Origin of the sequence: Pseudomonas chaetocerotis (assembly GCF_015712105.2) — a bacterium.
GTDB classification, from domain to species: domain Bacteria; phylum Pseudomonadota; class Gammaproteobacteria; order Pseudomonadales; family Pseudomonadaceae; genus Aquipseudomonas; species Aquipseudomonas chaetocerotis.
The window spans coordinates 225,053-280,289 of record NZ_JACFYX020000008.1 but is presented as its reverse complement, the minus strand read 5'-3'; the positions used below and the strand labels follow the sequence as shown (position 1 = coordinate 280,289).

56 protein-coding genes, 6 tRNA genes and 1 pseudogene (1 of these 63 only partly in view) are annotated in these 55,237 nt (G+C 63.0%); 16 read left to right on the top strand and 47 right to left on the bottom strand.

Annotated features, from left to right (window positions below):
* Positions 1-8: 8 nt before the first annotated feature.
* From H3221_RS16310 to tssB, 6 genes are read right to left on the bottom strand one after another with little or no spacing between them, the layout of a single operon-like run.
* Positions 9-500, bottom strand: coding sequence for an Hcp family type VI secretion system effector (locus tag H3221_RS16310; protein ID WP_192981007.1), 492 nt, complete (start codon positions 498-500; stop codon positions 9-11).
* Positions 501-512: 12 nt separating this feature from the next.
* Entirely contained in the window at positions 513-2,264 is a 1,752-nt protein-coding gene (locus H3221_RS16305; RefSeq protein WP_196474603.1) for an OmpA family protein, read from the bottom strand.
* A gap of 2 nt (positions 2,265-2,266) precedes the next feature.
* On the bottom strand, positions 2,267-2,938 hold the full coding sequence (gene tssL / locus H3221_RS16300; protein ID WP_196474602.1) for a type VI secretion system protein TssL, short form: 672 nt from the start codon (positions 2,936-2,938) through the stop codon (positions 2,267-2,269).
* Positions 2,935-4,290, bottom strand: a complete 1,356-nt coding sequence (gene tssK, locus H3221_RS16295) for a type VI secretion system baseplate subunit TssK (protein ID WP_196474601.1) — start codon at positions 4,288-4,290, stop codon at positions 2,935-2,937. The genes tssL and tssK overlap by 4 nt, the downstream gene beginning before the upstream one ends.
* Before the next feature lie 21 nt (positions 4,291-4,311).
* Positions 4,312-5,856 (bottom strand): type VI secretion system contractile sheath large subunit, encoded by a 1,545-nt coding sequence (gene tssC, locus H3221_RS16290; protein WP_196474600.1) that lies wholly within the window; start codon positions 5,854-5,856, stop codon positions 4,312-4,314.
* A gap of 16 nt (positions 5,857-5,872) precedes the next feature.
* Positions 5,873-6,376 carry a type VI secretion system contractile sheath small subunit gene (tssB, locus tag H3221_RS16285; protein ID WP_196474599.1) on the bottom strand — a complete coding sequence of 168 codons (504 nt, stop codon included), beginning with the start codon at positions 6,374-6,376 and terminating at the stop codon, positions 5,873-5,875.
* Positions 6,377-6,971: 595 nt separating this feature from the next.
* On the opposite strand from tssB, the gene H3221_RS16280 reads away from it, so the two are divergent.
* The 6 genes from H3221_RS16280 to tsaA all read left to right on the top strand — a co-directional run bounded on the left by H3221_RS16280 (position 6,972) and on the right by tsaA (position 10,483).
* Positions 6,972-7,048 (top strand) — tRNA-Met (locus H3221_RS16280).
* A 115-nt stretch (positions 7,049-7,163) separates the two neighbouring features.
* Positions 7,164-7,240, top strand: a tRNA-Met gene (locus H3221_RS16275).
* A 142-nt stretch (positions 7,241-7,382) separates the two neighbouring features.
* Positions 7,383-8,705 carry a 30S ribosomal protein S12 methylthiotransferase RimO gene (rimO, locus tag H3221_RS16270; RefSeq protein WP_003461779.1) on the top strand — a complete coding sequence of 441 codons (1,323 nt, stop codon included), beginning with the start codon at positions 7,383-7,385 and terminating at the stop codon, positions 8,703-8,705.
* A 102-nt stretch (positions 8,706-8,807) separates the two neighbouring features.
* Complete coding sequence (locus H3221_RS16265; RefSeq protein ID WP_196474598.1) at positions 8,808-9,518, top strand: rRNA pseudouridine synthase; 711 nt, start codon at positions 8,808-8,810, stop codon at positions 9,516-9,518.
* Between the two features lie 43 nt (positions 9,519-9,561).
* Complete coding sequence (locus H3221_RS16260) at positions 9,562-9,768, top strand: hypothetical protein (protein ID WP_196474597.1); 207 nt, start codon at positions 9,562-9,564, stop codon at positions 9,766-9,768.
* 10 nt (positions 9,769-9,778) lie between these two features.
* On the top strand, positions 9,779-10,483 hold the full coding sequence (gene tsaA, locus H3221_RS16255; RefSeq protein ID WP_160020252.1) for a tRNA (N6-threonylcarbamoyladenosine(37)-N6)-methyltransferase TrmO: 705 nt from the start codon (positions 9,779-9,781) through the stop codon (positions 10,481-10,483).
* Between the two features lie 34 nt (positions 10,484-10,517).
* Here the strand turns inward: tsaA and H3221_RS16250 are convergent, their stop codons facing one another.
* On the bottom strand, positions 10,518-10,820 hold the full coding sequence (locus tag H3221_RS16250) for a putative quinol monooxygenase (RefSeq protein ID WP_196474596.1): 303 nt from the start codon (positions 10,818-10,820) through the stop codon (positions 10,518-10,520).
* Positions 10,821-10,881: 61 nt separating this feature from the next.
* On the opposite strand from H3221_RS16250, the gene H3221_RS16245 reads away from it, so the two are divergent.
* A complete protein-coding gene (locus tag H3221_RS16245; RefSeq protein ID WP_196474595.1) occupies positions 10,882-11,298 on the top strand; it encodes a VOC family protein in 417 nt (138 codons plus the stop codon).
* A gap of 141 nt (positions 11,299-11,439) precedes the next feature.
* On the opposite strand, the gene H3221_RS25870 is transcribed toward H3221_RS16245, so the two are convergent.
* The 9 genes and pseudogenes from H3221_RS25870 to H3221_RS16205 all read right to left on the bottom strand — a co-directional run bounded on the left by H3221_RS25870 (position 11,440) and on the right by H3221_RS16205 (position 20,682).
* Positions 11,440-12,303 (bottom strand): methyl-accepting chemotaxis protein, encoded by an 864-nt coding sequence (locus H3221_RS25870; protein WP_397428077.1) that lies wholly within the window; start codon positions 12,301-12,303, stop codon positions 11,440-11,442.
* A pseudogene (locus H3221_RS25865) lies at positions 12,298-12,483 on the bottom strand (HAMP domain-containing protein); the annotation flags it as partial. The gene H3221_RS25870 and the pseudogene H3221_RS25865, both read right to left, overlap by 6 nt.
* Before the next feature lie 1,211 nt (positions 12,484-13,694).
* Complete coding sequence (locus H3221_RS16235; RefSeq protein ID WP_196474593.1) at positions 13,695-15,155, bottom strand: sodium-dependent transporter; 1,461 nt, start codon at positions 15,153-15,155, stop codon at positions 13,695-13,697.
* Between the two features lie 90 nt (positions 15,156-15,245).
* Positions 15,246-15,896, bottom strand: coding sequence for a maleylacetoacetate isomerase (gene maiA / locus H3221_RS16230; RefSeq protein WP_196474592.1), 651 nt, complete (start codon positions 15,894-15,896; stop codon positions 15,246-15,248).
* Between the two features lie 67 nt (positions 15,897-15,963).
* Positions 15,964-16,944 carry a fumarylacetoacetate hydrolase family protein gene (locus tag H3221_RS16225; protein WP_196474591.1) on the bottom strand — a complete coding sequence of 327 codons (981 nt, stop codon included), beginning with the start codon at positions 16,942-16,944 and terminating at the stop codon, positions 15,964-15,966.
* A 142-nt stretch (positions 16,945-17,086) separates the two neighbouring features.
* Positions 17,087-18,226 (bottom strand): homogentisate 1,2-dioxygenase, encoded by a 1,140-nt coding sequence (locus H3221_RS16220; RefSeq protein WP_196474590.1) that lies wholly within the window; start codon positions 18,224-18,226, stop codon positions 17,087-17,089.
* Positions 18,227-18,311: 85 nt separating this feature from the next.
* On the bottom strand, positions 18,312-19,397 hold the full coding sequence (gene hppD, locus H3221_RS16215) for a 4-hydroxyphenylpyruvate dioxygenase (RefSeq protein ID WP_196474589.1): 1,086 nt from the start codon (positions 19,395-19,397) through the stop codon (positions 18,312-18,314).
* A gap of 224 nt (positions 19,398-19,621) precedes the next feature.
* Complete coding sequence (locus H3221_RS16210) at positions 19,622-19,948, bottom strand: antibiotic biosynthesis monooxygenase family protein (RefSeq protein WP_196474588.1); 327 nt, start codon at positions 19,946-19,948, stop codon at positions 19,622-19,624.
* Entirely contained in the window at positions 19,945-20,682 is a 738-nt protein-coding gene (locus H3221_RS16205) for a CTP synthase C-terminal region-related (seleno)protein (protein ID WP_196474587.1), read from the bottom strand. The genes H3221_RS16210 and H3221_RS16205 overlap by 4 nt, the downstream gene beginning before the upstream one ends.
* 192 nt (positions 20,683-20,874) lie before the next feature.
* Between H3221_RS16205 and H3221_RS16200 the strand changes: the two genes are divergently transcribed.
* Entirely contained in the window at positions 20,875-21,738 is an 864-nt protein-coding gene (locus tag H3221_RS16200) for a LysR family transcriptional regulator (protein ID WP_196474586.1), read from the top strand.
* A 143-nt stretch (positions 21,739-21,881) separates the two neighbouring features.
* Here H3221_RS16200 and H3221_RS16195 read toward each other — a convergent pair whose 3' ends face one another.
* From H3221_RS16195 to H3221_RS16175, 5 genes are all read right to left on the bottom strand, one after another.
* Positions 21,882-23,663 carry an ABC transporter ATP-binding protein gene (locus H3221_RS16195; RefSeq protein WP_196474585.1) on the bottom strand — a complete coding sequence of 594 codons (1,782 nt, stop codon included), beginning with the start codon at positions 23,661-23,663 and terminating at the stop codon, positions 21,882-21,884.
* Entirely contained in the window at positions 23,656-24,288 is a 633-nt protein-coding gene (locus H3221_RS16190; RefSeq protein ID WP_196474584.1) for a DsbA family protein, read from the bottom strand. The genes H3221_RS16195 and H3221_RS16190 overlap by 8 nt, the downstream gene beginning before the upstream one ends.
* 2 nt (positions 24,289-24,290) lie before the next feature.
* A complete protein-coding gene (gene trhO / locus H3221_RS16185) occupies positions 24,291-25,229 on the bottom strand; it encodes an oxygen-dependent tRNA uridine(34) hydroxylase TrhO (protein ID WP_196474583.1) in 939 nt (312 codons plus the stop codon).
* 408 nt (positions 25,230-25,637) lie between these two features.
* Positions 25,638-25,931, bottom strand: coding sequence for a BolA family protein (locus H3221_RS16180; RefSeq protein ID WP_160020267.1), 294 nt, complete (start codon positions 25,929-25,931; stop codon positions 25,638-25,640).
* Between the two features lie 11 nt (positions 25,932-25,942).
* Positions 25,943-26,440, bottom strand: a complete 498-nt coding sequence (locus H3221_RS16175; RefSeq protein WP_196474582.1) for a DUF2059 domain-containing protein — start codon at positions 26,438-26,440, stop codon at positions 25,943-25,945.
* 275 nt (positions 26,441-26,715) lie between these two features.
* Here H3221_RS16175 and H3221_RS16170 point away from each other — a divergent pair, with 275 nt between their 5' ends.
* The 3 genes from H3221_RS16170 to H3221_RS16160 all read left to right on the top strand — a co-directional run bounded on the left by H3221_RS16170 (position 26,716) and on the right by H3221_RS16160 (position 29,837).
* A complete protein-coding gene (locus H3221_RS16170) occupies positions 26,716-27,726 on the top strand; it encodes a DUF2804 domain-containing protein (RefSeq protein WP_196474581.1) in 1,011 nt (336 codons plus the stop codon).
* Between the two features lie 106 nt (positions 27,727-27,832).
* Complete coding sequence (locus tag H3221_RS16165; protein WP_196474580.1) at positions 27,833-29,227, top strand: class II fumarate hydratase; 1,395 nt, start codon at positions 27,833-27,835, stop codon at positions 29,225-29,227.
* On the top strand, positions 29,220-29,837 hold the full coding sequence (locus tag H3221_RS16160; RefSeq protein WP_196474579.1) for an NAD(P)H-dependent oxidoreductase: 618 nt from the start codon (positions 29,220-29,222) through the stop codon (positions 29,835-29,837). The genes H3221_RS16165 and H3221_RS16160 overlap by 8 nt, the downstream gene beginning before the upstream one ends.
* Positions 29,838-29,856: 19 nt before the next feature.
* Here the strand turns inward: H3221_RS16160 and H3221_RS16155 are convergent, their stop codons facing one another.
* The 14 genes from H3221_RS16155 to phnC form a co-directional block, all read right to left on the bottom strand.
* The gene (locus H3221_RS16155; protein ID WP_196474578.1) at positions 29,857-31,056 is read right to left on the bottom strand and encodes an MFS transporter; all 1,200 of its coding nucleotides are present in this window, start codon (positions 31,054-31,056) and stop codon (positions 29,857-29,859) included.
* 82 nt (positions 31,057-31,138) lie between these two features.
* The gene (gene phnP, locus H3221_RS16150; RefSeq protein ID WP_196474577.1) at positions 31,139-31,933 is read right to left on the bottom strand and encodes a phosphonate metabolism protein PhnP; all 795 of its coding nucleotides are present in this window, start codon (positions 31,931-31,933) and stop codon (positions 31,139-31,141) included.
* Positions 31,924-32,580: a phosphonate metabolism protein/1,5-bisphosphokinase (PRPP-forming) PhnN gene (gene phnN, locus H3221_RS16145; RefSeq protein WP_196474576.1), complete on the bottom strand. Its 657-nt coding sequence runs from the start codon at positions 32,578-32,580 to the stop codon at positions 31,924-31,926. The genes phnP and phnN overlap by 10 nt, the downstream gene beginning before the upstream one ends.
* On the bottom strand, positions 32,580-33,725 hold the full coding sequence (locus tag H3221_RS16140; protein ID WP_196474575.1) for an alpha-D-ribose 1-methylphosphonate 5-triphosphate diphosphatase: 1,146 nt from the start codon (positions 33,723-33,725) through the stop codon (positions 32,580-32,582). The genes phnN and H3221_RS16140 overlap by 1 nt, the downstream gene beginning before the upstream one ends.
* On the bottom strand, positions 33,715-34,431 hold the full coding sequence (phnL, locus tag H3221_RS16135) for a phosphonate C-P lyase system protein PhnL (protein WP_192981034.1): 717 nt from the start codon (positions 34,429-34,431) through the stop codon (positions 33,715-33,717). Before phnL ends, H3221_RS16140 begins: the two co-directional genes overlap by 11 nt.
* Before the next feature lie 259 nt (positions 34,432-34,690).
* Positions 34,691-35,500 (bottom strand): phosphonate C-P lyase system protein PhnK, encoded by an 810-nt coding sequence (phnK, locus tag H3221_RS16130; protein ID WP_196474574.1) that lies wholly within the window; start codon positions 35,498-35,500, stop codon positions 34,691-34,693.
* Complete coding sequence (locus tag H3221_RS16125; RefSeq protein WP_196474573.1) at positions 35,497-36,375, bottom strand: alpha-D-ribose 1-methylphosphonate 5-phosphate C-P-lyase PhnJ; 879 nt, start codon at positions 36,373-36,375, stop codon at positions 35,497-35,499. The genes phnK and H3221_RS16125 overlap by 4 nt, the downstream gene beginning before the upstream one ends.
* Entirely contained in the window at positions 36,375-37,451 is a 1,077-nt protein-coding gene (locus H3221_RS16120; RefSeq protein WP_196474572.1) for a carbon-phosphorus lyase complex subunit PhnI, read from the bottom strand. The genes H3221_RS16125 and H3221_RS16120 overlap by 1 nt, the downstream gene beginning before the upstream one ends.
* Complete coding sequence (gene phnH / locus H3221_RS16115; RefSeq protein WP_196474571.1) at positions 37,451-38,062, bottom strand: phosphonate C-P lyase system protein PhnH; 612 nt, start codon at positions 38,060-38,062, stop codon at positions 37,451-37,453. The genes H3221_RS16120 and phnH overlap by 1 nt, the downstream gene beginning before the upstream one ends.
* Positions 38,062-38,511, bottom strand: coding sequence for a phosphonate C-P lyase system protein PhnG (phnG, locus tag H3221_RS16110; RefSeq protein WP_397428071.1), 450 nt, complete (start codon positions 38,509-38,511; stop codon positions 38,062-38,064). Before phnG ends, phnH begins: the two co-directional genes overlap by 1 nt.
* A gap of 11 nt (positions 38,512-38,522) precedes the next feature.
* Positions 38,523-39,245, bottom strand: a complete 723-nt coding sequence (gene phnF, locus H3221_RS16105) for a phosphonate metabolism transcriptional regulator PhnF (RefSeq protein WP_196474570.1) — start codon at positions 39,243-39,245, stop codon at positions 38,523-38,525.
* Between the two features lie 20 nt (positions 39,246-39,265).
* Complete coding sequence (phnE, locus tag H3221_RS16100) at positions 39,266-40,057, bottom strand: phosphonate ABC transporter, permease protein PhnE (protein ID WP_196474569.1); 792 nt, start codon at positions 40,055-40,057, stop codon at positions 39,266-39,268.
* Positions 40,058-40,139: 82 nt separating this feature from the next.
* Positions 40,140-41,141, bottom strand: coding sequence for a phosphonate ABC transporter substrate-binding protein (phnD, locus tag H3221_RS16095; RefSeq protein ID WP_196474568.1), 1,002 nt, complete (start codon positions 41,139-41,141; stop codon positions 40,140-40,142).
* A 54-nt stretch (positions 41,142-41,195) separates the two neighbouring features.
* Positions 41,196-42,020: a phosphonate ABC transporter ATP-binding protein gene (gene phnC, locus H3221_RS16090; RefSeq protein ID WP_192981041.1), complete on the bottom strand. Its 825-nt coding sequence runs from the start codon at positions 42,018-42,020 to the stop codon at positions 41,196-41,198.
* Between the two features lie 377 nt (positions 42,021-42,397).
* Here phnC and H3221_RS16085 point away from each other — a divergent pair, with 377 nt between their 5' ends.
* Entirely contained in the window at positions 42,398-42,724 is a 327-nt protein-coding gene (locus H3221_RS16085; RefSeq protein WP_003461866.1) for an Arc family DNA-binding protein, read from the top strand.
* Between the two features lie 81 nt (positions 42,725-42,805).
* Here the strand turns inward: H3221_RS16085 and H3221_RS16080 are convergent, their stop codons facing one another.
* The 4 genes from H3221_RS16080 to H3221_RS16065 all read right to left on the bottom strand — a co-directional run bounded on the left by H3221_RS16080 (position 42,806) and on the right by H3221_RS16065 (position 47,107).
* Positions 42,806-43,942: a sodium ion-translocating decarboxylase subunit beta gene (locus tag H3221_RS16080; protein ID WP_192981042.1), complete on the bottom strand. Its 1,137-nt coding sequence runs from the start codon at positions 43,940-43,942 to the stop codon at positions 42,806-42,808.
* Between the two features lie 10 nt (positions 43,943-43,952).
* Entirely contained in the window at positions 43,953-45,728 is a 1,776-nt protein-coding gene (oadA, locus tag H3221_RS16075; protein WP_196474567.1) for a sodium-extruding oxaloacetate decarboxylase subunit alpha, read from the bottom strand.
* A gap of 23 nt (positions 45,729-45,751) precedes the next feature.
* Positions 45,752-46,009 carry an OadG family protein gene (locus tag H3221_RS16070; protein ID WP_196474566.1) on the bottom strand — a complete coding sequence of 86 codons (258 nt, stop codon included), beginning with the start codon at positions 46,007-46,009 and terminating at the stop codon, positions 45,752-45,754.
* Positions 46,010-46,210: 201 nt separating this feature from the next.
* The gene (locus H3221_RS16065) at positions 46,211-47,107 is read right to left on the bottom strand and encodes an AraC family transcriptional regulator (protein ID WP_196474612.1); all 897 of its coding nucleotides are present in this window, start codon (positions 47,105-47,107) and stop codon (positions 46,211-46,213) included.
* Between the two features lie 163 nt (positions 47,108-47,270).
* Between H3221_RS16065 and H3221_RS16060 the strand changes: the two genes are divergently transcribed.
* The 3 genes from H3221_RS16060 to H3221_RS16050 are packed head-to-tail and all read left to right on the top strand — an operon-like array spanning position 47,271 to position 48,837.
* Complete coding sequence (locus H3221_RS16060) at positions 47,271-48,005, top strand: SDR family oxidoreductase (RefSeq protein ID WP_397428070.1); 735 nt, start codon at positions 47,271-47,273, stop codon at positions 48,003-48,005.
* A 44-nt stretch (positions 48,006-48,049) separates the two neighbouring features.
* Complete coding sequence (locus H3221_RS16055; RefSeq protein WP_224490645.1) at positions 48,050-48,346, top strand: Atu4866 domain-containing protein; 297 nt, start codon at positions 48,050-48,052, stop codon at positions 48,344-48,346.
* Positions 48,347-48,375: 29 nt separating this feature from the next.
* Positions 48,376-48,837 (top strand): nuclear transport factor 2 family protein, encoded by a 462-nt coding sequence (locus H3221_RS16050; protein WP_196474564.1) that lies wholly within the window; start codon positions 48,376-48,378, stop codon positions 48,835-48,837.
* 6 nt (positions 48,838-48,843) lie between these two features.
* Here the strand turns inward: H3221_RS16050 and mgtE are convergent, their stop codons facing one another.
* Positions 48,844-50,286, bottom strand: coding sequence for a magnesium transporter (mgtE, locus tag H3221_RS16045; RefSeq protein ID WP_160020292.1), 1,443 nt, complete (start codon positions 50,284-50,286; stop codon positions 48,844-48,846).
* Between the two features lie 323 nt (positions 50,287-50,609).
* Here mgtE and H3221_RS16040 point away from each other — a divergent pair, with 323 nt between their 5' ends.
* Positions 50,610-51,104 carry a DUF4124 domain-containing protein gene (locus tag H3221_RS16040; protein WP_224490637.1) on the top strand — a complete coding sequence of 165 codons (495 nt, stop codon included), beginning with the start codon at positions 50,610-50,612 and terminating at the stop codon, positions 51,102-51,104.
* 44 nt (positions 51,105-51,148) lie between these two features.
* On the opposite strand, the gene H3221_RS16035 is transcribed toward H3221_RS16040, so the two are convergent.
* The 7 genes from H3221_RS16035 to alaS all read right to left on the bottom strand — a co-directional run.
* A tRNA-Arg gene (locus H3221_RS16035) sits at positions 51,149-51,225 on the bottom strand.
* Between the two features lie 108 nt (positions 51,226-51,333).
* Positions 51,334-51,410 (bottom strand) — tRNA-Arg (locus H3221_RS16030).
* A 111-nt stretch (positions 51,411-51,521) separates the two neighbouring features.
* A tRNA-Arg gene (locus H3221_RS16025) sits at positions 51,522-51,598 on the bottom strand.
* A 74-nt stretch (positions 51,599-51,672) separates the two neighbouring features.
* Positions 51,673-51,763: transfer RNA gene (locus H3221_RS16020), tRNA-Ser, on the bottom strand.
* Positions 51,764-51,824: 61 nt separating this feature from the next.
* Positions 51,825-52,010 (bottom strand): carbon storage regulator CsrA, encoded by a 186-nt coding sequence (gene csrA / locus H3221_RS16015; RefSeq protein WP_003244478.1) that lies wholly within the window; start codon positions 52,008-52,010, stop codon positions 51,825-51,827.
* 190 nt (positions 52,011-52,200) lie between these two features.
* Positions 52,201-53,439: an aspartate kinase gene (locus tag H3221_RS16010; RefSeq protein WP_160020294.1), complete on the bottom strand. Its 1,239-nt coding sequence runs from the start codon at positions 53,437-53,439 to the stop codon at positions 52,201-52,203.
* A gap of 100 nt (positions 53,440-53,539) precedes the next feature.
* A protein-coding gene (alaS, locus tag H3221_RS16005) for an alanine--tRNA ligase (protein WP_196474563.1) crosses the window boundary here: on the bottom strand, positions 53,540-55,237 show its 3' portion. The gene runs 927 nt beyond the window's last position; 1,698 of the gene's 2,625 nt are visible here — the last part of the coding sequence; its start codon lies off the right edge, out of view; the stop codon is at positions 53,540-53,542.

The following is a 55,237-nucleotide window of genomic DNA, read 5'->3' as shown; positions in this document are numbered from 1 at the left end:
GGACACGATCAAGCGCTCTGACGCTCGTTCCAGGCGTCGGAGTGGATGATGTTGCCGTCCTTGAAGGTCCAGGTGATCTTCTCGTAGCGCAGCTCAACCTGTTCCAGGTGGTTGTGCTTTTCCTTGGACGGGTCTTTCACGTCGTGCATTTTCGGCGCGACTTTGACGACCTTGACGTTCTCCAGCAGGGTGTTGAAGTACTCGACTTCCTGGCCGGCGTCGTCGATGCGATACCACTTGAACTCCGCGCTCTTGAGGGTTTGGCCGGTGCTCACAGCCTTGTACAGATAGGGGCTGGAGGCATCGATTTCCTTGGTGAAGTTGAACGGCGTATGGATGCGGGCGCCGGTCAGCTTGCCGGTGTTGTTGTCGGTCGGGATGTACAGGCAGTGATCCTGTGCCACTACCTCGACGCTACCTTCGCGCTGTTGCACGTCGACCGAGCCCTTGATGTCCGCACCACCATCGTCTTTGAGCCACAGATAAACTGGAATAGCCATGTGAAGTTCCTTCTACAGATGCACATTCGCCGACGGCTGTTGCCGCGGCTGGGGTTGGCCGCCGGATACCTGAGTCGAGAGCGCGCAGGCTCCCGACTCAGGCACCAGGCGGATGTCGACCCGGCGGTTGGCTGCTCGCCCCTCCGGGGTTTCGTTACTGCTGACGGGTTGATCTGCACCGAAGCCCTGGACGGCGAAACAGCTGTCGGGAATGTCGCCCATCCGTTGCATCCAGTCGCGCACGGCAGCTGCACGGGCGCGGGACAACAACAGGTTGCGCTTGGGATCGCCAGTGGCATCGGTATGACCGGCAATCACGATCAACCAGCCCGGCTGGGCCTTGATGTCCACCAGGGCATTGATCAGCACCTTCGCCGAACCGGGCTTGAGCTCGGCGCTGCCGCTGGCGAACAACGACAGGCTGTCCAGGCGGACGGGATCAGGAATGTTCGCCAGCACCGGCTTGGGCGCCGGAACGCGGTGAGCGGCGAGCGCGGCCAGCACCGGCGGGCGAATGCGTGCGGCGCTGTACAGGCCAAGCCCCAGCGAGAGCGGTTCACCTTCACGGTAATGGCGATCCAGCGTCGCCGCATCACGACGCAGAACGGTGACGGCTTGCTCACGCAGCTGATGTTCAGGTTGCTCCAGGGTGGTTGGTTCGGGAATCGCCTGGTATCGCCGCAGATCGTCGCTCACCTGGCGCACCAGCAGGCGGTTCTGCCAGGCCGAGCTGCACAGTGCAATCACGGCAGCGAGCACGAACAGCCACAGCCCACGTACCACTGCGCGGCGAGCCGGCGTGAGACTCGTCTGCTGCGGCAACAGGCTGAGGAGCGGATCGGGAAATGGCAGCGACGCCGCACCGGGTGCTGGCGTAGAGGGTTCAAGGGCGGTCCTTTCGTGCATCCACTGCGACCACAGGTTGTCCGGTGCATTGGCCATGGCGCCGGCGGCCAAGGTCATGGCGCAGGCGACGGCTGGGCAGCGCGCGTCGCGCGAGTCATGGGAGACCAGATGCGGTAATACCGACTGGGTCAGCCAGTGCCCCAGGCTTTCGATTTGCACGCAGGTGCGCAGGCGCGCAGAGCGGCTCGGCAGGTCCGTGGCGCGCTGCTGCCACTGCGCCATCGATAGATGGCTTGTGTCTTCACGCACGGACAGGCCCTGTTGCTCCGCCTCCCAAGTGAACCAGTGACTGTCATCGCGTGAAGATGACAGGTAGCTGCACAGCAGGATCGGCAAGGCCACCCCGCTTCTGCGGATTCGGCAAACCTGATGCCGGAAGGTCTGAATCGCTCCGACGAGCTGGGCGTTGTCTCTTTGCTCGGCGGGATTGACGATGTAGAGCACCGCCAGTTGGCCAACCCAATGCGGACGATGGGCCAGCAGGTAGTCGATGATCGTGGGCAGTCGATCCAGGCTGGGAACCCGGACGTAGCCACCCTGCTCAGTGACACACAGCGCCAGTTGATCGTCCGGCACGGCACCGAACAGCGAGTGCAGGCCATCACCACAGACAGCGACCAGCGGATGGCGGTATCCGTCCGCTGGCAGCGCACTACCGGGGGCCAACAGCAGTGCGTGGCGTTGCCACGAGGCAGTTCGCCCCGCGAGCAGCCAACCTGAAGCCACCAGGGCAATCACCGTAAGCGCCCACAGGGTTTGCGCGACCCTGGAAAGCGGCAGGATCGCCAGGATCAGCACGAGGCCCAGCGCCCCGGCCCAGAGCCAAAGAGCACGTGTTCCTTTGAGCGGCGTGGCCATCGCTAGACCTGACCGGACAACAGCGAAGTGACGGTATCGCCGAGTACTCGGTGCAATACCAGCCAGAGGCCAACCAAGAGCACCGCAGCAGCCGTCAGATGTAACCAGGGAAGGCTGAGCCAACGGCGCCAACTGCCGCCACGGACGCTGACCAGTTGCGGAGTCGCTCCCGCGGTGGTGAAGGGCTCAACCTGTTCGCCGAGGGCCGCCAGCAATTGCTCACGCTCCGGTGCGCTCTCAATGCGATAGCGTCCCAGGAAGCCCAGCATCAGAACGCGCTGGTAGCAGGTCAGGACTAGCAGGTCGGGAGCAGGTTCAGCCAGGGCTTGGCGCATGTCCTCGTAGAGTTGCTCACCTGCCTGGTGACGGTTGAAGAAATGCGCCTGCAGCGGCTTGGCCGCCCATACCGCGTGCGCCTGCGTCGAGGCATGACGCAGCACGGTTTCATCGAGCAGTGCGCACTGCGCATAGCCAATCTGATTGACTGCGCGTTGACTCACGCCGGCGCCGATCAGACTGTTGCGACACTGCTCGACTTGCGCCACACAATGCTTCCACAGCTCTTCGCCATCCTTGGGTGCGGCCTTCTGTTGCAACTCCACGACCAGCAGGTAGCTGTCCTGCAGCAGGACATCGATATCCACGATTGGTGATTTTCCAGAGGCCTTGGTCATGAGCGCAGCACCGCGAAAAGATCCAGCTGGACGTCTCCGAGCGTGCCGGGGACGTAGAGGGCGCAGGTACCTGAAGCCAGCATGTCGCGTGCTTTGGGATGGCTCAGGTCAAGGGCGAAGTACAGATTGCCCAGGCGCAGCGGAATCGCTGCCGGTACGTGGCCGAGCGGCACCAGCGGTATACCGTCGAGGGCCACGTTGACGAGATGGTCGACATCGTCCGGAGCCCCTACCTTGCACAGGCGGGGGAACTGGCTCTGTACCTGAGCTGCAGGCAGGCTGGAACGCACCGACAGGTAGAAATCGACACCCTCGGCATCGCGCAGCCGACCATCGTTCAACACCACTTGCCAACGGTGTGCGTTGGGATGCTCGAGATCCAGTGCAATGACGCGGGACGGCAGGCTGGCCTCGAGCAGGTTGGAAATCAGCGTGAACAACGGTGGGAAGACCGCTTCCAACTGCTCATGCCGATAAGCCGGTATCGCGCCGATGTCGTGTTCGAGTGAGAAGGTGAGAAGGCTTCCCGCCAGCTTGATGAGCTCCAGGTACACCACCTCGGGATGCCTTGCCGGCTGGGCCAGCAGGTCAGCCAGTACTGGCTGATAACTGTTCAGTGCGTTGAGCAGCCAGAACAGCGAGACATCGGCCACCGCGAAGTCGGCCATACGCTGGTTGTTCTCGCGGCGCATACCCATCAGGCGGCTGCGTTTGGCGGCCAACTGAGTCATCAGGTTGTCCAGTTGGCTGAGCAGTTGCGGCTGGGCATCGAAGCTGAGCAGCGGCGGGACAAACTGCTGATCGAGCGTCCAGCTGCCCTGCACGTCGCGGACCACACGCGCAACCGGACAGGTCAGGTACTCGGCGTTCTCATCGCTGTCCAGGCGCAGGGACAACACGTGCTCGAGCACGGCAATGGATTGGCTCTCATCACCGAAGAGATCCTGCACCTCGCGCCAGTCTCGACGATAACGTGTCGGTTTGGAGGCTTTGCCTTCGTCGAGCAGGCAGTTGTCGCCGTTGGCATGCTCGAGTGGTAGCGACAGCAGCAGCGTGACGGTAGAAATGCCCTCCTCCGTCAGCCGGCCTAGCTCCAGTGCCGGCGGCAGGCGGTCGGATGCATCACTGTCGATCAGCGTGCCGTCCGGCATCCGCACCCGCAGACGCGTGGCCTTGAGCTTGCCAAGCCTCAGCGCGTCCAGATCGAACGCCGCAACCTGCACGCCCCATGGGTGAGCGCGTGAGAGACGTGCCAGGCATTCATTCGTCCAGGCCTCCCACCGGGCCTGCTGCTGGAATTGCTGCGGGGACAGCAAGGCCCCCGCGCCCCACAAGGGAAGGTCGATTTTCATGGATGGCTTCCGTGTGAACACTCAGGCTTTGGCCTTGGGCATCTGCGAGACCAGAGAGAGGTTCACGTCCATACCTTCCACCTGGAAGTGAGGAACGGCATAGAGCTTCACACGGAAGAAGCCTGGGTTGTCCTCGATATCCTCTACCGTGACCTTGGCATCACGCAGTGGGTGAGAAGCCTGCAGGTCATCGCTGGGGTCCGTCATTTCGGTAACCAGGCCACGAATCCAGTTGTTCAGCTCCAGCTCGAGGACTCGACGATCCTTGGTGGTGCCAATGTTTTCACGCTGGATCAGCTTCAGGTAATGGGCAATGCGCGACAGCAGGAAGATGTAGGGTAAACGCGCGTTGATGCGGCTGTTCGCCGTCGCGTCCGCGGTTTCATAGAGCGCCGGCTTCTGCGCGCTGTTGGCACTGAAGAAGCATGCATAATCCCGGTTCTTGTAGTACGACAGCGGAATGAAACCCAGGTTGGCGAACTCGAACTCTCGCGTTTCCGGGATCATCACCTCGGATGGAATCTTCACCTGGTTACCGGTGCCCAGGTCGTAGAGATGGATCGGCAGGTCGGTCACTGCACCGCCGGCTTGCGGCCCACGAATTTGCACGCACCAGCCATTGTTGATGAAGCTCTTCACCATGTTGGCAGCGAAGGCGAACGAGGCGTTGGTCCAGAGATACTTGTCGTGATCCGGCCCCTTCACACGCTCGATGTAGTTGAAACTGCGCACCGGCACGGTGTCAGGGCCATATGGCAGGCGACCCAGCACGCGCGGCATGGTCAGGCCGATGTAACGGGAGTCATCGCTGTCGCGGAAGGACTTCCACTTCAGGTATTCGGCGCGGTCAAAGTAGTTGCCGATGTCCCTGATCGCTGCGACCTCCTCCATCGACTCCTTGCCGAAGAAGGCCGGACCGACTGAGCCAATGAAGGGCATGTGTGCGGCGGCGGCAACCTTGGAGATACTGCGCAGCAGCGCGATGTCCTGCGGACCACGGCCAAATTCGTAGTTGGAGATGGCGGCGGCTATCGGCTCGCCACCGGGTGTGTCGTACTCATTGGTATAGGTATGAACGTAGAGTCCGCTCTGGGCGATTTCCGGCGCGTCCTCGAAATCCTGTACCAGGTGTTCCTTACTGATGTCGAGCAGCTCGATGCGCACGTTGCGACGAAAATCGGTCTTATCGATCAGTGACTTGACTCCACGCCAGGTCGACTCGACGCGCTGGAAGTCTTCATGGTGCATGATGGCGTCCAACTGGCGACTGATCTGCTGGTCCAGAGAGGCAATATGCTCATCCAGTAGCGTCTTATCGAGGCGCTCGACTTTCTGAGAAGACTGCTTTAGTAGATCCAGGAAAACACTGACCGCTGCCGTCACGCGCTCATCAGCTGAGGCTTCGGAAAGCGCGTCAGTGTTTTGGTAAACCTCGATATCCGACAGTTTCGATACCGGGCTGAGATTGATCTTCTCGAACAGGCCGGCATAGATGCCCTGGCCTTCGTGAGTTACAGCACTTGCGCTTCCTGTAGGCGCACCCGTTCCTTGCGCAGACGCAGACATAAGTCACTCCTTGATATTAATTAGCGGTCTTGGGGGCCAACTGGGCCAGCTCGTTGCGCAACTTGTCGCTCAGAGCGTCGTCCTTGAGGATGCGCTCCAGCTCTCGGCGGAAGGTGGCGTTGTCGAGCAGGTTGGATTTGAGGTCGCGCAGCAGATTACGCATGGCCAGCATTGCGCGTAGCTCAGGAACCTGACGAGCGACTCGCTCAGGCTCGAAGTCCTTCATGTGACGGAAGGTCAGATCGAGAGAGGCGTCAGAGCCATCTTCAACGAGCGTATTGGGCACGACCAGTTTCACGCTCGGGTGAAATTCGGCCAGTACGCTGTTGAAGTTATTTTTGTTGATATCGACTTTACTTCGCTCAGACAACGGGCGCTGCTCCCGGCCATTGCTGTAGTCACCCATGACCATCAGTTTGAGCGGTAGCTCGACCTTCTTCTGCGCGCCGCCGGTATGCAGGTCAAGTTTGATATTGACCCGTGCTTTTGGAACTTCATTCTGAAAACTGTCGGATGCCATTGTGGTCCTGCCTTACAATTCCCTTGTTGATGCAAGCACGCTCCGCTATGGGCGATAGTCGATGCGCGCAATGACCTGAACCGCTGTCCAGTGAGGTTTTGTAAGCGAGAGGCGCTCGGCGTTCTATAGGACTTTTCTTAAAAGCAGCATCGCCAGAACGAGCTGCCACGCATGCGGATGTCTGAGTAGTGGTCACATTCATCACCGAGCTTGCGCGACTTGTCGTCGAGCTTGGCCTGTCGGACCTGAACACCGGTAAATGGCACGGCGGGTATCGCCGGCAGGTGATGCGTCCAGGCGCTTGAACACCCGCTTTTTCATCGCTGAACCAGCACGACAGAGGGTCCCCATGGACACAAACGCCGCGCAGGCTACGGCTTTGCTGGCTGCCAGGACGTAAGGAAAAAAGAGCAATACATGGCGCGCAGTCAACGTGGATCATCTTGCACACAACACCCTCGCAAGCCTCGTCCAGCCTGGCCTGGAGCCGGGAAGTCCAACAGTTGTTTAACGCTAAGCATCTGAGTTGAAAACACTTTTCTTGCAATTAGCGGTTGACAGCCAGGCTTCTGACTGTAGAATGCCGACCCACAGACGCGGGATGGAGCAGTCTGGTAGCTCGTCGGGCTCATAACCCGAAGGTCGTAGGTTCAAATCCTGCTCCCGCAACCAGCTTCACGAAAAGGCCACTCGATGAGTGGCCTTTTTGCTTTGACGAAAAATTAACTTTTTCGATCAAACGAAACAAATCGATTGACAAGATCTTAAGCAAGCGTAGAATTGTCGACGCGGGATGGAGCAGTCTGGTAGCTCGTCGGGCTCATAACCCGAAGGTCGTAGGTTCAAATCCTGCTCCCGCAACCACCTTCAGATAAAGGCCACTCAATCGAGTGGCCTTTTTCGTTTCCGCCCTCTGACCAGTACTGGTCAAGCGTATGATCCGCCGCTAGAATTGCGCACTTTTTGATCAGAGGCGCCACCCAGGCGCCCTTAGAGGTTAGCCCGCATGTCCACCGCCACACCGAAAGTCGGATTCGTCAGCCTTGGTTGCCCGAAAGCGACCGTTGACTCCGAACGCATCCTGACCCAGCTGCGCATGGAAGGTTACGAGATCGTACCGACCTACCAGGATGCTGATGTGGTGGTGGTCAACACCTGTGGCTTCATCGACAGTGCCAAGGCCGAATCGCTGGACGCCATCGGTGAGGCGCTGGCCGAGAATGGCAAGGTGATCGTCACCGGTTGCATGGGCGTGGCCGAAGACAGCATCCGCGACGTGCACCCGAGCGTGCTGGCCGTCACCGGCCCGCAGCAGTACGAGCAGGTGGTCAACGCCGTACACGAAGTCATCCCGCCGAAGACCGAGCACAACCCGCTGATCGACCTGGTGCCGCCGCAAGGCATCAAGCTGACCCCGCGCCACTACGCCTACCTGAAGATTTCCGAAGGCTGCAACCATACCTGCAGCTTCTGCATCATCCCGTCGATGCGCGGCAAGCTGGTCAGCCGTCCGGTGGGCGATGTGCTCAGCGAAGCCGAGCGCCTGGTCAAGGCCGGCGTGAAAGAGCTGCTGGTGATCAGCCAGGACACCAGCGCCTACGGCGTCGACCTGAAGTACAAGCTGGACTTCTGGAACGGCCAGCCGGTGAAGACGCGCATGCTCGAGCTGTGCGAAGCGCTGTCGTCGATGGGCGTGTGGGTGCGCCTGCACTACGTCTACCCCTACCCCAACGTCGATGACGTGATCCCGCTGATGGCCGCCGGCAAGCTGTTGCCGTACCTGGACATCCCCTTCCAGCACGCCAGCCCGAAAGTACTCAAGTCGATGAAGCGCCCGGCCTTCGAAGACAAGACCCTGGCGCGCATCAAGAAGTGGCGCGAGATCTGCCCGGAACTGACCATCCGCTCCACCTTCATCGTCGGTTTCCCCGGCGAGACCGAGGAAGACTTCCAGTACCTGCTGGACTGGCTGACCGAAGCGCAGCTCGACCGCGTCGGTTGCTTCCAGTATTCGCCAGTCGAGGGCGCACCAGCCAACGACCTGGGTCTGGAAGTAGTGCCTGATGACGTCAAGCAGGACCGCTGGGAGCGCTTCATGGCGCACCAGCAGGCGATCAGCTCTGCGCGTCTGCAGGCCAAGATCGGCCTGGAGATGGACGTACTGATCGACGAAGTGGACGGTGAAGGCGCCGTGGCCCGCTCCTGGGCCGACGCCCCGGAGATCGACGGCAGCGTGTTCATCGACTCCCCCAACGTCAAGCCGGGCGACAAGGTGCGAGTGCGCATCGTCGATGCCGACGAGTACGACATGTGGGGCGAGCTGGTCTGACCGACCTATCTCCTGAAAAGCCCCGCAGCATGCGGGGCTTTTTCTTTCCCGGCACCACAGCTTCTTGCCGGTACAATGACCTTCTTTTTGTCGAGCCCAGTCATGAGCGAAGCCACCCGTCTGTCCAAACGCGTCATCGAGCTGTTCGGTTGCTCGCGCCGTGAAGCCGATCTTTACATCGCAGGGGGCTGGGTGACGGTGGACGGCCAGGTGGTCGAAGCACCGCAATTCAAGGTCGAGGATCAGCGCGTCGAGTTGCACCCCGATGCCCGCCTTGATCCCGTGGAGCCCGTCACCCTGCTGGTGCATGGCTCGACGGGCTGCAACGCCGCACAGTTGCAGCACTTGCTGGTGCGCGAACGACACTGGGAAGAGGACCCGCACGCCCAACGCGTCCTGCATGGCCACTTCCTGCGCCAGGAGCAGAGCCTGCCGCTGCAGACCGGTGCCAGTGGCCTGATAGTGCTCAGCCAGGACTGGCGCACGCAACGCAAGCTGCGCGAGGACGCCGCCAAGCTGGAACAGGAATACCTGGTCGAGGTAGCCGGCGAAGTGCCCGCCAGCGCACTGGAACGCCTGAAGAAAGGTTGGCTGCACAAGGGCACGCAGTTCCCGCCCTGCAAGGCCAGTTGGCAGAGCGAACAGCGCTTGCGCTTCGCGCTGAAGAATCCGGCTCCTGACCTGCTGCGGCAGATCTGCGCGGCGTTGGGCCTGAAAGTGCTGGGCATGAAGCGCATCCGCATCGGCGGCGTACCCATGGCCAAGTTGCCGGTCGGGCAATGGCGCTATCTGGGCGAGAAAGAACGATTCTGAGACCGTGTTAGGCTGTGTCCGTCACGCTCTGGAGACCACCATCATGCGTACCCTGCTCCTTACCGTACTGCTCGCACTGAGCCTGCCCGGCCTCGCCGCACCTGCGCCGTTCTTCCTCTGGCAGAGCAAGGTCGATGGCCACCTGACCTGCGCTCAGGTCAGCCCTGGTGAAGGCTGGATTCGTTTCACCGGCCCATTCCGCGATGCCGGCTGCCGCGTGGCTTACGACGCCCCCGTCAACAGACGCTAAGCAGGACGCCATGCAGCATCTGGTTTCTCCGGTCGGTATCGTTCGCTCCTGTTTCAAGGAAAAATTCGCCATTCCTCGCCAGCCGCACCTGGCGCCCGCCGCGCGCGGCGTGCTGGAGCTGCTGCCACCTTTCGATCAGGGCGAGGCCGTGCAGGGACTGGAGCAGGTCAGCCACGTCTGGTTGCTGTTTCTCTTTCACCAGGCACTGGAAGACAAGCCGCGCCTGAAAGTGCGCCCGCCGCGCCTGGGCGGCAATCAGTCAGTCGGCGTGTTCAGCACACGCGCCACCCACCGCCCCAATGGCATCGGCCAATCGGTGGTACGCCTGGAGAAGGTCGAGCCGGGCCGTCTGCACCTGTCCGGCATCGACCTGCTCGACGGCACCCCGGTGCTGGATATCAAGCCCTACGTGCCCTACGCCGATGCCGTGGCCGATGCCCGCAACGACATGGCCGACGCGCCACCTTCACTGATTGCCGTGGACTGGCAGGACGGCGCGCTACACCTGGCGCGCCAACACGCGCTGCGCCTGGGTGAACCCTTGGTGGAACTGATCGAGCAGTGCCTGGCGCAGGATCCGCGCCCGGCCTATCAGCAACCGCAGCCCGAACGGCGCTATGGCGCGTGCTTCTGGGATCTGGACGTGCACTGGCACTATCCCGAGCCAGGGCGTATCCGGGTGCTGGATATGCAGATGGCACAAAGCACGGCCTGACCGAGCCAAGCCTTCGCAGCAGCCTCTCTTCTCTTCAGCGCGATGGATTGAGCGCCAGCCTATCGGCCTCAATGGCTTCCTGACGCTCGATCAGCGGCTCCACCAGCGGCCGGCTGGCGAGGAAATGCGCGGTTCGCGTATGCGCCTCGAACGCGGCCTCGTCGACGTACACCTCATACAGCCAGACCCGATCGGGGTCGCTGCGATCACGCATCACGTCGAAGGTCAGGCAGCCCGGTTCATCGCGCACCGAGGCAGCGGCGTTGACGCGCATGGCATCCATGAACGCATCGAAACCACCCGGTTTGAGTTGGGTCTTGAGCAATAGCACGTACACGGCAAACTCCAATATGTTTTATATTTGAAAAATAATTGTATACATATTGGAGTGCAAAAAGATGCTCGAACGCCCATCTCGTCTCAATGGCTTGCGCCACCTGGCCCTGCTGGTACCCAACCTGGAAGCGTGCGAGCGCTTCTACGTAGACGTGCTGGGCATGCAGTTGCTGCACCGCGCCAACGAAGACCTGGTCTACCTGACCTGCGGCAACGACAACCTGTCGCTCGGCCGCGCGTACGCCGAGAGCCACGGCGTGCCCCTGGTGGATCATTACGGTTTCATCGTCGACAGCGTCGAGGAACTGGACGCCTGGTACCAGTACCTAAAGGCACGCGGCGTGACCTTGCTGGACCGACCCTTCGACCATGGCGACGGTGCACGCAGCTTTCACCTGCTGGACCCGGCCGGTAACAAGGTCCAGCCGCTCTATCACCCTGCAATCTCGGGCCAGCGCTTCACCCTGCCGCAAGCGTAGCGACCGCGTCGTAGGGGCGCCGTGCGCACCACCGCTGCTGACGTTACGTGCCAATGGAAGCGATCACGGCAAGCGCTCGCATGGGAATGCTCCGCAAGAGCTGGTGCGCACAGCGCACCCTACGTCCAGCAGCGTTCAGATTCAGGTGCGGAACTGCCGCACCAGCTCCTGCAGCTCCACGCCCAAACGCGCCAGCTCGGCGCTGGACGCGGCAGTCTGCTCGCTGGCAGTGGCGCTCTGCTCACCGATGTCTCGTACGCGAGTGACACTTTCGTTGATCGCGTCGGCTACCGCGCTCTGCTCTTCGGCGGCAGCGGCGATCTGCTGGTTCATCTGCTCGATGGTGCTCACTGCCTGGGTGATGCGCCCCAGTGCGTCGCCAGCCTCGCCCGCCAGCTCGACGGTACGGCGAGTCAGATCACGGCTGCTGTCCATCTGCTGCACGGCGCCCTTGGCCATGCGTTGCAGGCCGGCGATCAGGCTCTCGATCTCTTCTGTGCTGTCCTGAGCACGCTTGGCCAGCGCGCGAACCTCGTCAGCGACCACAGCAAAACCACGGCCCTGCTCACCTGCACGCGCCGCTTCGATGGCCGCGTTGAGCGCCAGCAGGTTGGTCTGCTCGGCGACGTTGCGAATCACCTCCAGCACACTGCCGATACGCGCACTTTCCTGATTCAGGTCGGCGATGGCCTTGGCCGACTGTTCCACTTCACTGGCCAGACTGTCAATCTGATCCACGGCCTGTTGCACCACGCGATTGCCCTGTTGTGCCTCCAGGTCGGCATCACGTGCGGCCAGCGAGGCCTGCTCGGCGTTCTGCGCCACTTCCTGCACGGTCGCAGCCATCTGGTGCATGGCGGTAGCGGTCTGCTCGGTTTCAAGCTTCTGCGTCTGCACACCGGCGCTGGTCTGCGCGGTAATGGCTGACAACTGCTCGGCAGCCGCAGCGATTTGTCCGACCCCACCGCCAATGCGGCCGACCAGATTGCGCAGGCTGACAGTCATGTCCTGCATGGCAGCAAGCAGCTGCCCGACTTCGTCACGGCGATCCTGCGGGATGTCCTGGCTGAGATCGCCGGCGGCGATGCGCTGTGCAAAACCTACGCTCTGGCGCAGCGGTGCCACGATCAGACGGGTGATCAGCAACGCGGCGCACAGGCCCAACACCACGGCGGCCGCGCCCATGATGCCCAGCAACACCAGCGCGCGCTGGGAGTCGGCGAGCATGCGGGTCTTGGCACTTGTCTGGGCTGACTCGGCCAGATCGACGACCGAACGTGCGCGCTCGATCATGGCCTTCTCGGTGGCCAGGTTCTGCTCGCGAAGCTGTTGGTAATAGAGAAAGGAACGCTGGTAAAGGGTCAGCGCCTGCAAAGCGGTTTCAATGGACGCTTTCTGATCGTCCTCGAGCCAGACGGTCAGGCTGCGGGCGACGGTCTGCAGATCCTCGCTGACGTACTCCCACTCTTCCAGCGCTTCGGGCGAGCCGTCGATGATGTACAGACTTTCCTGGCCTCGCAGGTCGAGCATGCGCTTGCTCAGACCGGATGCGGTTTCCGCCAGTGTCAGCGGGTCGCTGCCGCGCAGCCGGTCACCCTGCAGACGCAGCTCACGCACCGCGTCGTACATGTCCAGCTCGATCACTTCGAACTGGTCGCGCGCTTCGGCGGCGGCACTGCGCATGTCCTGCCGGGCCTCACGAGCCTTGTCCTGCTGCTCGACATAGTCGTCGAACTGCTTCAGGTACTCAGCGGCTGCCTGTTGCATGGTTTGCACGCGCGTACCTTCGGCAGCGTCGCTGCCCAGCTGTTCCACCATGTCCTGCACCTTGAGCAGGCTTTCGCGGACGCGCTGTGCACTCTCGGGGCTCTGCTCGATGGCAAAATTGCGTTCAAGACGACGCGCCTGGAGGATCTCCTGGTTCACCTGCGCCAACTCCCCGACCTGCTCATGCCCATGCAGCACCGCCTGAACGGCGAGGTACCCGCTGACCGTCATGGCAGCAGTGAGCAACAGCACCAGGCCAAACCCGATGAGAAGTTTCTTGCCTACGGCAAGGTTGGCGAAAAAGCGTGCGGCAGGCTTGAACATAAGGGGCGACTCCGGTTCTTCTTATAGAGCCACGTCTCGTGAACGCGGCCTGGTCGGAAGGTGAGGCAACTGCTGTGCCAGATCGAACCCCAGATATCGGCAGCAAAGGCGCCCGGCTTGAGTGCTGGCAATTCGCCAATACATGGCATCGGGCATAATCCGGGAAACCGCCATCACCGGCAATTATCCGCTTATTGACGCCGGATAAGTGGCGAGTTCTCGCCTACCTAGCAAACCCTGTGAGCAAGCCAGCAATAAAAAGGGCGCAGCATCCAACGCAGCTGCGCCCTTCGATTCGAGCCCGATCAGCGCCCGGCGAGCGCCGGTACCACCCTGGGTCGCAGGATCTCGCCGGCCACGGCCAGCAGGCCGATAGCGCCAGCGATCCAGTACCACTGCACGACCGGATCGAACATCAACCAACCCAGTGCATGCAGGAACACCACCATGATCAGCACCGGGCTGACGTAGCGCACCATGAATAGCCACAGCGCGTAGCCCGCAGGCGGCAGGCCCAGTTCATCGCGCATGATCTCACCGCGCAGTGCGTAACCGGCGAGCACCACCATGAAGATGCCGCCCAACGGCATCATCCAGCGCGAGGTGAGGTAGTCCAGCCAGTCGAAGAAGTTCTTGCCCAGCGGCGTCCAGCCCGCCAGCAGGTTGAACGACAGCATCGCCACCAGGCTGATCACCAGCAGCACCGCACCCGCCCCCATCGCTGCACGCAGACGACTGATGCCGTGCTTCTCGTTCAGGTAGGCCACGCTGGCTTCGATCATCGAGATCGCCGAGGTCAACGCGGCGATCGACACCATGGCGAAGAACAGCACGCCGAAGGCGGTGCCGAACGGCATCTGCTGGAAGGCCAGCGGCAGGCTCATGAAGATCAGACCCGGTCCGGCGCTCGGGCTCATGCCGTTGGCGAAGATGATCGGGAAGATCGCCAGGCCGGCCAGCAGCGCCACACAGGTATCGCAGAGCGCGACGACGAAGGTGGTGCGCGCGATGGACTGGCCGTCCGGAATGTAGGAGCCGTAGGTGAGGATGGCGCCCGAGGCCAGGCTCAGGGTGAAGAAGGCATGGCCCAAGGCCGCCAGCAGCGCCTCACCGGTGATCTTCGAGGCATCGAAATGGAACAGAAAACCGAAACCGGCGCTGAAACTGCCGCTGGTGAAGGCATAGCCAACCAGCGCCAGCAGCATCAGTGCCAGGCCCGGCATCATCCAGCGCACCGCATTCTCGATACCTTTCTGCACGCCCTTGGCGACGATCCAAAGGGTCAGCAATGCCACCAGCACGCTCCAGCCGCCGAGTTGCCAGGGGTTGGCGTTATGCGCTTCGAATACCCCGCCCAGCGCCTCGACACTGGTCGCGGCCAGCGAGCCGTCGAGCATCTTCCACGTATAGGCAAAGGCCCAGCCGGCCACCACCACGTAGAAGCACAGGATCATGAAACCCGCGAGCATGGCCATGCCACCGACCGCCTTCCACAGCGGGTTGCCACCGTTCTCGCGCACCACGCGACCGATGGCGTCAATGGGACTGCCGCGGCCACGGCGGCCGATGGCGATCTCGGTCATCATCACCGGAATGCCAATGGCCAGGATGCACGCCAGGTACATCAGCACGAAGGCGCCGCCGCCGTATTCGCCCGTGATGTAGGGGAATTTCCAGATATTGCCCAGCCCGACGGCCGAACCGGTTGCAGCGAGGATGAAGCCCCAGCGCGAAAGCCAGAGGTTCTTCGGTTTTTCACGGGTCATGCGTCACCTGTTTGTTTTTATCTGTGACGGAATCGGACCCGCTGCGCTTGTGGCGCAGCGGAATGCAAGGCTTGGGTGAAGCCGAAAGTGTCACTGGGCGTCGGTTTGTGCCTCCGGCGCGGCCATTTGGAAGGCCTCCAGGGGTTCACAGCGCGCCGCCATGGCGACAATGCGTGGATACGCGGCAAGGTCACAGTTAAAACGCCGCGCATTATACAGCTGCGGGATCAGGCAGGCTTCCAGATATCCAGGCCGCTCGCCAAGCGAAAGGCGCCCGTCGAACGCGGCCAGACCCTCCTCCACGGCGGCCAGACCCAGCGCGACCCAGTGCCGGTACCAGGCGTTCTTCGCCTGATCGGCGACGCCCAGTTCGCTGGACAGATACTGCAGCACGCGCAGGTTGTTCAGCGGATGCACATCGCAGGCGATATGCAGCGCCAGCGCCCGCACCTGGGCGCGCTCGGCCGGGTCGGCCGGCAACAACGCCGGCACCGGGAAGATCTCTTCGAGGTATTCGATGATCGCCAGCGACTGGGCGATGCGCACGCCGCCGTTCTCCTCGTCCACCAGTAGCGGCAACAGGCCCTGCGGGTTCAGCCCTCGATAATCGGCGCCGTGATGCTGGCCGCCGTCCTTGACCAGGTGCACCGGCACCTGCTCACAGGCCAGGCCCTTGAGGTTGAGGGCGATACGCACACGGTAGGCGGCGCTGGAACGCCAGTAGCCGTAGAGTTTCAGCATCGATCATCCCTCGGTAGCCCGGATGCAATCCGGGACTGGCCTGGAAATTTCCCGGATTTCATCTGGGCTACTCATATTTTTCCACCACCTGATCGATGGCGCCGAAGATGCTCTGCCCGGCAACGTCGAACATCTCGATGCGCACCCGGTCGCCGAACTTGAGGAACGGTGTTTTCGCCTCGCCCTGCTCGACGATCTCGAGCATGCGTTTCTCCGCCAGGCAAGAAGAGCCCGCGCTGCGGTCGTAGTTGGACACCGTACCCGAGCCGATGATGGTGCCAGCGCCCAGCGGACGGGTCTTGGCCGCATGCGCCACCAGGGTCGGGAAGTTGAACGTCATGTCGACACCGGCGTTCGGCTGGCCGAACAGCGCGCCGTTGATATGCGACACCAGCGGCCGATGCACCTTGCCGTCCTTCCAGCTTTCGCCCAGCTCGTCGGGAGTGATGGCCACCGGCGAGAAGCTAGACGACGGCTTGCTCTGGTAGAAGCCGAAACCCTTGGCCAGCTCGCCAGGGATCAGGTTGCGCAACGAGACATCGTTGACCAGCATCAGCAGGCGGATATGGTCTGCCGCCTCGGCCGGCGTGGCGCCCATGAGCACATCATCGGTGATCACCGCCAGCTCGGCTTCCAGGTCGATGCCCCAGGCTTCGTCTGCCAGGCGGATCGGACTGTGCGGCGGGATGAAGGCATCGGCGCCCCCCTGATACATCAGCGGGTCGTGCCAGAAGGATTCCGGCATCTCGGCGCCGCGCGCCTTGCGCACCAGCTCGACGTGGTTGACGTAGGCACTGCCGTCGGCCCAGTGGAAGGCGCGCGGCAACGGACTGTGGCAGGCACTCTGATCGAAGGCGAAAGCGCCCTCCTCCAGGCCGTCGTTGAGACGCTGATAGACCGCCTCCAGCTTGGGCCGGGCCACGGCCCAGTCGTCCAGCGCGGCCTGCAGGGTGAAAGCGATCTGCGGCGCGAGTACAGCGCGGGTGAGATCGCGGGAAACGACGATCAGCACGCCATCGCGGCCTTGGTTCAGTGATGCGAGTTTCATGGTTTCTACCTATTCGTCTATTCGGGTGCGGGCTGTTCTCCCCTCTCCCACTTGTGGGAGAGGGGCCGGGGGAGAGGGTGTGTTACCAGCCCCCTCTCCCTGACCCTCTCCCCGAGGGGAGAGGGGACGATTGGGCCCGCCCTTAAGCTTGTGTGCCTGGCGCGCGCCAGGAGTTGACGTATTCGGCCACGTCCACCGCGCCGGCGGCATCGGCTACCTCCAGGGCACGGCGGGTATCGATCATCACCGCCACCTCGTCGATGAAGGTCGCCGGATCCTCCTGGCTCTTTTTCAGCGCCTTGGGATGCGGCCCATGGGGGAAGCCGCACGGGTGCAGGGTGACCATGCCCTGCTCGATGTTGTCGCGGCTGAAGAAATTGCCACGGTGGTAGAACAGCACTTCGTCGTAGTCGTCGTTGTTGTGGAAGAACGGCACCTTGAGCGCGCCGGGGTCGGATTCCACCGGGCGCGGGGTAAAGGTGCAGATCACGAAACCACTGGCGACGAAGGTGGTGTGCACCGACGGCGGCAGGTGGTAGCGGTGGCTGATCAGCGGGCGTATGTCGCGCCAGTTCAGGCGCACCACGGTGTTGTCGCCATGCCAGCCGACCACATCCAGCGGGTTGTAGGGGTAGGTCACGGTGCTGATCTGGCCGCGTCGCTTGATGCGAATCTGCCAGGTGTTCTCGTCCTGCTGCGCCTTGAAGGCCTCATCGATATGCGGGTGCTCCAGCACGGCCAGGTCGAAGATCGCCTGCGGCCCGAGCAAGCCCTTGTCCGGCAGCTGGTAGGCGCCGTCGGTGTTCTCGATCAGCAGGAAGTAGCTCGGCGTGCTGGCCTCGATGCGCCAGGCGGTGCCACGCGGAATCAGCAGGTAGTCGCCGTCACGGTACTCCAGGTGGCCGAAGTCGCAATAGAAGTGCCCGCTGCCTTCATGCACGAACAGCAACTCGTCGCCATCGGCGTTGCGCACCAGATGGCGCATTGCGCCGTGAGTGCGCCAGACGCGCAGTTTGACGTCGGCATTGTGCAGCGTCAGCGGCGCCGCCAGCGGACAGTCGCGCTCGCTGGGAATGTCGTTGAAGTTGAACGCGTGCGGACGCAGCGGACCTTCCCAGTCGATCCAGCCAGTGGGCGGATGCTTGTGGTGCAGGTGCGCAGTTGGGCCGAAGAAGCCCTCACGTCCCATCTCGCGCTCGAAGGTGCCCTGCGGCAGGTCGCAATGCGCCTGGCGCGAGCACTCGCCTTCACGCAGGGGAAAGCTGATCCATTTGCGGCTCATGAGCAGACTCCCGATGGGGTACGCGTTTCGCACCAAGTGACACGAGGCTGATGGTGCGCACGGCGCACCCTGGGGATCAGGCGCATCATGATTCCTCGGAGATCACGCCGCGACGCAACTGGTCTTCCTCGATGGATTCGAACAGCGCCTTGAAATTGCCCTCGCCAAAGCCCTGGTTACCCTTGCGCTGGATGATCTCAAAGAAGATCGGGCCGATCACCGTGTTGGTGAATATCTGCAGCAGGATGCCGTCATCGCCAGGCGCACCATCGATCAGGATATTCAGTTCACGCAGTACGTCGGTCGGTTCGCCATGACCGGCGACGCGGCTGTCGACCTTCTCGTAGTAGGTGTCCGGGGTGGTCATGAAGTCCACTCCGTTGGCGCGCAACTGGCGCACGGTGGCGTAGATGTCGTCGGTGCTCAGGGCGATGTGCTGGATGCCCTCGCCGTGGTATTCGCGGATGAATTCCTCGATCTGCGACTTGTCATCGGCCGACTCGTTGATCGGGATGCGGATCTTGCCGCAGGGCGCGGTCATGGCGCGTGAGAAAAGGCCGGTGAGTTTGCCTTCGATATCGAAGTAGCGGATCTCGCGGAAATTGGCGATGCGCTCGTAGAAGCCGGACCAAACGTCCATCTGCCCACGACGCACGTTATGGGTCAGGTGGTCGATGCACTGCAGGCCGACGGCGTTGTCATTGGGGCTGCGGCCTTCGATGTACTCGAAGTCGACGTCGTAGATACTCTTGTCGCCGTAACGGTCAACCAGATACAGCAGGGAGCCGCCGATGCCTTCGACGCAGGGAATGTTCAGCTCGCCGAAGTTGGCGTGGCTACCCACCAGCGTGGCGCCCTGCTGCTCGACGTAGGCGGCGGCCTGGGCCGCGTTCTTGACCCGGAAGGCCATGGCGCAGGCGCTGGGACCATGCTTCTCGCCGAAGGCGCGCACATGCCCGGTGGGGCTGCCGTTGAGCACGATGTTGATGTCGTTCTGCTGGAACAGCCACACCTCTTTCGAGCGGTGCTTGGCGGTCTCGGTGAAACCCATGGCGGTGAACAACTGGCGCAGTTGCTCGATGCCTTCAGCATTCGGTGCGGTAAATTCGACGAACTCGAAACCGTCGGTTCCGATGGGGTTGTGCTGCTCGATCTTGGCCACGGCGGTCATTTCGCCTCCTGATTGTCATTGTTATGGCAACCGCACGAATGCGGTGCGGACAACCTCATGACAACCGAGCGCAGAGCCGCTCTCAAGAGGGTTTGCGACCCTTCGACGCAGTGGCCGTGTGCAGCAGTGGCAAATTTTCCTTACGCCTCTCCGGAAAGGCAGGCAAAGCCCTGGCAACCGTAAAAAAATCCTTACACAGCGGTCAGCCGGCTTGCCGCTATCACTCAGCCCCGGCGCGAGAAGGTGTAGGCCCGCTCCACCTTGGCCACGCGCGTGGTGAAGGCGGCGTACCAATCGGCGCGTCCCTGCTCACGAACGATGCTGTGCTCGGCATGCTCGCGCCAGGCCTGAATGGCCTCCTCGCTCTGCCAGTAGGACAGCGTGATGCCCAGGCCATCACTGCGCGCCGACTCCACACCGAGAAAGCCGGGCTGCTGTGCGGCCAGTTCCAGCATGCGCTGCGCCGCCTCGGCATAGCCTGCGTCCACCTCCGTGCGCAGGGAGGTGAACATCACCACGTAATAAGGTGGCTCAGGCGTAGCGGCGATCACACGGCTGCCTGCAGATGCGCTTCGTGTACCGATTGCACCGCACAGGCACCGACCAGACCGGCAACCACTGGAGGCAGGCGACCTTCCAGTGCGGCGCGCTCGGGCTGGAACAGGGTAGCGATGAAGAACGGATGGTCCTCCAGTTCGATGGCGCGCACCGCCCCTGCCTGGTCGTGCCCGGAGGCCTTCAGTGCCTGGGCCATCAGCGGTTCGACGAAGGCATCGGCGAGGCCGTAGCGACACAGGTACTGCTCGCTGATCTCGCGTACACCGTAGAGTTCGGCAATGCGCGAGCCCGAGACCAGGTGCACGCGCTCGCTGACATCCAGCAAGGCACAGCTCAGGGGCGCGATCAGCGGGGTCTGCGCTTGCGGCGCCAGCTCGGCGTGTTCGGCATCGGTCCAGCCCAGGCGGTTGCGCGCGTACTCCAGCAGCGCGTGCTGGAAGCCGCCACAGGTGCCCAGGAACGGCACGCCTTGCTCGCGCGCGAAACGAATGGCGCGCAGCGCACCTTCGGTGGCGGCATAGGGGCTGCCCGGTACGCACCAGATGCCGTCGTAAGCCATCAGGGTGGCGTCATCGACGAGACTGTCAGTGGCCAGCCAGTCATGTTCGACCGCTACCCCCAGCGTCTCGCTGGCCAGGCGCAGCGCTTCGGGAATGGCCCGGTGCGCAGCAATCGCTGCATTGTAGTCACCTACCAGAGCGACCTTGACTCGACACTTGCTGTACATGCTCCTCTCCCCTCTTGCCCGCAGACTGTTGAAAAAACACCCCGGCTTTGACTTCCTGCACCGCTCTACCTGCTGCGTCCATGCTGTCGTCGCCTACGTTCTACAACGCTCTGTTAGCGGTCTGCCTGTCACCACTATAAGATGGCGCTCACGCAATAATAATTGGCGAATAGACAAGCAGAGATTGCAGCCATGCAATATCAGATCGACCATACCGACCTGTCCCTGGTGCTCGCCCTGGTGCGTGGTCGCTCCCTGGCGCGTGCGGCAGAACTGATGCAGGTCGACGTATCCACCGTATTCCGCGCCGTGCGCCGACTGGAGGCCGCCCTGGGCGTGGCGCTGTTCGAGAAGAGCCGGCGCGGCTACGAACCCAGCGAAACCGCGCGCGCCCTGGCCGAACAGGCCGAGCGCGCCGAACAGGCATTGGATGCCGCACGCGTGGCGCTGGAACTGGGCAAGCAAGTGGTCAGCGGCACGGTGCGCCTGACCTGTACCGATGCGGTACTGAGCAGCCTGTTGCTGCCGGCGCTGGCGCGCTTCATGCCCAGCTATCCGGCGCTGGCGCTGGAGCTGGTGACATCCAACGACTTCGCCAACCTCAGTCGGCGCGACGCCGACTTGGCCCTGCGCCTGACCAATCAGCCACCGGAGCATTTGGTCGGCCGGCGCCTGGCCACCGTCTCCTACCTCGTCTGCGCCCGCGATGATGATCAGGATCGCAGCGACCTGGCGCGCCAGAGCTGGATCGCCCCGGACGAGGCGATGCCGGATCACGCCACGGTGCTCTGGCGCCTGCGTGAATTGCCGAGCGTCACCCCCAACTATCGCTGCAGCAGCATGTACGCCGTGGCGCAACTGGCACGCGCCGGGTTGGGTGTCGCCGCCCTGCCCGACTTCGTGCTGCGCGCCCGTCCCGAACTCAAGGCGCTCAGCCCACCACTGACCGGCTGCGACACCGAGCTCTGGCTGCTGACCCGCCCGGACTGCCGCGCTTTACGTTCGGTGCAGACGCTGTTCGAGGAATTGAGCGAAGCCCTAATGAGCAATGACTGAGGTAGAGCGTCACCGCTGAAGCGCCTCACACGGAAGCGGAACAGCATGCCATTGCCACGGCCAAGCCTTGTGGGAGGGGCTTCAGCCACGAAGAATTTCCCGAGAGCCCAGGTAGCCACGGTGCGCACGGCGCACCCTACGAGTCAACCCTGCTGCAAATGCCCGTAGAGTTTGGCATAGAGGCCACCTTCGGCGATCAACTGCTGGTGGTCGCCATCCTCGGCGACGCTGCCGCCATCGAAAACCAGCACACGGTCAGCCTGCTTCACCGCACTGAGGCGGTGGGCAATGATCAGCGTGGTACGCCCCTCGAGGAACTGCGCCAGCGCTTCGTGCAGGGCGTACTCGGTGGCTGCATCCAGCGCCGAGGTGGCCTCATCGAGGATCACCACCTTCGGCTCGGCAAGCACCATGCGGGCAATCGCCAGCCGCTGGCGCTGCCCGCCGGAGAGCCGTACGCCGCTGCGCCCGACCACGCTGTCCAGGCCTTGCGGCAGTTGCACAATGGTGTCGTGAAGCTGGGCGATACGCAGCGCCTGCCAGCAGGCTTCATCGCTGCGTTCACGCCCCATGGTCAGGTTGGCGCGCACCGTATCGTTGAACAACGCCGGGTGCTGCAACACCACGGCGACGTTTTCGCGCACGCAGTCCAGGCCGATCTCCTCCAGCACGCTACCACCGAAGCGAATGCTGCCGGCTTGCGGCGTGTAAAGGCCCAGCAGCAGCTGCACCAGGGTGCTCTTGCCACCGCCAGAGGCGCCGACGATGGCGACCTTTTCACCCGGACCGATGGACAGGTCGAGCCGATCCAGTACCGATTCCTCGCCGTAGCCGAAGGTCAGCCCACGCACCTCGATACCGACCGTGTCGCGCCCCTTGAAAGGGTCGACGCGCCCGTCGTACTGCGGCTCGTCCTTGCGCGCCAGCAACTCGTTGATACGGGTCAGCGCACCACCTGCGGCATAGAACGCGTACTGCAGGCTGAGCAGCTGTTCCACCGGGCCGATCATGAACCACAGGTAACTGAACACCGCGAGCATCTGGCCAATGGACAGGTCGGAGAACAGCACGGTGAGCATCGCCGCCGCGCGGAACACGTCGATGCCGAACTGAAACAGCAGACCACTGGCCCGGTTCGAGGCGTCGCTCTTCCATTGCGAGGCCACGGCATAGTCGCGTACCTCTCGTGCGCGCCCACCAAGACGGCCAAGGAAGTAGCCCTGGCGGTTGCCGGCGCGCACTTCCTGAATCGCTTCCAGGGTCTCGGTCAGCGCCTGAGTGAAGCGCGACGTGCTGTCGTTCTCCAGCTTCTTCAGGTGCTTGACCTTCTTGCCCAGCAGCACGGTGGCGTAGATCACCAGCGGGTTGAACAGCAGGATCAGCAAGGCCAGTTGCCAGTGCATCCAGATCAGGATGGCCGAGGTGCCGACCAGGGTCAGCACCGCCACCAGAAAACGGCTGAGGGTCTCGCCAACGAACTTGTCCAGGGTGTCCAGATCGGTGACCAGGTGGGTGGTCACGGTGCCGCCCCCCAGGCTCTCGTACTCACCAAGGGAGATGCGCTTGAGCCGTTCGATCAGGCGCATGCGGATGCGGTAGACGATGTCTTTCGACAGCCTGGCAAACAGGCGCGCCTGCAACACATTGAAGATCAGCGCCGAGCTGCGCAGCAGCAGCGTCAGCAGCAGCATCAGGCCGATATAGCCGGCCGCCGTTTCCCAGCCGGCTGGCAGGAAGTTGTCCATCACCTTGAGCGCCGCGTCGCCGTCATGCAGCAGCACTTCGTCCACCAGCAGCGGCAACAGCAACGGGATTGGCACACTGCACAGAGTCGCCAGCACGGCCACCAGATTCGCCAGGATCAGCGCCTTCTTGTGATGCAGGGCCAGGCGACGGATTTCTGCCCAGCTCAACCGATCAGGCATGGGCAGCGCGCTCCAGCCAGCGGCCCAGCAGCGGCGCCAGCACCTCGAGCGGTTGATAGCCATTGGTCAGCAGCGCCAGTTGGCCATCGCGCTCGGCCAACAGCGTGGGAAAGCCGGAGATGCCCAGATCCTGCACCCAGGTGAAGTCGGCGGCGGTCGCCTCCTGCATGGCCTGGCTGTCGAAGGCCTCGGCGAACTCGATGCGCGGGATACCGGCCTGCTCGGCCAGTTGCACCAGAACGCTGGCTTGGGTGACGTCAGCGCCCTCGGTGTAGAAGGCTTGCTGAATCAGCTTGAGCAGCGTCCAGGCACTCGGCGCATGGAGGTTGCGTGCGGTCACCAGCGCGCGGCAGGCAGGCTCGGTGTCATACACCAGCCCCTCGGGCAGACCACGTTCGAAGTCGAACAGCTGTCCGGTGCTGGCGTTGACCGCCTGCCAGTAGCCCAGGTAGCGCACGCGGGCAGCAGCATCGACGGCCACCTGGTCACGGCGCAGGCCACCCACCACGATCTGCAGCGGCACAGAGGCTGCCGCCGCCTGCTCGGCGAGGGCTTCGATTACCGGTGCAAAACCCCAGCACCAGGAGCACATCGGGTCCATCACGTAGAGCAGGCGACTAGCCATGGTCAGGCCTCGTTCAGTTGGCGGGGGTTACGGCCAATGGGGTGCGGCTGGTTGCGCGCACGGGCCAGCTCGATCTGCTTCTGTCGCTCGCGGGCGCTTTCGCGGGTTTTCTCCGGCAGCGAATCCCAGCAATGCGGGCAACTGACGCCAGGGCTGTAGAACTCGGACTGGCGGTCTTCCACGGAAATCGGCGTGCGGCAGGCGTGACACTGATCGTAGTCGCCTTCGGACAAGTCGTGACGCACGGTCACGCGGTTGTCGAAGACGAAGCAGTCACCCTGCCACTTGGTCTCTTCCTGCGGCACTTCCTCAAGGTATTTGAGAATACCGCCCTTGAGGTGATAGACCTCCTCGAAACCTTCGCCGAGCATGTAGCTGGAGGCCTTCTCACAGCGAATGCCACCGGTGCAGAACATCGCCACCTTCTTGTGCCTGCTGGGATCGAAGTGGGACTTGATGTACTCGGGAAACTCGCGGAACGACTTGGTCTTGGGGTCGATGGCACCCTCGAAGGTGCCGATGGCCACTTCATAGTCGTTGCGGGTATCGATCAGCAGCACTTCGGGGTCGCTGATCAGGGCATTCCAGTCCTGCGGCTCGACATAGGTACCGACGCGCTGGTTGGGATCGACGCCCGGTACGCCGAGGGTGACGATCTCTTTCTTCAGTTTGACCTTGGTGCGATAGAACGGCTGCTCATCGCAGTAGGATTCCTTGTGGTCGATATCGGCCAGGCGGGCGTCCTGAGCGAACCAGGCGAGCAGTGCATCGATACCGGCACGAGTGCCGGAGACCGTGCCGTTGATGCCCTCTTCGGCGAGCAACAGGGTGCCCTTGATGTCGTTATCGAGCAGGGTTTGCAGCAAGGGTTCGCGCAGCGCCTGGTAGTCCGGCAGGGAGACGAATTTATACAGCGCCGCGACGACGATCTTGTCGGTCATGAATATTCTCTCAGTAATCACCCACGTAAAGGGCGGACTGGACCTCGATCAACTGCGCGTCGGCCCTGCTGCGTTAAAAACAGGCTTGGACAGTGACGTGTCACTGAGCGTCCGGAGGACGGCCCGAAGGGCGAGTGAAATGAGTAATGCTCATGTACAAAAGTACACTGCACTTCCTCGCCTGCTTTGACCAGCCTGAGGCTGTTACTAACGTAGCGCCTTGCATGGCTCTAGCGCGCTAGATCGAGAATCTAAACGAAAGCGCCGGCGTGGGCCGGCGCGCGGGCGATTGTAGCAAAGCCGAGCATCGCCAGGGCAAGTTGGCGACAGGGCGCGACAGCCTGTCGCGTAGCCCGGATGCAATCCGGGAATTGCTGATGGGTTTTCCCGGATTGCATCCGGGCTACCTCAATGACCGCCTCGGCAGGTCGGCGAGGCCGGAGCCATGCCCTGCGCCGCCCACTCCTCCGGGGTGTAGGTGTGCAGCGCCAGCGCATGGATCTGCCCCATCAGCTCGCCGACCGTCGCATAAACTTTCTGATGTCGCTTGACCGCATTCAGACCGGCAAACGCCGGGCTGACGATCACCGCCTTGTAGTGAGTCTCCAGACCGCGACTGTGCATGTGACTCTCGTCCAGCACATCGAGATGCTCGGGCTGCAGCGCAGCCAGGGCGGTGACGATCAGGTCTTGCTTGGACATCTTGGGCTCCATCAGGGCTGTTTCGGCAGGCCGAGTTCATTGCTCATGTCGGCCAGCAGCTTGTTCACCTCGGGCACGGCGGACTCCAGCTTGCTCTGGGTGATCTGCGCAGACTGCGCGGTGAGCGTCGGCATCTTCTGCAGCACCTTCTGCCCCAGCGGCGACTCGTAGAAGGCGATCAGGTCCTTGAGCTCCTGCTCGTTGAAGTTGCTGGTATAAAGCTTGACCATGTCCGGCTTCAGCTTGTCCCAGCCAACGGCCTTGTCCAGCGCGGTGTTGGCCTTGGCCTGATAGCTTTCAAGCACCGCTTTCTTGCCATCCGGCGCCTCGGCGAAGCGCTGCGCGAACATCTGCTGCACCTGACCGTAGACAGGCACGGTCAGCCTGTCGGCGTTGGCCAGCTTGAGAAAACGCTCGGCATCGGCGGCGTGACTGGCGGCATCGGCCATGGCCAGCGATGCGCTCGCGCTGAGCAGAACGGCGGTGCAGAGTTTGGAAAAACGGAGCATGGAGAGCGTCCAGAGGTTGTGAATGAGTCTGGGTAGACTACGAAGGCGGCATTTTGTGCCCTGCGCGGAAATCCCTCAAGCGATGCGCGTTGTGCGCTGGCTCACACCCGTCATGTTGACCGGCGCACCCACTGGTCAGTTGCCAAAATGCCAGTACTTGCTCATGCTCGTGTGGGCTCGGCATTCTTTGCGACCTCCACATTATTAAACAAGGCGTGCGCACCTCAAGAGCCGGCAATTGATCGCCAGCCCGCGCACACACATGGACGTGCCCGATGACCAGCCTCACCTCACACGCGCCCCTTCCGCTCCAGCCACTTTGCGACAGCAAAGGCCGACTGCTGGATGAGGCCATTGGTTGGTCCAATCGACCGCAAGTGGACTGCACCCTGCATGGTCACGCCGGGCGGCGCAAACGCTGGAATCACTGGTGCATCACCACGCCGCAGTGGATGCTCTCGCTAACCCTGGCTGACCTCGACTACCTCGGCTACGGCGCCGCCTACTTCCTCGATCTGGAAACCGGCCAGGCCGTCGCCCATACCCAGTTCCGTCCCTTTGCCCTCGGCTGCCAGTTGCCCGACCTACCGCTGGAGAGTCACTCCTTCAGCCACTCGCGCCTGCAACTGCGCATCGATGAGCACCCCGGACGCCTGCGCCTCACCGCTGCCGCCCCGGATATTGGCGGCCAGCCACTGCAGGTGGCCCTGGACATTCAGCGCCCTGCCCATCTGCAATCGGTCAATCTGGTCGCGCCGTTGCAAAATGGCGGCTTTCATGCCACCTGTCGGCAACTCGGCCTGCCCACCGCAGGCAGCCTGCAGTTGGGCGGCAAGCATTACAGCTGCGTGCCGGGCCAGAGCTTCGCCGCGCTGGACTTCGGGCGCGGCGTCTGGCCGTTGAATACTTACTGGCAGCGGGCGGCGTTCGCTGCAGCGGGCGGCATCGCCGGCAACTTCGGTGCTGGCTGGCTCGATCACAGCGGCCTGTCCGAAAATTCCCTGTGGTTCGGCGGTGAAGTGCAGCTGCTCGACAGCCCGCTGCATATCGAACGCAGCTCACAGGCGCCACTGGCGCCCTGGCGCCTGGACAGCGAAGATGATCGCGTGGCGCTGCGCTTCACACCTCGCCAGTTGCACAAGGCCTGCCCCAAACTCGGCCCCTTCCACGCCAATACCGTACAGCGCTTCGGTCATTACGACGGCGTACTGCGCGGCCCGAAGGGCGAGCGCGTGCCGGTGGACGGAGCGCTGGGCTGGCTGGGTGAAACCCACGCCCGCTGGTAGTCGCACGCTCAAAGGCTCCAATCAACCTGATAGACAAGTTGTGGAACCAGTCTTCGACGGCACGACCTAAACTGCCAGCAACCTTGCACTTGCCCCGGAGAACGCAATGAGCCGCACCGAAACCGACAGCATCGGCCCCATCGAAGTCCCTGACGACGCTTACTGGGGCGCGCAGACCCAGCGCTCGCTGATCAACTTCGCCATCGGCCAGGAGCGCATGCCACTGGCCGTGTTGCACGCCCTGGCGCTGATCAAGAAAGCCGCGGCTCGGGTCAACTGCCGCAGCGGCGAGCTGCCGGCGGACATCGCCCGCCTGATCGAACAGGCCGCAGACGAAGTGCTCGAAGGCCAGCACGACGCGCAGTTCCCCCTGGTGGTCTGGCAGACCGGCAGCGGCACGCAGAGCAACATGAACGTCAACGAAGTGATCGCCGGGCGCGCCAACGAACTGGCCGGCGGCAGCCGTGGCGGCAAGACCCCGGTACATCCCAACGATCACGTCAACCGCGCGCAGAGTTCCAACGACTGCTTCCCCACGGCCATGCACATCGCCGCCGTGCAGGACGTGCGCCATTGCCTGCTGCCGGCGCTGGCCGAGTTGCGTGATGGGCTGCAGGAGCAGGCGCAGCGTCATGCCAACTTGGTCAAGACCGGGCGCACGCACATGATGGACGCCACGCCGATCACGTTCGGCCAGGAGCTGTCGGCCTTCGTCGCCCAGCTCGGCCACGCCGAAGCGGCGATTCGCGCCGCCCTGCCCGCAGCCTGCGAACTGGCTCAGGGTGGTACCGCCGTCGGTACCGGCCTCAATGCTCCGGCCGGCTTCGCCGAAGCCATCGCTGCCGAACTGGCCGCGCTAACTGGCCTGCCACTGACCAGCGCGCCGAACAAATTCGCTGCGCTGTCCGGCCATGAACCTCTCGTACACCTGTCCGGGGCCTTGAAAACCCTGGCCGTGGCGCTGATGAAGCTGGCCAACGACCTGCGTCTGCTTGGTTCGGGCCCGCGTGCCGGCTTCGCCGAGGTGCGCCTGCCGGCCAACGAGCCGGGCAGCTCGATCATGCCGGGCAAGGTCAACCCCACCCAATGCGAAGCACTGTCGATGCTCGCCTGCCAGGTACTGGGCAACGACGCCACCATCAGCTTCGCCGCCAGCCAGGGCCACCTGCAGCTGAACGTGTTCAAGCCGGTGATCATCCACAACCTGCTGCAATCGATCCGCCTGCTCGCCGATGGTTGCCGCAACTTCCAGCAGCACTGCGTCGCAGATCTGCAGCCGGATGCCGCGCAAATGGCCGCGCACCTGGAGAACGGCCTGATGCTGGTGACCGCGCTCAATCCTCATATCGGCTACGACAAGGCCGCTGAAATTGCCAAGAAGGCCTACGCCGAAGGCAGCACCCTGCGCCAGGCCGCGCTGCAGCTCGGCTACCTTAACGAAGAGGAATTCGACCAATGGGTACGACCACAGGACATGCTCGGAGCCGGGCGGCATGACTGAGGGCAAGAGCGGCGCCACACCGCTGGAAGGCGATGGCAAACGAATCCTGCTGATTCTCGGCACGCCGAAAAAGGACAGCTTCTGCCATGCCCTGGCCGAGGCCTACAGCCAGGGAGCACGCAGCAAGGGGCACGTGGTGCGCCAACTCCGGCTCGGCGAGATACAGTTCGATCCGATACTGCGTGAAGGTTACGAGCAGAGCCAGAATCTGGAGCCGGACTTGCTCGAAGCTCAGCGTCTGATCCACTGGGCCGAGCACCTGGTGTTCGTCTACCCAGTCTGGTGGGGTGGCATTCCTGCGCTGCTCAAGGGCTTCTTCGACCGGGTGTTCCTGCCCGGTTTCGCCTTCAAGTACCGCAACCGCTCGCAACTCTGGGACAAGCTGCTCACCGGGCGCAGCGCCGACCTGCTGGTGACCATGGACACGCCACGCTGGTACTTCCGCTGGATCTATGGTGCCCCGGCCCATCGGCAGATGGTGCGCACCATCCTCGGTTTCTGCGGCATCAAAACGCGGCGCCTGAGCGAATTCGCCCCGGTGCGCCCCTCCAATGAGGAACAGCGCCAGAGCTGGCTGCGCCAGGCTGAAGCACTGGGAACGAAGGCGTGACGCAGCAGGCACATCGGGCCTACAAACCAGCAGCACTCTCGCGTGCCCTACCCGCCCACCACAGCGCCAGCGGGCCCAGCGTCAACAGCAGGCCCATCAGCGCGAACGCCGCCCACCAGCCAAGCAACTGCTGATCACCCAGGGCATCGAGGGTCATGCCGAACAATAGCGGCCCGAGGAACGCGCCGGTAAAGCCGGTGCAGGAATACAGCGCCATCGCTGCCCCACGGTGGCTGGCCGGGGCGACACTGACCAGCCCGGCGGTCAGCGAGGCGGAGTCGGCGGTCACAGTCACCGCATAGAGCAGAACCAGCACCAGCATCACCCAGAACGGCAGTGCCGCACCCAGGCCGACCACGATTGCCAGCAGCGCGGAGGCGAGCATCACGCCGATAAGCCAGCGCTGACGACCGAAACGCAGCGCCAGCTCATTGCCAAGGATGCTCGACGGCATACCGATCAGCGTCGCCAGCATCGCTACCCAGGTGCCCGATAGCCAGGGATCGACGCCCTGCAGATGCCCGGAGAACACCACGAAGGCCACCAGCCAGGCGCGCAGGGCGAACAGTTCCAGGTTGTGCATCGCGTAAGCCAGGCAGTAGGCCAGCACCGCACGACTCTTCAGGGGTGCCAGATCCAGCAGATTGCGCGGCGCATGCGCCGCCACCGGCTTCGGCGCCAGGCCCCGGTACACCAGCGCCCAGGCCAGCAGCGCGCAGCCGCCACTGAGCAGTGCCGGCACTTGCCAGCCGCCGAGCTTGGCCAGCTCACCGGACAGGGTGAAGGAAAGCGCCGTGCCCAGACCAAAGCTGGCGGTGTAGAAAGCGATTGCCCGCGACTGCGAGGCGCCGTCGATGCGCTCTGATAACGCCTTGAGCCCCGGCATGTAGGTCCCCGCCAAGCCGATGCCGGCGAGCACACGCCAGAGCAGCGCCGACCAGAAACCATCGGCGAAGACGAAACCGGCGCTGGCCGCGGCCGTCAGCAGCATGGCCCACAGGTAGATCAGTCGGGCATCGTGGCGGTCGGTCAGGCCCGTGAGCACCGGCACGGCCAACATATAACCGAGAAAGAAGCCGCCGCCGATCCAGCCGGCCTCGGTATTGCTCAGCCCCCAGAGCACCTGAAATTGCGGCAGCAATGCGGCGAACAGGGCAAAACCGGCCATGCCCAGGGTTTCGGCCGTACACAGCAGCAGGGTAATGCGGCGAGCCTTCATGATGTTCTTAGGGCAAGCAGCCGGAAGGTTGTGCACTGAGGCGGCAAAGTCGTACACCTCGGAAACATTGGGCTCAGCACAATCAAAGCACCAGGCCGTCGCTGGCCAGGCTTACGCCGCTCGGCAACGCGTCGGGATGATCCAGCAACCAGGCGTCGAAGGCATGGCCGATATGGGTCAGCACCGCCTGCGTCGGCTGCAACCGCTCGATGACCTCCAGCGCGCGGGTCAGATCGTTGTGGTTGCGCGGTGCGACAGGTTGCGGGGCGGTGGAGCAATCGAGCACCAGCACATCCAGCGGTGCACGCTGTAATTCGGCGCAACTGGCTTCGGGCACACCGAGGGTATCGGTGAGGTAGGCGATGCGCCTGCCCTTCCCCTGCACTTCCCGCCCTTCCGCCCCCTGCCCGTCGAACCCTCGCCCTTCAAATAGGTACCCGAAGGTCGGCTTGGAATGATTCAGCGGCAGGGCAGTGACGCGCAACTCACCCAACTGACGGCGCTCGAAGGCGGCGAATGGCTGGCTGAAGTCGAGGATACCGGGGTGTTTGTACAGGTCGGCCAACCCTTCCGGGTCATCCGGGCCATGCACCGGAATCACCAGCCCCTGGCCCCAGCGCAGGTGCAGCAGGCCCTGGGCGTGGTCGGCGTGGTAGTGGGTCTGCACAATGCCGCTGAGGCTGTGCGGCGCGAAGCGCTCGGTGAGGTCGGTCAGGCCGCTGTCGATCAGCCAGCGCTGCGTGCCGCATTCGATCAACGCACAACAGGGGCCACGGCGCCGCGCCGGATACACGCGTGCCGCATCGCAGGCCGGACAACTGCAGTTGTAGACCGGCACCTGACGGGCATCGCCGGTGCCGAGCAGGGTCAGGCGCATTGGCGGGCCTCGTCGAGCAGGTGCAACAGGCGGCTGACGGTTTGCGGCAAGGGGCTGGAGTTGTCGAGGATGACGGTGTCAGCCTGGCCAGCCCTCTCCCCCGGCCCCTCGGCTTTGGCGTCCTGCATCTCCCTCCCTCCTGCATCCATGCAGTCGTCTCCCGCAAGCGGGAGAGGGGAGGAAGCGCTACCCACCTGCAGTTCGCGGCTACGGGCCAGGCGCTGCTCGATCTGCTCCGGCGTCTCCCGGCCACGGGCCAGCAGGCGTTGGCGCAGCACGGCCTCATCGACCTGAAGAAGAACCGCCAGCAAATTCGGATAGCGCTGGCGCGCAGCCTCGAGATGACCGCGCGAACCATTGATCAGCACGTCCTGCCCGGCGCTCAACCAATCATCGATCTCGCGCGGGATTCCATAGGCCAGGCCATTGGCCCGCCAGCTCAGGGCGAAGGCGCCCTCGCCCTCCAGGCGCTCGAACTCGGCCGGGGTGACGCCCAGCGCATCTTCCCCTACCGATTCGGCGCTGCGGGTGATCACCCGCCGGGCGAACCGGCAGCCGTGCGCCTCCAGCGGCGCGCGTGCGGCTTGCAACAGGCTGTCCTTGCCCGAGCCCGAAGGCCCCATCAGATAGATCAACCTGCCCTGCATCAGAACACCCTTCGTGCTTGGCGCCACACTTGCTGGATCACCGGCTGCTCGCCATGGGCCCTGGCCTGCACCAGATCGGCGCGCAGGCCGACGCGAATTTCGCCGCGATCATCCAGCCCGGCCGCCCTGGCCGGCGCGCGGCTCACGGTGGCGATGGCCGCAGGCAAATCATAGTCGTTGTCCTGCCCGACGAGCAGCCAGGCCGCATGCAACAGGCTGGCCGGGTAGTAGTCGCTGGAGAGGATATCCAGTACGCCATGGCGCGCCAGCTCAGCGGCGGCGATATTGCCCGAGTGCGAGCCGCCACGCACCACGTTCGGCGCGCCCATCAATACTTTCAGACCCAGTTCATGGCTGGCCCTGGCCGCCTCCAGGGTGGTAGGGAACTCGGCGATGGCCATGCCGAAATCCGCCGATTCCTGTACATGGGCCAGGGTCGCGTCATCATGGCTGGCCACCGAGATGCCGCGACTGTGGCAGTCCTCGACGATGGCGCGGCGCTGACGGTCGCTGTACTGACGCGAGTTGGCGATCTGCTCCTGGAGGAAATCCTCCATCTCTGCCGGGCTCAGGTGATACTTGCCCATGTAGTACTCGCGGTACTTCTCCACCTTGGCGAACTGGCGCTGGCCGGGCGAGTGATCCATCACCGAGACCAGCGCCACCAGCGGGTGCTCCACCAGGTCGCGGTAGATCGTCAGGGCATCCGGATGGCACAGCTCGCAACGCAGGTGCAGGCGGTGCTCGGCGCGAGTCTGCCCGGCCGCCTCGCTGGCAGCGATGGCCTCGATCATCGCCGGCAACTGCTGCATGCGCCGGCCGCGCGGGTTGATGTCGCCGATGGACAGCGCGTCAAACACTGTGGTGATGCCGGCGGCGACGATCTGTGCATCGTGGGTCAGTACAGCCGAAGCCGATGGCCAGTCCACGCCAGGGCGCGGGCTCATGTGTTTTTCCAGGTTGTCGGTGTGCAACTCCACCAACCCCGGCAGCAGGTAATCGCCGCCGAGATCCCGGGCCTGCGGCAGGCGGCTGGCGCCCTCGTCCACCGCTGCGATCAGTCCGTCACGCAGCAGCAGGCTACCCAGGAATTCCCGCTCAGCGGTGACGACGCGGGCGTTGCTGAGAATCTGTTCAGACGACATAGACGTACTCCGGTTGCGCCGCCTCGGCGCTCATATCGAGGTAACGGTCGGCCACCGCCTCACGGGCGGTGCGGTCGTGGAAAATGCCAATCAGTGCGCTGCCTGCGGCCTTGGCTTCGTTGATCAGCTCCAGCACCACCTGGCGGTTGGCGTCGTCCAACGAGGCGGTGGGCTCGTCCAGCAGCATTACCGGCCACTCGACCATGAAGCCGCGGGCGATATTGACGCGCTGCTGCTCGCCCCCGGAGAAGGTGCCCGGCGCCAGTTGCCAGAGCGCCTCGGGAATGTTCAGCCGCGCCAGCAGTTCCTTGGCACGCGCCTGCGCATCGGCACGCGCCCAGCCACGCGACAGCGCCGGCTCCATCACCACGTCCAGGGTCGAGACGCGCGGGATCACCCGCAGGAACTGACTGACATAACCCAGACTCTGCCGCCGCACGTCCAGCACCTGGCGTGGCTCGGCGCCGACCAGCTCTACCGGCGCGCCCTGGTGACGGATGCGGATGCTGCCGCCAGCGGCCAGGTAGTTGCCGTACAGCGTGCGCAGCAGGGTCGACTTGCCAGCGCCGGACTGGCCGTGCAGCACCAGGCACTCGCCGCCCCGCACGCTGAAGTTCAAGTCACGCAGCACCTGCAGGACGACGCCGTTCTGCTGGTGCAGGGTGAAGGTCTTGCTGAGGCCGCTGACCTCGATCAGGTTGTTCATATACACCTCGATTACAGTAGGCACGATCTGCCCCCTCTCCCATTTATGGGAGAGGGCTGGGGAGAGGGTCGTGCAGGCGACCCGATGCAAGCGAAGCCCCTCTCCCCGGCCCCTCTCCCGCAAGCGGGAGAGGGGAGAAAAGCGCCCACAAAGGTTGGCGGTTGTAGGGTGGATGGCGCTTTATCCATCCACCGATGGCGACTCACTGGTGGATGAGAAGAGCGTCATCCACCCTACGCAGCACCAGTTCGCAGTAGGCTCATGGCTGCAACACCGACGACACCAGCAACTGCGAATACGGATGCTGCGGATCGTCGAGAATCTGGTCGGTCAGCCCCGCCTCCACGACCTTCGAGCGCCGCATCACCATCAGGCGGTCGGCCAGCAGGCGCGCCACCGCCAGGTCGTGGGTGACGATCACCACCGCCAGGTCCAGCTCGCGTACCAACCCGCGCAGCAGATCCAGCAGGCGCGCCTGAACGGAGACATCGAGGCCCCCGGTCGGCTCGTCCATGAACACCAGGCGCGGCGCGGAGACCAGGTTGCGGGCGATCTGCAGGCGCTGCTGCATGCCGCCGGAGAAGGTGCGCGGCAGGTCGTCGATACGCGCCGGGTCGATCTCCACCTGGCTCAGCCAGTCGAGCCCGGCGGCGCGCAGCTCGCCATAGTGGCGCACGCCCTGGGCCATCAGCCGCTCGCCGATGTTGGCGCCGGCCGATACCGCCATGCGCAGGCCGTCACGCGGGTTCTGCTCGACGAAGCCCCATTCGGTGCGCAGCAACGTACGCCGCTCGGCCTCGCTGGCGCTGTACAAGTCGAGCCACTGGCCGTCGCGGGCGCGATAACTCACGTTGCCGCGATCCGGCAGGCAGCGCCCGGAGAGCAAGCTGAGCAAGGTCGACTTGCCCGAGCCGGACTCGCCGACGATGCCCAGCACCTCACCAGGATAGAGGTCGAAGCTCACCCCCTGGCAGCCCTTTTCCGGGCCGTACAGGCGGGTCAGATCGCGCGCCGAGAACAGCGGCTCGGCCATTGCCAGAGCAGGTTGCAGACGTTCGGCGGCGCTCATTGCAGGTTCTCCTCAAGACGCTCGGTGCGCTGACGGCAGTAGTCGGTATCGGAGCAGACGTAGCGCTTGCTGCCGGCATCGTCGACGATCAGCTCGTCGAGGAAGGACTCGCTGCTGCCACAGAAAGCGCAGCACTCCTCCCACTGCTGCACGGCGAAGGGGTGATCCTCGAAGTCCAGACTGACCACCTGGGTGAACGGCGGGACGGCGTAGAGGCGCTTCTCACGCCCCGCGCCGAACAGCATCAGCGCCGGGCTCATGTCCAGCTTGGGGTTGTCGAATTTCGGGATCGGCGACGGGTCCATCACGTAGCGCTCATCCACCGTCACCGGGTAGGCATAGGCGGTAGCGATATGGCCGAAGGTGGCGATGTCCTCATACAGCTTCACGTGCATCACGCCGTAGTCCTCCAGCGCATGCATGGTCCTTGTCTCCTGCTCGCTCGGTTCGATGAAACGCAGCGGCTCGGGAATCGGCACCTGGTAGACCATGATCTGCCCGGCCGAAAGTGGCGTTTCGGGGATGCGATGGCGGGTCTGGATCACGCTGGCCTCCACCGTGCGCTCAGTGGTGGCAACGCCGGCGGTGCGGGCGAAGAAGCGACGGATCGACACCGCGTTGGTGGTGTCGTCAGCGCCCTGGTCGATCACCTTGAGCACATCATCCGCACCGAGAATGGCGGCGGTCAGTTGCATGCCACCGGTGCCCCAGCCGTAGGGCAGCGGCATCTCGCGGCCGCCGAAGGGCACCTGGTAGCCGGGGATGGATACGGCCTTGAGCAGGCCACGACGAATCATGCGCTTGGTCTGTTCGTCGAGGTAGGCGAAGTTGTAGGCCGACGCCTCGCGGGCGCCGCTTGCAGTGGACATGTTCATCAGCGGTTCTCCTCTGCCGGCGCCTGGCGGCGCAGCTTGCGGATCAGTTCCAGTTCGGCCTGGAAGTCGACGTAGTGCGGCAATTTGAGGTGCGAGACAAAGCCGGCGGCCTCGACGTTGTCGCAGTGCATCAGCACGAATTCCTCCTCCTGCGCCGGGCCCTGCACTTCCTCACCGTACTCGCCGGCGCGCAGGGCGCGGTCGACCAGGGCCATGCCCATGGCCTTGCGTTCGGCGTAACCGAAGGCCAAGCCGTAGCCACGGGTGAACTGCGCCTGCTCGGCGCTTTCACCGACGAACTGGTTGACCATCTCGCACTCGGTGATTTCGATGTCGCCCAGCGGCACGGCGAAGCCCAGTTCGGCGGGCGTCATCCACACCTCGACGTCACCAATACGGATCTCCCCGGCGAACGGGTGGTTGCGGCCGTAGCCGCGCTGGGTGGAATAACCCAGCGCCAGGAGGAAGCCTTCGTCGCCACGGGCCAACGCCTGCAGGCGCTCGGCACGTTTGGCGGGAAAGGCCAGCGGCTCGCGGGTGATGTCCGGCACCGGTGCGCCATCGTCCATCTCGCGGGCCATCAGCCCCTCTTCGGCGAGAAAGTCCAGCACCCGAGGGCAGGCTTTCGGTTCATCGATCACGGCGCTTTCCGGTGCCGGGTACTCGCCCTCGGCCAGCAGGGCAAAGTCCAGCAGGCGGTGGGTGTAGTCGAAGGTCGGGCCGAGCAGTTGGCCACCGGGCAGGTCCTTGAAGGTGGCAGAGATGCGGCGCTCCAGCTGCATTTTCGTACTGTCCAGCGGCTCGCTGGCGCCGAAACGCGGCAAGGTGGTGCGGTAGGCACGCAAGAGGAAGATGGCTTCCATCAGGTCGCCGGCCGCCTGCTTGATGGCCAGTGCGGCCAGTTCCTCGTCGTACAGCGAGCCTTCGCTCATCACACGGGCCACGGCCAGCGGCATTTGCTGACGCACCTGCTCCACGCCCAGTTCGGCGACGGCGGAGTCGCCACGGCGACGGCTGGCCAGCAGTTGATGGGCATTGTCGATGGCGCGTTCGCCACCCTTGACGGCGACATACATCAGGCAGCCTCCTCGGTTTCGATCAGCACGCGGGTGCTGCGCGGCAGGCCGATCACCTCACCGCCTGCGGCGAAGAAGCAATCCAGACCACGGGGAAAGGCGCTGCGCGCCTGGCGCTGCTGCCAGAACGACGCCGGCAGCGGCAGGTTGACGCTGCGCACGTCCTTGATGCCCGGCCCACGCCAGCGCAGCGGGGCACCGGCGTGCAGGTCAGCGAGCTGAATCAGTAATGTGCAGGACTGATCCGGGTAGCGCTCGCTGCCGTTGTCGAAGTCCGACAGGTCGGTGAGTTCGCTTTCGTCGAGCAGAGCAAACAGGGCGATCTCGCGCTCGGCGACGATCGGGCAACCACAATGGAAAGCCAGATTGGCGCGGATCAGCGGCGTATCGAAGCGCGGTGCGAGCCACAGCGGGGTGTCGCTGTCGAGGAAGGCCAGGCACAGGCCATAGGTGGCCGGCGCCAGATCGCCCAGGGCATGGGCGCGGGCCATCGACTGGCTCAGGCCGGGTTCGGCCAGGGCAGCGAGGGCGGCGCGGAAGCTGACCTGGGCGTCCAACACCGGGTCGTCGAAAGCCGGTTGCAGCCAGTGCGAGCTGTGCGGCGTAGTCATCAATCCTCTCCTCTGACCAGGGTGAAGAACTCCACCTGGGTGGTGGCAGTCTGTGCGGCCCGAGCCAGGCGCTGTTCGCGCTGCTGACGGGCCAGGGGTTCGATCAGATCACTGAGCCAGCGCGCCTGGTCACTGCCCTGCAGGTGGGCGTCGGCCAATGCCGCCAGTTCGGCGCGGCGCTTGTCGCGTCCGGCCAGATAGCTGTAGCCGGTGCGTCCATCGGCCAGGCGCACCACGCAGCGGGTCACGGTCATCTCGCCGAGATTGAAGGCGCTGCCGGTGCCCCCCATGCGTCCGCGCACCAGGGTCATGCCGACCTCGGGGGAGCGGATCAGTTGGTAGGCGCTGTCCTTGAGCGCCGCCTCATGGGCATCGAGGGCGTCGCCGGCGCGGGCCAGCACGCCCATCCAGCGCTGGCGCGCGGCGATGTTCGGATCATGGTCGTTCATGCGGGTCTCCATCAGGTCGCTACCTGGTACTGGAAGCGGTCGGCGCGGCTGCTGGACTGCGCCAGCTCCACCGCACGACCGGCAGGGTCGCGGGACAGGGTGAGTACGCTGAGCAGCGGCGCATGGCGTGGCATCAGCAGGTGCGCGGCTTCTTCGCGGCTGGGCAGGCGCGCACCGATCAGGCTGAAAGTGCGCGCCAACGGCAGGTCGCGCTCAGCCAGGTACTGGCGCAGCGAACCGCCCTGGTAGTCCGCCAACAGCGGCGCCAGGCTGGCGCAGAAACGGTGACGGATCAGGCTCATCGGCTGACCGTCGAGCAGGCGCAGCGTGGCCAGTTCGATCAGCTCGCTGCCATCGGGCAGGTGCAGGTGGCGGCACTCCTCGCTGCTGCCACTGCGGCGAAGGCGCTCGATCAGTTGCGCCTCGACCCGGTGGCCGAGCGCCGACAGCGACTGGCTGAAGGCACTGCCCGCCTCCACCGGATAAACCAACGGCTTGGCCAGCACCTGAGTGCCCTTGCCCTGGCGACGCAGCAGGCGGCCTTCGAGGACCAGTTCGTCCACCGCGCGGCGCAGGGTGTGACGGTTGACGGAAAACCGCGCGGCCAGTTGCATCTCGCCCGGCAGGTAGTCGCCCGGACTCATGCGCTGCAGGTCTTCGCGCAGCACGGCAGCCAGTTCGCGGTACAGCGGCTCGCTTTGTCTAGACAAGTTCATCGTTTGAAAAGGGCGCACGCAGGCGCCCTCCCTCCTATTCAGATAAAGAGCTTGCGCAGGCGCTGTGACAGGATGTCGATGGCGCTCACCACCAGGATGATCACGATCAGCAGCGCGCAGGTCTGGGCGAACTGGAAGCCGCGGATAGCCTCCCAGAGGATCACGCCGATACCACCAGCGCCGACCATGCCGACCACCGTGGCCGAGCGTACGTTGGACTCGAAACGGTACAGCGAGTAGGAAATCCACAGTGGCAGCACCTGCGGGATGACGCCGAAGATCACCTCCTGCAAGGCGCTGGCACCGGTAGCGCGCACCCCTTCGACTGGGCCAGGGTCGATGGCCTCGACCGCTTCGGCGAACAGCTTGGCCAGCACCCCGGTGGTGCTGATGAACAGTGCCAGCACGCCGGCGAAGGGGCCGAGACCGACCGCGACGACGAAGAGCATGGCGAAGACCATTTCGTTGATCGAACGGCAGGCATCCATCACTCGGCGTACCGGCTGATAGATCCACCAGGGCACGATGTTCTCGGAGCAGAGAATGCCCAGAGGAATGGCGCAGATGATGGCCAGCACCGTACCCCAGAGGGCGATCTGCACGGTGACCACCATCTCCTTGAGGTAGTGCTGCCAGTTGCTGAAGTCCGGCGGAAAGAAGTCGGCGGCGAAGGTGGCCATGTTGTCGGCATCGCGCACCAGCGCCAGCGGGTTCATTTCCGCGCCCTGCCAGGACCAGGCAAGTACGGCGAAGAACAGGCCCCAGCCAATAAGTTGCGGCCAGCTGCGCTTGCCGTCGGCGACCGGGGTGGCGGTGGTCAGTGTGGTCATGGGTAATTCTCGATCCTGTTAGAGACGCTTCAGCGGCGAGCGTTGCGCGAGCCGCCCCACCAGCGCGGGGCGGCCCTCGGGGTCAGCCGGCGCTGGCGCCGCCTTGCTTCTCACGCTCGGCCATACGCTGTTCCAGCTTGGCCAGCTCGGCATCCAGTTCCTTGAGCTGAGCCTGCTTGTCGGCGTCCTTGAGCGTGGCGTTGTTAGCCACTTCGGTGCGTTTCTTGAACAGTTCGAGCTGGCGAATCGGCAGCAGCTGATCGTTGTCGGAAGCCTTGAACTGACCCCACTGCAGGCCTGCGAGTACCTTCTTCTCTTCCGGCTTGGCGCCGTAGTTCATGAAGAAGTCACGCAGCTTGTCGCGGGTTTCCTGCGGCAGGTTCTTGCGCCAGACGATCGGGTCGGACGGGATCAGCGGCGAGGTCCAGATCACCTTGAGTTGCGCGGCCTTGTCCGGCGCAGTCACTTCCAGGCGCTCCATGCCCTCGCTGTTGAAGGTGCCGACATCGACCTGCTTGTTGGCCACCGACAAGGCGTTGACCTCATGACTGCCGTTGAGCGAGCGTTTGAAGATCTTGCCGGCGTCTGCGTTGTTCTGGGCGAACACGTAGTAGCCAGGCACCAGGTAGCCGGAAGTGGAGTTGGGGTCGCCGTTGGCGAAGGTCAGGTTCTTGGCGTTCTTGAGCATGTCCTCGACCGAGTCGATCGCGCTGTCCTTGTGCGCCACCAGCAGGCTGTAGTAACCCTGCGCGCCGTTGGCCGCCACGGTCTGGGCAAAGATCTCGCCGCCAGCGCGGTCCACCGCTTCCATCGCCGACTTGTTGCCGTACCAGGCCACATCGACCTTGTCGAAGCGCATGCCCTGGATGATCCCGGCATAGTCAGGGGCAAAGAAGGCGTTGATCTTCACGCCGGTCTGCGTGCTCATGTCGGCCAGGAAGGGCTCCCACATGGCCTTGAGGTTCTGCGAGGACTCGGTGGAAATGATGCCGAAGTTGAGTTCCTCGGCGGCCTGGGCCGAGCCCAGCAGGGAACCGGTGACGAGCGCGGAGGCAGCCAGCATATGGCCGATGCGTTTGAACATGGAGCACACTCCTGTTGCAGGTTGGCGTTGTTGTTTCGAGTGAGGGAGGTGACGTCAGGCCTTGGCCAGCGTCAGCGGACGCTCTACAGCCCGAGGGCGCTGCCCTTGCGGCAGCAGCAGGCTGATATCGAGATCGCCGCCGTAGAGGTCGTTGAGGAAATCGGGGTTGAAGCCCGTGGTCGGGCCATCGAAATGGATGCGCCCACCCTTCAGCGCAACCGCACGCTGGCAATAGCGCACCGCGTAGTCGACCTGATGTAGAGTCACCACCACTGTCTTGCCGTCGTGACGGTTGATGTCGGCGAGAATCTCCATCACCTTGCGCGCCGACTCCGGGTCGAGCGAGGCGATCGGTTCATCGGCGAGAATCACTTCGGCCTGTTGGCACAACGCGCGGGCGATAGCCACGCGTTGCTGCTGCCCGCCTGAGAGGGTCGAAGCACGCTGAGCAGCGAACTCGGCCAGACCGACCCGCTCCAGCGCCTGCATGGCACGCTGTTTTTCCTCGGCATTGAACAGCCCGAGACTGCCACGCCAGCGCGGCATGCGCCCCAGACCACCGAGCAGCACGTTCTGCAGCACACTGAGGCGTCCCACCAGATTGAACTGCTGGAAGATGTAGCCGATATCGGCACGCTGACGACGCACATCGCCGTTCAGACGGCCATCGGCCTGCACCTGCCGCCCGAGCACTTCGATACTGCCGGCATCGCCGCGCGCCAAGCCAGCAAGATGACGCAGCAGGGTCGACTTGCCCGAACCCGACGCGCCGATCAACGCCACCATTTCGCCCGGCTGTACCGAGAGAGCCAGATCGAACAATGCCTGTTTACGGCCGAAGCTTTTGTTCAGACGGTCGACTCGAATCGCTGCGCGCATGGGCTGGCCCTCTACTATCATTGTCGATACGAAGGCAGCGAACTGGCGCCTTCTGGTGTAGACCAAGGTAGGCGCAGGCTGTGTCAGACTTGTGAATCAGTGATGACGATTGAGTGACCGAAACTTTTATAATCGAGCACAGCATCAGCATGACTTCTGCCGAATACAGCGCATTTCAGACAATCGGTGCTGGCATAAAGCCGCCACCTGATTCACAATCCGACACGTATTTGGCGTCAAGGAATTGTTCAGATGACTCTCGGGTCATAATGACGCAGAACGCGATACCGGTTGAACGGCTAGTGCGAAACACGGTCAAACCGGTGACAATCTCGACACTGACTACCAGTATCGCTCCCTGAACTAACCGGTAATGTATGCGCCCTATGAAACAGGCTATTTATTCCAGCCGCACGGCTGACAAATTTGTCGTTCGCTTGCCAGATGGCATGCGTGAGCGTATCGCTGACGTAGCACGCAACCATCACCGCAGCATGAATTCGGAAATCATCGCCCGCCTGGAGCAAAGCATGCTTCAGGAAGGTGCTCTGGATGACGATCTCAGCCTGCGCCTCGACAGCCCTGAACTGAGCCTCCACGAGCGTGAATTGCTGCAGCGTTTTCGTCAGTTGTCGCGCCGCCAGCAGAACGCGCTGGTCGCTCTGATTGCCCACGACGTGGAAATGGCCGCCGAAGAAGCCTGAGGCGAGCCCACAAAAAAACCGGCCTTGAGCCGGTTTTTTTTGTGGGCAACGAAAAGGCACGGAGCGAACTCCGCGCCGCAATCAGCCAACGAAACTGAGCAACACCCCCGCCGCCACCGCCGAGCCAATCACCCCGGCCACGTTCGGCCCCATGGCATGCATCAGCAGGAAGTTCTGCGGATTGGCTTCCAGACCGACCTTGTTCGATACCCGAGCCGCCATCGGCACTGCCGACACACCGGCCGAGCCGATCAACGGATTGACCTTGTTGCTGCTGAACAGGTTCATCAGCTTGGCCATCAGCACACCGGCCGCAGTGCCTGCGCAAAACGCCACCATGCCCAGCATGAGAATGCCCAGGGTCTTGAGCTGCAGGAAGGCTTCGGCCGACAGCTTCGAACCCACGGTCAGACCGAGGAAGATGGTGACGATATTGATCAGCGCATTACGCGAAGTATCGGCCAGGCGCTCGACTACACCGGCCTCGCGCAACAGATTGCCGAGGGCGAACATGCCGATCAGCGGCGCGGCGTCAGGCAGCAGCATGCCAATCAGAACGCACAGTACGATAGGGAAGATGATCTTCTCGGTCTGCCCCACCGGGCGCAACTGCTGCATGACGATGGCGCGCTCCTCCTTGGTGGTCAACGCACGCATGATCGGCGGCTGCAGCAACGGCACCAGCGCCATGTAGGCATAGGCCGCGACGGCGATGGGCCCGAGCAGATCAGGCGCCAGCTTTGAGGTAACGAAGATCGAGGTCGGCCCATCCGCCCCGCCGATGATGGCGATGGACGCCGCCTCCTTGAGGGTGAACTCCATGCCGGGAATGCCCAGCGCAGTGATCGCCAGGGCGCCGAGCAGGGTGCCGAAGATGCCGAACTGCGCAGCGGCGCCAAGCAGCAGCGTCTTCGGATTGGCCAGCATCGGACCGAAGTCGGTCATGGCGCCGACGCCGAGGAAGATCAGCAGCGGGAAGATGCTGGTCGGCAGGCCCACTTCATAGATCAGGTGCAGGAAACCCGCGCCCTCGGCCATGTTGGCCACCGGAATGTTCGACAACAGGCCACCGAAGCCGATGGGCACCAGCAACAGGGGCTCGAAGCCCTTCTTGATGGCCAGGTAGATCAGCAACAGGCAGACCGCGATCATGAATGCCTGACCGGGCTCCAGATGGTACAGACCAGTGCTCTGCCAGAGCTTGAGCAGCTTTTCCATGACGCGCCCCTCAGCCGATGGTCAGCAGGCTTGCGCCCACTGCCACTGCATCGCCGACCTTGACGTTGACGGCACCGATGGTACCGGCCTTGAAGGCGCGGATCTCGGTTTCCATCTTCATTGCTTCGAGGATGATCACCAGTTGCCCCTCCTCCACGACCTGACCAGGCTGCACCAACACCTTGAAGATATTGCCAGCCAGCGGCGCGGCTTGCGGCTCGCCGCCGCCCACTGCGACCGGAGCCGCCGGTACGGTGCTCGCCGCACCACCGACGGGCTTGATACCTTCGATATCGCCGCCTTCGTTCACCTGCACGACGAACGACTTGCCATTGACCTCGACGGTGTAGACCTCAGGCTTGCCTGCCTCGCGAGCCGGGGCTTGCTTACCGGTCGGCACAGGCTCGAAGACCGCCGGGTTGCCGCGATTTTCCAGGAACTTTAAGCCGATCTGTGGGAACAGCGCATAAGTCAGGACGTCGTCGATTTCGTCGACAGCCAGCTTGATGCCTTTCTCCTGAGCAATGCCCTTGAGTTCGGCAGTCAGCTTGTCCATCTCGGACTCAAGCAGATCAGCCGGACGACAGGTGATCGCTTCGCCACCGTCGAGTACACGGGCCTGCAGCTCGGCGTTGAACGGCGCGGGCGCGGCGCCATACTCGCCCTTGAGCACGCCGGCGGTTTCCTTGGTGATGGACTTGTAACGCTCGCCGGTGAGCACATTGATCACCGCCTGAGTGCCAACGATCTGCGAAGTGGGCGTCACCAGCGGGATGAAACCCAGGTCTTCGCGCACGCGGGGGATCTCGGCCAGCACCAGGTCGAACTTGTCCTGGGCGCCCTGTTCCTTGAGTTGGCTTTCCATGTTGGTGAGCATGCCGCCAGGCACCTGAGCGACCAGGATGCGCGAGTCGACGCCCTTGAGGTTACCTTCGAACATCGCATATTTCTTGCGCACCTCGCGGAAGTACGCGGCGATTTCTTCCAGCAGCGCCAGGTTCAGCCCAGTGTCGCGCTCGGTGCCCTGGAACATGGCCACTACCGACTCGGTCGGCGAATGACCATAGGTCATCGACAGCGAGGAAATCGCGGTGTCGACGTTGTCGATACCGGCTTCCACCGCCTTGAGAATGGCCACCGACGACAGCCCGGCGGTTGCATGGCACTGCATATGGATCGGGATCGCCAGGCTGGCCTTCAGGCGCGACACCAACTCGAAGGCGGTATAGGGCGTAAGAATGCCGGCCATGTCCTTGATCGCTACCGAATCGGCGCCCATGTCTTCGATCTGCTTGGCCAGATCGACCCACATGTCCAGCGTGTGCACCGGGCTGGTGGTGTAGGAGATAGTGCCCTGGGCATGCTTGCCCTGCTGCTTGACGGCCTTGAGGGCGGTTTCCAGGTTGCGCGGGTCGTTCATCGCATCGAATACGCGGAACACATCGACGCCGTTGACGGCGGCGCGCTCGACGAACTTTTCCACCACGTCATCGGCATAGTGGCGGTAGCCCAACAGGTTCTGCCCGCGCAGCAGCATCTGCTGGCGGGTATTGGGCATGGCTTTCTTCAGTTCGCGGATGCGCTCCCAGGGATCTTCACCGAGATAACGAATGCAGGCATCGAAGGTCGCGCCGCCCCAGGATTCCACCGACCAGAAGCCGACCTGATCGAGCTTGGGCGCAATCGGCAGCATGTCTTCGAGACGAACACGCGTCGCCAGGATCGATTGATGCGCATCACGCAGCACCACATCGGTGATTCCGAGTGCTTGTTTTACGGCAGTCATACAGGAGCTCCCTCTGAACCTGATCAACCGCGGCGCGCGCGGTGCTGGGCAATAGCGGTTTGGATGGCGACCAGTGTTTCTGCATCCGGCTCATGGCTGGCTGACCTGAAACTAGGCGCTGGAGAAGAAATAGCCGGGCTCGGCGCGGACGGAGCGAAGGTCGCGATCAGACGTGACATCAGACTGACCACACCCACCAGCAACACCAGAAAGACAAATACGAAGCCCATGCCGAACAGCATGAGTTCGACACCCTCGAGCAGCAGTTCACTGGAGGTCATCTTGGCTCCTTTGGCCAGCAGCCAGGCGGCTGCGTTCATTATTGATTAGGAGCGCCCAGAGTCAGCGCCTGGGCAAAGCTGGCGAACCTTAGCGTGAAACGAGCGTTTGAAGCAAACGCCAATAGGGCCGTACGGGCTATTTATGTAGTGGTTTATAAGCATCCACTACCAAAGAAGCATAAAGGCCCTGCAAGCGAAGCCTCAGGATGTGGAGCGAGCCACGGAATCAACGGCAGGAGCAAGCCTCAGCAGGGTCTTGAAGTGGCGCGTCTCATCGCCAGGGGTGCGCCCGAACAGGCGCTTGAACTCCCGATTGAACTGCGACGGACTTTCATACCCGACGCACTGCGCAGCACTGAGCGCACTCATGTCGCTGCGGATCATCAGCAGCCGCGCCTGATGCAGGCGAATGGCCTTGAGGTACTGCAGCGGCGAACGGCTGGTCATCGCCTTGAAATGCACATGGAAGGTCGGCACGCTCATGCTGGCGACTTCGGCCAGCGAGGGCACATCGAGCGACTCCTGATAATCCCGGTGAATCCGCTGCAGGACGCGAGCAATACGGCCGAAATGACTGTTCTGCGCCAGGGTCGCCCGCAGGCCACTGCCCTGCTCACCCTGCAGCACGCGAAAGACGATCTCACGCAGAATCGATGGGCCGAGCAGGCGCACCTCGTCAGGGTCGGCCAGGGCCTCCAGCAGGCGCAACGTGGCGTCACTCAAGCGCGCATCCATAGGGCTGGAATAAAGCGTTGCCGGTTGAGTTGGCTGGGGCTCTTCCAGATCCATGACCAATTCGGCCACCAACAGTGGGTCGACACGCAGCGCCACCCCCAGCATGGGCTCTTCGGCACTGGCCTCGGTTTCGATGGAGAACGGCAGGGGCAGCGCCAGCACCAGATAGTGCTGCGCATCGTAAACATACAGATTGCCGTCGTGCAGCCCGCGCTTGCGCCCCTGGATCACGATCACGATGCTCGGCTCATACAACGCCGGAGTAACCGGCAGCGCGCGATTGGAGCGCATGAAGGTAACCCCATCGAGCTGCGCCGCGGTGTACCCCTCCTCGGGGGCCAGGCGCAGCATCAGTTCGACCATACGTCGCTTGATGCTCTCAGGACTCATGCTCATGCGCCGCTTTCGACTCGTGATCAATACCCGAGCATTGTAGGAAGCATTCAATAGAAACAGGCAATATCGAAAGAGTAACGAGACTTAGCAGCCGGCCCGCCCCTGCCTAGCATGGAAGCTCCATAACGCAATGGAGACCGACATGAGCAAAGTCATCCTCATCACCGGCGCCAGCAGCGGCATCGGCGAAGCCACCGCCAGACACCTGGCAAGCCTGGGTCACCGAGTGGCACTCGGCGCCCGACGCATCGAACGCCTGCAGGCACTGACAGAAGAGCTGCAGGCACAAGGTCAACATGCCTCCTGCCACGCCGTCGACGTCAGCCAACTGCATGACATGCAGGCCTTCGTCGAGCATGCCGAAACGCATCACGGGCCCATCGACGTGATCATCAACAATGCCGGCGTCATGCCGCTGTCGCCGCTCAACGCCCTGAAGGTGGATGAGTGGAACCGCATGATCGACGTCAACATCAGGGGCGTGCTGCACGGTATTGCCGCCGTGCTGCCAGGCATGGAAGAGCGCGGACGCGGCCAGGTCATCAATATCGCCTCCATCGGCGCCCACGCCGTATCGCCGACAGCGGCGGTCTACTGCGCCACCAAGTATGCCGTCTGGGCGATTTCCGAAGGCCTGCGCCAGGAAGGCGAGCGCATCCGCGTCACCACGATCTGCCCCGGCGTGGTCGAGTCCGAACTGGCCGACAGCATCTCCGATGCCAGTGCGCGCGAGGCGATGAAAGCTTTCCGGCGCGTCGCCATAGCGCCAGACGCCATCGCCCGCGCCGTGGCCTATGCAGTCGAACAGCCCGACGACGTCGACGTCAGCGAACTGATCGTGCGTCCGACCGCCAGCCCCTATTGATGGAGTCCACCATGTCTGCGAAGAACACTGCCACGGCACTGTTGATGAGCGGTGCCCTGCTAACCGGCGTGGCAATCGCGCAATCCGAGCACCCGCACCCTTATGTAGGCATGTGGGTAACGGACGACGGCCGTGTCCGCCATGAGTTATTGGCCAACGGCCGGTATGACGAGGCACGCGGCAATCGCGAAAGCGCCTATCAAGGTCACTACCGCGTCACCGGCAACCACATCGACTACGTCGACGACACCGGTTTTACCGCCGACGGTGAGTTCGTCGACGACGTGCTCTACCACGGCGGCATGGTACTGCGCCGTAAAGCCCTCCCAACCAACGAGTAACGATACCCATCAGCCAAGAGAAAAAGCCTATGAACATGCAAAAGATCATCGCTGCATTGCTACTGAGCGCATCACTCTGCCTCCCGGCCTGGGCAAGTGACACCACGGCGGCCAATCAGGCCCTGATTCAGAAAGCCTTCGATGACTGGCGCGCAGGCCAGGGAGGCATCTTCCAGTTGCTGGCCGATGATGCCGTCTGGGTCGTGGCCGGCAGCAGCCCGTACTCCGGGACCTACCCTACACGCGAGGCGTTCATGGAAGATGCAGTCAAACCCATCACTGACAAACTGGCGACACCCATCGTGCCCACCATCCGCCAGATCGTGGCGCAAGGACCCTACGTGGTCGTGCACTGGGATGGCCAGGCGACTGCCAAGGACGGCAGCCGCTACGAGAACAGTTACTCATGGCACATGCAGCTGGACAACGGCCGGATCACAAGGGTCACGGCCTTTCTCGATACCTGGCGGCTGGTCGAACTGATGAACTGAAGCGACCTACAGCAAGAAGATCGACGCCAGTCCCAGGAAGATGAAGAAACCGCCGCTGTCGGTCATGGCAGTGATCATCACACTGGCCCCCATGGCCGGGTCGCGCCCCAGGCGTGCCAAGGTCATGGGGATCAGCACCCCCATCAGCGCTGCCAGCAGCAGGTTCAGGGTCATTGCCGCCGTCATCACCACGCCCAGCGACCAGCTGCCGTAAAGCCCATAGGCGACCGCGCCGATCACCCCACCCCAGAGGATACCGTTGATCAGGGATACGCCGAGCTCCTTGCGTACCAGGCGCTTGGTATTGCCGGTGCTGACCTGATCCAGCGCCATGGCGCGTACGATCATGGTGATGGTCTGGTTACCCGAGTTACCGCCGATACCGGCTACGATGGGCATCAACGCGGCCAGCGCCACCAGCTTCTCGATCGAGCCTTCGAACAGGCCGATCACCCGCGACGCCAGAAACGCGGTGACCAGGTTGATCGCCAGCCAGGCCCAACGGTTGCGAACCGACTTCCACACCGAGGCGAAGATGTCTTCTTCCTCGCGCAGACCGGCCATGTTCAGCACTTCGCTTTCGCTTTCCTCACGGATCAGGTCGACCATCTCGTCGATGGTCAGACGCCCGATCAGCTTGCCGTTCTTGTCCACCACTGGCGCGGAAATCAGGTCGTAACGCTCGAAGGCCTGGGCGGCGTCGTAGCCATCTTCATCCGGATGGAAGCTCACCGGATCGTCGGCCATGACTTCGCCGACCTGCTTGTCCGGGTCGTTGACCAACAGGCGCTTGATCGGCAGCACGCCCTTGAGCACGCCGTCGTAATCGACCACGAACAGCTTGTCGGTATGGCCCGGTAGCTCTTTCAGGCGCCGCAGGTAACGCAGCACCACTTCCAGGCTGACATCTTCGCGGATGGTGACCATCTCGAAGTCCATCAGCGCACCGACCTGATCCTCTTCGTAGGACAGGGCCGAACGCACGCGCTCACGCTGTTGAGCGTCGAGCGACTCCATCAGCTCATGCACGACGTCGCGCGGCAGTTCTGGCGCCAGGTCGGCGAGTTCGTCGGCGTCCATGTCCTTGGCCGCAGCGAGAATCTCGTGATCGTCCATGTCGGCGATCAGGGTTTCTCGTACCGCGTCGGACACTTCCAGCAGGATGTCGCCGTCGCGCTCGGCCTTGACCAATTGCCAGACGGTCAGACGCTCATCCAGCGGCAGGGCTTCGAGGATGTGGGCGATATCCGCAGGGTGCAGATCTTCGAGCTTGCGTTGCAGCTCGACGAGATTCTGACGATGCACCAGGTTCTCGACCCGGTCGTGATGCTGGCCTTCCTGACGATGGGTCAGGTCTTCGACCAGTTTGTGCCGGTGCAGCAGTTCGATCACCTGGGCCAGGCGATCCTGCAAGCTCTCTTGCGGCTTTTTGGCTTCTACTTCAGTCATAGCGCGCTCCACCCCCAGTTGGCGGGCACGCCAGAGGGGATCAATCAGGTCTTACACGATTGTGCGAGGGGAGTATTGAGTAACTACTGGGTAAGTCCATGGTGGTATTCCACAAGCCCCGGCGGGGCTGACGCGGCGAATGATAACACCGCAAAACAGCTTTGTACGTGACAAAAGCGCGGCAAGAACAATTGCTTGCATCACAAACTTCGATCTCGCGTGAAAACCTGGCTATACGACGCCATCGACGCGCCCCAGGACACCCTGGCGAGCGCGAAAAAAGGGTCTAACCTGAAGGAGGCGAACGTCACGGAGGACTGTTCATGCGAGGAAAGCACGTCGCAGCGCTATTGGCCGCTGCGCTTCTCTACCCTGTTGAAGACAGCTCGGCCACCAGCGTGTTCCGTTGTACAGGGGCCGACGGCCATGTCACCTTCACCCGCCACGGCTGCGCAAGCGATCAGGCGCAACATCTGCAGGATACGCGCAACCCTACGCCCAGCAGTGGCAAGACCTTTCCCCTTGCCAACCCAGACCGACACGCAATGCCCAGCCCAACGAGCGCCGGGGAGCTGGTCATAGTTGGTCAACAAGACGACGGCTGCGGCAACCTGCTGACCAGCAGCGAGAAGCGCCAGGCAATCATCCGCAAGGAAGTCCGCAGCGGCATGAGCCGTGCCGACGTGGAGAACAGCCTGGGTAAACCGGACAGGGTCACAGCCAGCAACGGGCAGCAGCGTTATCACTACAAAGAAAAACGCAAAGGCGGCAGCAGCCGACAGGTCAGCTTCGACGAGGCCGGTTGCGTGAAGAAATGACGCGCAAAGAAAAAGGGCCTGCATCACTGCAGGCCCTTTCAGTATGGCGGACTCAGGAGGATTCGAACCTCCGACCGCTCGGTTCGTAGCCGAGTACTCTATCCAGCTGAGCTATGAGTCCGTTACAGAACGCCTTCAAGGCAGCGCCTTTAGTGCGATCTTTGGCGCTTTTAGACCAGATCACCGCTGGTTGAAACATGACCTTGCATCGCTGCAGTGCCATTGAATATGGCGGACTCAGGAGGATTCGAACCTCCGACCGCTCGGTTCGTAGCCGAGTACTCTATCCAGCTGAGCTATGAGTCCGTTGCAGAACGCCTTCAAGGCAATGCCTTTCGTGCGATCTTATGGTGTTTTTAGACCAGACCACCACTGGCTGAAACAAAATGGCTTGCAAGCGATGCAAGCCATTGAAAATGGCGGACTCAGGAGGATTCGAACCTCCGACCGCTCGGTTCGTAGCCGAGTACTCTATCCAGCTGAGCTATGAGTCCACTTTTTGGTGCTTTTATACCAGATCACCTCTGGTTGATTCGCCAGCCCGGCTTGCGCCCGACTCGCTGAATAATGGCGGAGAAGGGGGGATTCGAACCCCCGACACCCTTTTGAGGTGTACTCCCTTAGCAGGGGAGCGCCTTCGGCCACTCGGCCACCTCTCCGCAACACGGGGCGCATGATAAACATGTTTTCCCCGTTTGCAAACAAAAATTTGTAGAAAAATTAGTGGCTTGGTTCGTCACCCTTCTCTTTCTGGATGCGCTGGTAGATTTCTTCACGGTGTACGGCAACCTCTTTCGGCGCATTGACACCAATACGCACCTGGTTACCTTTCACACCCAACACGGTGACAGTCACATCATCACCGACCATCAGGGTCTCTCCGACCCGGCGAGTCAGAATCAGCATTCCTTTCTCCTCAACGGATTACATTCTCAGGACAACAGTCTGCAAAAAGAAAATGGTGCCGGCTTCCTGCTAAATCAAGCCTGAAAGCCTCCACCCAAGTATTGACCAGCCCGCGTAGAAAGAAAGTTCCCACGTGCCAGTCAAAAAGACGAAAGGCGCGGAACCAGCCGCGCCTTTCAAATCAGTGCAATCACTCGCCCTGTCGGGCCGGGGCATCCAGCTCGAAAGCGGTATGCAGAGCGCGTACCGCCAGCTCCAGATACTTCTCTTCGATCACCACGGAAACCTTGATCTCGGAGGTGGAGATCATCTGGATATTGATGGTCTCCTTGGCCAGGGCCTCGAACATGCGACTGGCGACACCGGCGTGGGAGCGCATGCCAACACCGACGATGGAGACCTTGGCGATGTTGGTATCACCGACCACTTCTCGGGCGCCCAGCTCGTCTGCAGTCTTCTGCAGCACACCCAGAGCGTTGTTGTAGTCGTTGCGGTGCACGGTGAAGGTGAAATCGGTGGTGTTATCGTGCGAGACGTTCTGCACGATCATGTCCACTTCGATGTTGGCCGCGCTGATCGGGCCGAGAATCTTGAAGGCGATGCCAGGGATATCCGGCACCCCACGGATGGTCAGCTTGGCTTCGTCGCGATTGAAAGCGATGCCGGAAATGATCGGCTGTTCCATGGATTCCTCTTCATCAAGGGTAATGAGGGTGCCCGGCCCCTCCTGAAAGCTGTGCAGGACGCGCAGCGGGACGTTGTACTTGCCGGCGAACTCCACCGAGCGAATCTGCAGCACCTTGGAGCCGAGGCTGGCCATTTCCAGCATTTCCTCGAAGGTGATCTTTTCCAGACGCTGAGCCTTGGGCACCACACGCGGGTCAGTGGTGTAGACACCATCGACGTCGGTATAGATCTGGCACTCATCGGCTTTCAGCGCCGCAGCCAGGGCCACACCGGTAGTGTCGGAACCACCACGCCCCAGTGTGGTGATGCTGCCGTGCTCGTCGACACCCTGGAAACCGGCGACGACGACGACGCGACCGGCCTTGAGATCAGCGCGAATCTTCTGGTCATCGATCTGAAGAATGCGCGCCTTGTTGTGTGCGCTGTCGGTGAGGATGCGCACCTGGTTGCCGGTGTAGGACACCGCCGGCACGCCACGCTTGATCAGCGCCATCGCCAGCAGGGCGATGGTCACCTGCTCGCCGGTGGACACCATGACATCCAGCTCACGCGCAACCGGGTCGCCATCAGTGATCTGTTTGGCCAGATCGATCAGGCGGTTGGTTTCGCCGCTCATGGCGGAAACCACGACGACGATGTCGTCACCGTTCTCGCGGAACTTCTTCACCTTGTCGGCCACCTGCGCAATGCGCTCGATGGTGCCGACGGAGGTGCCCCCAAACTTCTGTACGATCAAAGCCATTTCAAAAAGCCGCCTGATTCCTCGAAGGGCGCCCATTAAACCCGCATCGGGTCATACTGCCAAGGCCCGCCGGACGCACTGCGGGCCCCGCTCTCGCTCGTTACGAAGCCTGCTCGACCAAGGTAGCAGCCAGAGCCAGGGCTTCATCCAGTTTGCCGGCATCTACGCCGCCGCCCTGAGCCATGTCCGGGCGACCACCGCCCTTGCCACCCACGGCTGCAGCGGCCTGACGCATCAGGTCACCGGCCTTGACCCTGGTAGTCAGATCCTGGGTCACACCGGCGACCAGCACCACCTTCTCATCGAACACACCGCCGAGCAGGATCACTGCGCTGCCCAGCTTGTTCTTCAACTGGTCGACCAGCGCCAGCAGCGCCTTGCCGTCCAGGCCATCGAGACGCGCAGCCAGCACCTTGGTACCCCTGACGTCCACGGCCGAACCGGCCAGGTCGTTACCGGCGGCACTGGCGGCCTTGGCCTTGAGCTGCTCCAGCTCCTTTTCCAGCTGACGGTTGCGCTCGATCAGCGCCGAGAGCTTATCCAGCACGTTGTCGCGGCTGCCCTTGACCAGGGACGCGGCTTCCTTGAGTTGCTCCTCGGCACCGTTGAGCCAGGCCAGCGCTTGCGCGCCAGTGACCGCCTCGATACGACGCACGCCAGCGGCCACGCCGCCTTCGCTGGTGATCTTGAACAGGCCAATATCGCCGGTACGGGATACGTGTGTGCCACCGCACAGCTCGACGGAGAAGTCGCCGCCCATGCTCAGCACCCGCACCTGGTCGCCGTACTTCTCGCCGAACAGCGCCATGGCGCCCTTGGCCTTGGCGGTCTCGATATCGGTTTCCTCGGTCTCGACCTCGGAATTCCTGCGAATCTCGGCGTTGACGATGTCTTCCAGCTGCTTCAGTTGCTCGGGCTTGATCGCCTCGAAGTGGCTGAAGTCGAAACGCAGGCGCTGACTGTCGACCAGCGAGCCCTTCTGCTGAACGTGATCGCCCAGCACCTGACGCAGCGCGGCATGCAGCAGGTGGGTCGCGGAGTGGTTCAGCGCGGTCGCCTGGCGCACACCCGCTTCGACTTCGGCCTTGACGCTGGTGCCGACACTCAGACCGCCCTTGGCTACCACACCGTGGTGCAGGAAGGCGCCGCCGGCCTTGGTGGTGTCGCGCACATCGAAACGCACGCCAGCGCTTTCCAGGTAGCCGCAATCGCCGACTTGACCACCAGATTCGGCGTAGAACGGGGTCTGATCCAGCACCACCACACCCTCCTCGCCTTCGGCAAGGCTGTCGACCGCGTCGCCAGCCTTGAACAGGGCGATGATCTTGCCGCTGCCGCTGGTGCCTTCGTAGCCGAGGAAACGGGTGTCACTGTCGACCTTGACCAGGGCGTTGTAGTCCATTCCGAAGGCACTGGCGGAACGGGCGCGCTCGCGCTGTGCCTCCATTTCACGCTCGAAACCTTCCTCGTCCACCGACAGCTCGCGCTCGCGGGCGATGTCGGCAGTCAGGTCGACCGGGAAACCGTAGGTGTCGTACAGCTTGAACACGATATCGCCAGGAATGACCGAGCCCTGCAGGCCGGCCAGATCCTGCTCGAGGATCTTCAGGCCCTGCTCCAGGGTCTTGGCGAACTGCTCTTCCTCGGTTTTCAGCACGCGCTCGATATGCGCCTGCTGCTGCTTGAGCTCGGGGAAAGCCTCGCCCATCTCGGCTACCAGCGCGGCGACGATCTGGTAGAAGAAGCTACCCTTGGCGCCCAGCTTGTTGCCGTGGCGGCAAGCGCGACGCACGATGCG

Coding starts and splice junctions, on each gene's coding strand:
- H3221_RS16260 (WP_196474597.1), top strand. CDS start 9,562: ATGCGTACCCTGCTCCTTACCGTACTGCTCGCACTGAGCCTGCCCGGC.
- H3221_RS16170 (WP_196474581.1), top strand. CDS start 26,716: ATGACCAGCCTCACCTCACACGCGCCCCTTCCGCTCCAGCCACTTTGC.
- phnG (WP_397428071.1), bottom strand. CDS start 38,511: ATGAACGACCATGATCCGAACATCGCCGCGCGCCAGCGCTGGATGGGC.
- H3221_RS16225 (WP_196474591.1), bottom strand. CDS start 16,944: ATGAAACTCGCATCACTGAACCAAGGCCGCGATGGCGTGCTGATCGTC.
- H3221_RS16140 (WP_196474575.1), bottom strand. CDS start 33,725: ATGTCGTCTGAACAGATTCTCAGCAACGCCCGCGTCGTCACCGCTGAG.
- H3221_RS16125 (WP_196474573.1), bottom strand. CDS start 36,375: ATGAACATGTCCACTGCAAGCGGCGCCCGCGAGGCGTCGGCCTACAAC.
- H3221_RS16070 (WP_196474566.1), bottom strand. CDS start 46,009: ATGACCTCCAGTGAACTGCTGCTCGAGGGTGTCGAACTCATGCTGTTC.
- rimO (WP_003461779.1), top strand. CDS start 7,383: ATGTCCACCGCCACACCGAAAGTCGGATTCGTCAGCCTTGGTTGCCCG.
- H3221_RS16310 (WP_192981007.1), bottom strand. CDS start 500: ATGGCTATTCCAGTTTATCTGTGGCTCAAAGACGATGGTGGTGCGGAC.
- phnH (WP_196474571.1), bottom strand. CDS start 38,062: ATGACTACGCCGCACAGCTCGCACTGGCTGCAACCGGCTTTCGACGAC.
- phnL (WP_192981034.1), bottom strand. CDS start 34,431: ATGAACAACCTGATCGAGGTCAGCGGCCTCAGCAAGACCTTCACCCTG.
- H3221_RS16235 (WP_196474593.1), bottom strand. CDS start 15,155: ATGACCCGTGAAAAACCGAAGAACCTCTGGCTTTCGCGCTGGGGCTTC.
- tssB (WP_196474599.1), bottom strand. CDS start 6,376: ATGGCATCCGACAGTTTTCAGAATGAAGTTCCAAAAGCACGGGTCAAT.
- phnD (WP_196474568.1), bottom strand. CDS start 41,141: ATGTTCAAACGCATCGGCCATATGCTGGCTGCCTCCGCGCTCGTCACC.
- H3221_RS16050 (WP_196474564.1), top strand. CDS start 48,376: ATGAACATGCAAAAGATCATCGCTGCATTGCTACTGAGCGCATCACTC.
- H3221_RS16040 (WP_224490637.1), top strand. CDS start 50,610: ATGCGAGGAAAGCACGTCGCAGCGCTATTGGCCGCTGCGCTTCTCTAC.
- trhO (WP_196474583.1), bottom strand. CDS start 25,229: ATGACCGACAAGATCGTCGTCGCGGCGCTGTATAAATTCGTCTCCCTG.
- H3221_RS16080 (WP_192981042.1), bottom strand. CDS start 43,942: ATGGAAAAGCTGCTCAAGCTCTGGCAGAGCACTGGTCTGTACCATCTG.
- H3221_RS16085 (WP_003461866.1), top strand. CDS start 42,398: ATGCGCCCTATGAAACAGGCTATTTATTCCAGCCGCACGGCTGACAAA.
- tsaA (WP_160020252.1), top strand. CDS start 9,779: ATGCAGCATCTGGTTTCTCCGGTCGGTATCGTTCGCTCCTGTTTCAAG.
- H3221_RS16055 (WP_224490645.1), top strand. CDS start 48,050: ATGAGCGGTGCCCTGCTAACCGGCGTGGCAATCGCGCAATCCGAGCAC.
- H3221_RS16245 (WP_196474595.1), top strand. CDS start 10,882: ATGCTCGAACGCCCATCTCGTCTCAATGGCTTGCGCCACCTGGCCCTG.
- H3221_RS16265 (WP_196474598.1), top strand. CDS start 8,808: ATGAGCGAAGCCACCCGTCTGTCCAAACGCGTCATCGAGCTGTTCGGT.
- oadA (WP_196474567.1), bottom strand. CDS start 45,728: ATGACTGCCGTAAAACAAGCACTCGGAATCACCGATGTGGTGCTGCGT.
- H3221_RS16195 (WP_196474585.1), bottom strand. CDS start 23,663: ATGCCTGATCGGTTGAGCTGGGCAGAAATCCGTCGCCTGGCCCTGCAT.
- maiA (WP_196474592.1), bottom strand. CDS start 15,896: ATGCTGAAACTCTACGGCTACTGGCGTTCCAGCGCCGCCTACCGTGTG.
- H3221_RS25870 (WP_397428077.1), bottom strand. CDS start 12,303: ATGACTGTCAGCCTGCGCAATCTGGTCGGCCGCATTGGCGGTGGGGTC.
- H3221_RS16165 (WP_196474580.1), top strand. CDS start 27,833: ATGAGCCGCACCGAAACCGACAGCATCGGCCCCATCGAAGTCCCTGAC.
- H3221_RS16060 (WP_397428070.1), top strand. CDS start 47,271: ATGGAGACCGACATGAGCAAAGTCATCCTCATCACCGGCGCCAGCAGC.
- csrA (WP_003244478.1), bottom strand. CDS start 52,010: ATGCTGATTCTGACTCGCCGGGTCGGAGAGACCCTGATGGTCGGTGAT.
- phnC (WP_192981041.1), bottom strand. CDS start 42,020: ATGCGCGCAGCGATTCGAGTCGACCGTCTGAACAAAAGCTTCGGCCGT.
- H3221_RS16205 (WP_196474587.1), bottom strand. CDS start 20,682: ATGTACAGCAAGTGTCGAGTCAAGGTCGCTCTGGTAGGTGACTACAAT.
- H3221_RS16190 (WP_196474584.1), bottom strand. CDS start 24,288: ATGGCTAGTCGCCTGCTCTACGTGATGGACCCGATGTGCTCCTGGTGC.
- tssL (WP_196474602.1), bottom strand. CDS start 2,938: ATGACCAAGGCCTCTGGAAAATCACCAATCGTGGATATCGATGTCCTG.
- H3221_RS16180 (WP_160020267.1), bottom strand. CDS start 25,931: ATGTCCAAGCAAGACCTGATCGTCACCGCCCTGGCTGCGCTGCAGCCC.
- H3221_RS16160 (WP_196474579.1), top strand. CDS start 29,220: ATGACTGAGGGCAAGAGCGGCGCCACACCGCTGGAAGGCGATGGCAAA.
- phnP (WP_196474577.1), bottom strand. CDS start 31,933: ATGCGCCTGACCCTGCTCGGCACCGGCGATGCCCGTCAGGTGCCGGTC.
- H3221_RS16065 (WP_196474612.1), bottom strand. CDS start 47,107: ATGGTCGAACTGATGCTGCGCCTGGCCCCCGAGGAGGGGTACACCGCG.
- H3221_RS16010 (WP_160020294.1), bottom strand. CDS start 53,439: ATGGCTTTGATCGTACAGAAGTTTGGGGGCACCTCCGTCGGCACCATC.
- H3221_RS16200 (WP_196474586.1), top strand. CDS start 20,875: ATGCAATATCAGATCGACCATACCGACCTGTCCCTGGTGCTCGCCCTG.
- phnK (WP_196474574.1), bottom strand. CDS start 35,500: ATGAGCGCCGCCGAACGTCTGCAACCTGCTCTGGCAATGGCCGAGCCG.
- H3221_RS16175 (WP_196474582.1), bottom strand. CDS start 26,440: ATGCTCCGTTTTTCCAAACTCTGCACCGCCGTTCTGCTCAGCGCGAGC.
- H3221_RS16305 (WP_196474603.1), bottom strand. CDS start 2,264: ATGGCCACGCCGCTCAAAGGAACACGTGCTCTTTGGCTCTGGGCCGGG.
- phnN (WP_196474576.1), bottom strand. CDS start 32,580: ATGCAGGGCAGGTTGATCTATCTGATGGGGCCTTCGGGCTCGGGCAAG.
- mgtE (WP_160020292.1), bottom strand. CDS start 50,286: ATGACTGAAGTAGAAGCCAAAAAGCCGCAAGAGAGCTTGCAGGATCGC.
- H3221_RS16120 (WP_196474572.1), bottom strand. CDS start 37,451: ATGTATGTCGCCGTCAAGGGTGGCGAACGCGCCATCGACAATGCCCAT.
- H3221_RS16155 (WP_196474578.1), bottom strand. CDS start 31,056: ATGAAGGCTCGCCGCATTACCCTGCTGCTGTGTACGGCCGAAACCCTG.
- H3221_RS16220 (WP_196474590.1), bottom strand. CDS start 18,226: ATGAGCCGCAAATGGATCAGCTTTCCCCTGCGTGAAGGCGAGTGCTCG.
- phnE (WP_196474569.1), bottom strand. CDS start 40,057: ATGACCACACTGACCACCGCCACCCCGGTCGCCGACGGCAAGCGCAGC.
- tssK (WP_196474601.1), bottom strand. CDS start 4,290: ATGAAAATCGACCTTCCCTTGTGGGGCGCGGGGGCCTTGCTGTCCCCG.
- hppD (WP_196474589.1), bottom strand. CDS start 19,397: ATGACCGCCGTGGCCAAGATCGAGCAGCACAACCCCATCGGAACCGAC.
- tssC (WP_196474600.1), bottom strand. CDS start 5,856: ATGTCTGCGTCTGCGCAAGGAACGGGTGCGCCTACAGGAAGCGCAAGT.